General features: G+C 34.5%; 53 protein-coding genes and 4 pseudogenes (1 of these 57 only partly in view). 45 read left to right on the top strand and 12 right to left on the bottom strand.

Translation table 11 applies throughout. The annotated features are described in order from the left end of the window. From M014_RS0110485 to M014_RS0110475, 3 genes are all read left to right on the top strand, one after another. Positions 1-495: hypothetical protein (locus M014_RS0110485; RefSeq protein ID WP_026591685.1), on the top strand; the 495-nt coding region annotated here is incomplete at its 5' end. Then, positions 492-1,172 (top strand): ABC transporter ATP-binding protein, encoded by a 681-nt coding sequence (locus tag M014_RS0110480; RefSeq protein ID WP_026591684.1) that lies wholly within the window; start codon positions 492-494, stop codon positions 1,170-1,172. The genes M014_RS0110485 and M014_RS0110480, both read left to right, overlap by 4 nt. Beyond that, positions 1,169-2,371 carry an ABC transporter permease gene (locus M014_RS0110475; protein WP_026591683.1) on the top strand — a complete coding sequence of 401 codons (1,203 nt, stop codon included), beginning with the start codon at positions 1,169-1,171 and terminating at the stop codon, positions 2,369-2,371. The genes M014_RS0110480 and M014_RS0110475 overlap by 4 nt, the downstream gene beginning before the upstream one ends. Positions 2,372-2,441: 70 nt before the next feature. On the opposite strand, the gene M014_RS0110470 is transcribed toward M014_RS0110475, so the two are convergent. After that, positions 2,442-2,726 (bottom strand): hypothetical protein, encoded by a 285-nt coding sequence (locus M014_RS0110470; protein WP_026591682.1) that lies wholly within the window; start codon positions 2,724-2,726, stop codon positions 2,442-2,444. Positions 2,727-2,981: 255 nt separating this feature from the next. Further along, a complete protein-coding gene (locus tag M014_RS0110465) occupies positions 2,982-3,767 on the bottom strand; it encodes a GNAT family N-acetyltransferase (protein WP_026591681.1) in 786 nt (261 codons plus the stop codon). Positions 3,768-4,139: 372 nt separating this feature from the next. Here M014_RS0110465 and M014_RS0110460 point away from each other — a divergent pair, with 372 nt between their 5' ends. Next, on the top strand, positions 4,140-4,814 hold the full coding sequence (locus M014_RS0110460; RefSeq protein WP_051588570.1) for a CPBP family intramembrane glutamic endopeptidase: 675 nt from the start codon (positions 4,140-4,142) through the stop codon (positions 4,812-4,814). 201 nt (positions 4,815-5,015) lie between these two features. On the opposite strand, the gene M014_RS0110455 is transcribed toward M014_RS0110460, so the two are convergent. Beyond that, complete coding sequence (locus M014_RS0110455) at positions 5,016-5,783, bottom strand: TSUP family transporter (RefSeq protein ID WP_026591679.1); 768 nt, start codon at positions 5,781-5,783, stop codon at positions 5,016-5,018. Positions 5,784-5,896: 113 nt separating this feature from the next. Here M014_RS0110455 and M014_RS0110450 point away from each other — a divergent pair, with 113 nt between their 5' ends. Further along, positions 5,897-6,682, top strand: coding sequence for a TrmB family transcriptional regulator (locus tag M014_RS0110450; RefSeq protein ID WP_026591678.1), 786 nt, complete (start codon positions 5,897-5,899; stop codon positions 6,680-6,682). Positions 6,683-6,913: 231 nt separating this feature from the next. On the opposite strand, the gene M014_RS26780 is transcribed toward M014_RS0110450, so the two are convergent. Both M014_RS26780 and M014_RS0110440 read right to left on the bottom strand, forming a co-directional pair. After that, complete coding sequence (locus M014_RS26780) at positions 6,914-7,057, bottom strand: ArsR family transcriptional regulator (RefSeq protein WP_179863966.1); 144 nt, start codon at positions 7,055-7,057, stop codon at positions 6,914-6,916. A 111-nt stretch (positions 7,058-7,168) separates the two neighbouring features. Continuing rightward, positions 7,169-7,843: a recombinase family protein gene (locus M014_RS0110440; protein ID WP_081811007.1), complete on the bottom strand. Its 675-nt coding sequence runs from the start codon at positions 7,841-7,843 to the stop codon at positions 7,169-7,171. A gap of 545 nt (positions 7,844-8,388) precedes the next feature. Here M014_RS0110440 and M014_RS0110435 point away from each other — a divergent pair. The 31 genes and pseudogenes from M014_RS0110435 (at position 8,389) to M014_RS0110260 (ending at position 43,443) form a co-directional block, all read left to right on the top strand. After that, a complete protein-coding gene (locus tag M014_RS0110435) occupies positions 8,389-8,763 on the top strand; it encodes a hypothetical protein (RefSeq protein ID WP_026591676.1) in 375 nt (124 codons plus the stop codon). Positions 8,764-9,356: 593 nt separating this feature from the next. Then, positions 9,357-10,055: a response regulator transcription factor gene (locus M014_RS0110425; RefSeq protein ID WP_026591675.1), complete on the top strand. Its 699-nt coding sequence runs from the start codon at positions 9,357-9,359 to the stop codon at positions 10,053-10,055. Beyond that, positions 10,048-11,148: a HAMP domain-containing sensor histidine kinase gene (locus tag M014_RS0110420; protein WP_026591674.1), complete on the top strand. Its 1,101-nt coding sequence runs from the start codon at positions 10,048-10,050 to the stop codon at positions 11,146-11,148. The genes M014_RS0110425 and M014_RS0110420 overlap by 8 nt, the downstream gene beginning before the upstream one ends. A gap of 249 nt (positions 11,149-11,397) precedes the next feature. Further along, entirely contained in the window at positions 11,398-12,498 is a 1,101-nt protein-coding gene (locus M014_RS0110415) for an efflux RND transporter periplasmic adaptor subunit (RefSeq protein ID WP_026591673.1), read from the top strand. Next, entirely contained in the window at positions 12,495-13,169 is a 675-nt protein-coding gene (locus M014_RS0110410) for an ABC transporter ATP-binding protein (protein ID WP_026591672.1), read from the top strand. Before M014_RS0110415 ends, M014_RS0110410 begins: the two co-directional genes overlap by 4 nt. A gap of 2 nt (positions 13,170-13,171) precedes the next feature. Continuing rightward, positions 13,172-14,356, top strand: coding sequence for an ABC transporter permease (locus tag M014_RS0110405; RefSeq protein WP_026591671.1), 1,185 nt, complete (start codon positions 13,172-13,174; stop codon positions 14,354-14,356). A 170-nt stretch (positions 14,357-14,526) separates the two neighbouring features. After that, positions 14,527-15,297, top strand: a complete 771-nt coding sequence (locus M014_RS0110400; protein ID WP_026591670.1) for an ABC transporter ATP-binding protein — start codon at positions 14,527-14,529, stop codon at positions 15,295-15,297. 76 nt (positions 15,298-15,373) lie between these two features. After that, a complete protein-coding gene (locus M014_RS0110395) occupies positions 15,374-16,741 on the top strand; it encodes an FtsX-like permease family protein (RefSeq protein WP_026591669.1) in 1,368 nt (455 codons plus the stop codon). A gap of 336 nt (positions 16,742-17,077) precedes the next feature. Then, a pseudogene (locus tag M014_RS26775) lies at positions 17,078-19,132 on the top strand (Tn3 family transposase); the annotation flags it as partial. Positions 19,133-19,222: 90 nt separating this feature from the next. Beyond that, positions 19,223-19,900, top strand: a pseudogene (locus tag M014_RS0110385) (IS6 family transposase). Between the two features lie 330 nt (positions 19,901-20,230). Continuing rightward, positions 20,231-20,764: an RNA polymerase sigma factor gene (locus M014_RS0110375; protein ID WP_026591666.1), complete on the top strand. Its 534-nt coding sequence runs from the start codon at positions 20,231-20,233 to the stop codon at positions 20,762-20,764. Then, positions 20,751-21,860 carry a DUF4179 domain-containing protein gene (locus M014_RS0110370; RefSeq protein ID WP_026591665.1) on the top strand — a complete coding sequence of 370 codons (1,110 nt, stop codon included), beginning with the start codon at positions 20,751-20,753 and terminating at the stop codon, positions 21,858-21,860. The genes M014_RS0110375 and M014_RS0110370 overlap by 14 nt, the downstream gene beginning before the upstream one ends. Before the next feature lie 155 nt (positions 21,861-22,015). After that, the gene (locus M014_RS26770) at positions 22,016-22,630 is read left to right on the top strand and encodes a VanZ family protein (RefSeq protein ID WP_081811006.1); all 615 of its coding nucleotides are present in this window, start codon (positions 22,016-22,018) and stop codon (positions 22,628-22,630) included. Positions 22,631-23,237: 607 nt separating this feature from the next. After that, positions 23,238-24,296 (top strand): sensor histidine kinase, encoded by a 1,059-nt coding sequence (locus M014_RS0110360; protein ID WP_026591664.1) that lies wholly within the window; start codon positions 23,238-23,240, stop codon positions 24,294-24,296. A gap of 146 nt (positions 24,297-24,442) precedes the next feature. Then, the gene (locus tag M014_RS29625; protein WP_026591663.1) at positions 24,443-25,726 is read left to right on the top strand and encodes a hypothetical protein; all 1,284 of its coding nucleotides are present in this window, start codon (positions 24,443-24,445) and stop codon (positions 25,724-25,726) included. 884 nt (positions 25,727-26,610) lie between these two features. Further along, the gene (locus M014_RS26760; protein ID WP_231503925.1) at positions 26,611-27,051 is read left to right on the top strand and encodes a hypothetical protein; all 441 of its coding nucleotides are present in this window, start codon (positions 26,611-26,613) and stop codon (positions 27,049-27,051) included. A gap of 163 nt (positions 27,052-27,214) precedes the next feature. After that, on the top strand, positions 27,215-27,679 hold the full coding sequence (locus tag M014_RS0110335; RefSeq protein WP_026591662.1) for an NUDIX hydrolase: 465 nt from the start codon (positions 27,215-27,217) through the stop codon (positions 27,677-27,679). Between the two features lie 841 nt (positions 27,680-28,520). Next, complete coding sequence (locus tag M014_RS0110330) at positions 28,521-29,156, top strand: FMN-dependent NADH-azoreductase (RefSeq protein ID WP_026591661.1); 636 nt, start codon at positions 28,521-28,523, stop codon at positions 29,154-29,156. A 151-nt stretch (positions 29,157-29,307) separates the two neighbouring features. Beyond that, positions 29,308-30,144 (top strand): alpha/beta fold hydrolase, encoded by an 837-nt coding sequence (locus tag M014_RS0110325; protein ID WP_026591660.1) that lies wholly within the window; start codon positions 29,308-29,310, stop codon positions 30,142-30,144. 175 nt (positions 30,145-30,319) lie between these two features. Beyond that, positions 30,320-30,877, top strand: a complete 558-nt coding sequence (locus M014_RS0110320) for an NADPH-dependent FMN reductase (protein WP_026591659.1) — start codon at positions 30,320-30,322, stop codon at positions 30,875-30,877. A gap of 206 nt (positions 30,878-31,083) precedes the next feature. Then, positions 31,084-31,728, top strand: a complete 645-nt coding sequence (gene ycaC, locus M014_RS0110315) for an isochorismate family cysteine hydrolase YcaC (RefSeq protein ID WP_035414825.1) — start codon at positions 31,084-31,086, stop codon at positions 31,726-31,728. 198 nt (positions 31,729-31,926) lie between these two features. Beyond that, positions 31,927-32,571, top strand: a complete 645-nt coding sequence (locus tag M014_RS0110310) for a hydrolase (RefSeq protein WP_026591657.1) — start codon at positions 31,927-31,929, stop codon at positions 32,569-32,571. Then, positions 32,568-33,161, top strand: a complete 594-nt coding sequence (locus tag M014_RS0110305) for an antibiotic biosynthesis monooxygenase (RefSeq protein WP_026591656.1) — start codon at positions 32,568-32,570, stop codon at positions 33,159-33,161. The genes M014_RS0110310 and M014_RS0110305 overlap by 4 nt, the downstream gene beginning before the upstream one ends. 13 nt (positions 33,162-33,174) lie before the next feature. After that, positions 33,175-35,010: an amidohydrolase gene (locus tag M014_RS0110300; protein ID WP_026591655.1), complete on the top strand. Its 1,836-nt coding sequence runs from the start codon at positions 33,175-33,177 to the stop codon at positions 35,008-35,010. A gap of 637 nt (positions 35,011-35,647) precedes the next feature. Beyond that, positions 35,648-36,791, top strand: a pseudogene (locus M014_RS28210) (IS3 family transposase). Positions 36,792-36,830: 39 nt separating this feature from the next. After that, a pseudogene (locus M014_RS26750) lies at positions 36,831-37,596 on the top strand (RNA-guided endonuclease TnpB family protein); the annotation flags it as partial. Positions 37,597-37,972: 376 nt separating this feature from the next. Then, entirely contained in the window at positions 37,973-38,176 is a 204-nt protein-coding gene (locus M014_RS0110280) for a hypothetical protein (protein ID WP_026591652.1), read from the top strand. Positions 38,177-38,418: 242 nt separating this feature from the next. Further along, a complete protein-coding gene (locus M014_RS0110275) occupies positions 38,419-40,038 on the top strand; it encodes a long-chain fatty acid--CoA ligase (protein WP_026591651.1) in 1,620 nt (539 codons plus the stop codon). Between the two features lie 189 nt (positions 40,039-40,227). After that, complete coding sequence (locus M014_RS0110270) at positions 40,228-40,803, top strand: biotin transporter BioY (RefSeq protein ID WP_026591650.1); 576 nt, start codon at positions 40,228-40,230, stop codon at positions 40,801-40,803. An 83-nt stretch (positions 40,804-40,886) separates the two neighbouring features. After that, entirely contained in the window at positions 40,887-42,353 is a 1,467-nt protein-coding gene (locus tag M014_RS0110265) for an acyl-CoA synthetase (protein WP_026591649.1), read from the top strand. Continuing rightward, positions 42,346-43,443, top strand: coding sequence for an acetyl-CoA C-acyltransferase (locus tag M014_RS0110260; RefSeq protein WP_026591648.1), 1,098 nt, complete (start codon positions 42,346-42,348; stop codon positions 43,441-43,443). Before M014_RS0110265 ends, M014_RS0110260 begins: the two co-directional genes overlap by 8 nt. Before the next feature lie 107 nt (positions 43,444-43,550). On the opposite strand, the gene M014_RS0110255 is transcribed toward M014_RS0110260, so the two are convergent. Continuing rightward, positions 43,551-44,753 (bottom strand): serine-tRNA(Ala) deacylase AlaX, encoded by a 1,203-nt coding sequence (locus M014_RS0110255; protein ID WP_026591647.1) that lies wholly within the window; start codon positions 44,751-44,753, stop codon positions 43,551-43,553. A gap of 135 nt (positions 44,754-44,888) precedes the next feature. On the opposite strand from M014_RS0110255, the gene M014_RS0110250 reads away from it, so the two are divergent. Beyond that, on the top strand, positions 44,889-45,281 hold the full coding sequence (locus M014_RS0110250) for a hypothetical protein (protein WP_026591646.1): 393 nt from the start codon (positions 44,889-44,891) through the stop codon (positions 45,279-45,281). Between the two features lie 76 nt (positions 45,282-45,357). Here M014_RS0110250 and M014_RS0110245 read toward each other — a convergent pair whose 3' ends face one another. Together M014_RS0110245 and M014_RS0110240 are read right to left on the bottom strand one after the other, a co-directional pair. Beyond that, positions 45,358-45,738: an Hsp20 family protein gene (locus tag M014_RS0110245; protein WP_026591645.1), complete on the bottom strand. Its 381-nt coding sequence runs from the start codon at positions 45,736-45,738 to the stop codon at positions 45,358-45,360. A gap of 143 nt (positions 45,739-45,881) precedes the next feature. Further along, positions 45,882-46,025 (bottom strand): small acid-soluble spore protein P, encoded by a 144-nt coding sequence (locus tag M014_RS0110240; protein ID WP_000414451.1) that lies wholly within the window; start codon positions 46,023-46,025, stop codon positions 45,882-45,884. Between the two features lie 116 nt (positions 46,026-46,141). On the opposite strand from M014_RS0110240, the gene M014_RS0110235 reads away from it, so the two are divergent. Both M014_RS0110235 and M014_RS0110230 read left to right on the top strand, forming a co-directional pair. After that, positions 46,142-46,405 (top strand): hypothetical protein, encoded by a 264-nt coding sequence (locus tag M014_RS0110235; protein ID WP_026591644.1) that lies wholly within the window; start codon positions 46,142-46,144, stop codon positions 46,403-46,405. Positions 46,406-46,452: 47 nt separating this feature from the next. Next, positions 46,453-47,181 (top strand): polysaccharide deacetylase family protein, encoded by a 729-nt coding sequence (locus tag M014_RS0110230; protein ID WP_026591643.1) that lies wholly within the window; start codon positions 46,453-46,455, stop codon positions 47,179-47,181. Positions 47,182-47,223: 42 nt separating this feature from the next. Here the strand turns inward: M014_RS0110230 and sspO are convergent, their stop codons facing one another. Then, positions 47,224-47,373, bottom strand: a complete 150-nt coding sequence (sspO, locus tag M014_RS0110225; protein WP_026591642.1) for a small acid-soluble spore protein O — start codon at positions 47,371-47,373, stop codon at positions 47,224-47,226. 286 nt (positions 47,374-47,659) lie between these two features. Between sspO and acnA the strand changes: the two genes are divergently transcribed. Then, the gene (acnA, locus tag M014_RS0110220; RefSeq protein WP_026591641.1) at positions 47,660-50,383 is read left to right on the top strand and encodes an aconitate hydratase AcnA; all 2,724 of its coding nucleotides are present in this window, start codon (positions 47,660-47,662) and stop codon (positions 50,381-50,383) included. 205 nt (positions 50,384-50,588) lie between these two features. Here the strand turns inward: acnA and M014_RS0110215 are convergent, their stop codons facing one another. From M014_RS0110215 to M014_RS0110205, 3 genes are all read right to left on the bottom strand, one after another. Next, positions 50,589-50,924, bottom strand: coding sequence for a hypothetical protein (locus M014_RS0110215; protein WP_026591640.1), 336 nt, complete (start codon positions 50,922-50,924; stop codon positions 50,589-50,591). A gap of 14 nt (positions 50,925-50,938) precedes the next feature. After that, the gene (locus tag M014_RS0110210; RefSeq protein WP_081811005.1) at positions 50,939-51,151 is read right to left on the bottom strand and encodes a hypothetical protein; all 213 of its coding nucleotides are present in this window, start codon (positions 51,149-51,151) and stop codon (positions 50,939-50,941) included. Between the two features lie 314 nt (positions 51,152-51,465). Further along, positions 51,466-52,056 (bottom strand): DUF4306 domain-containing protein, encoded by a 591-nt coding sequence (locus M014_RS0110205; RefSeq protein WP_026591638.1) that lies wholly within the window; start codon positions 52,054-52,056, stop codon positions 51,466-51,468. Positions 52,057-52,259: 203 nt separating this feature from the next. Between M014_RS0110205 and M014_RS0110200 the strand changes: the two genes are divergently transcribed. The 5 genes from M014_RS0110200 to tlp all read left to right on the top strand — a co-directional run. Then, complete coding sequence (locus M014_RS0110200) at positions 52,260-52,835, top strand: redoxin domain-containing protein (protein ID WP_026591637.1); 576 nt, start codon at positions 52,260-52,262, stop codon at positions 52,833-52,835. A 117-nt stretch (positions 52,836-52,952) separates the two neighbouring features. Continuing rightward, positions 52,953-53,900, top strand: coding sequence for a 3'-5' exonuclease (locus M014_RS0110195; RefSeq protein ID WP_026591636.1), 948 nt, complete (start codon positions 52,953-52,955; stop codon positions 53,898-53,900). A 156-nt stretch (positions 53,901-54,056) separates the two neighbouring features. Next, positions 54,057-54,200: an FbpB family small basic protein gene (locus tag M014_RS28200; protein ID WP_081811010.1), complete on the top strand. Its 144-nt coding sequence runs from the start codon at positions 54,057-54,059 to the stop codon at positions 54,198-54,200. Positions 54,201-54,243: 43 nt separating this feature from the next. After that, on the top strand, positions 54,244-54,378 hold the full coding sequence (gene sspN / locus M014_RS0110185; RefSeq protein ID WP_003199081.1) for an acid-soluble spore protein SspN: 135 nt from the start codon (positions 54,244-54,246) through the stop codon (positions 54,376-54,378). A gap of 105 nt (positions 54,379-54,483) precedes the next feature. After that, positions 54,484-54,486, top strand: partial view of a small acid-soluble spore protein Tlp gene (gene tlp, locus M014_RS0110180; RefSeq protein ID WP_026591635.1) — the 5' portion only. 222 nt of this gene lie beyond the right edge of the window; 3 of the gene's 225 nt are visible here — the first part of the coding sequence; it begins with the start codon at positions 54,484-54,486; its stop codon lies beyond the right edge, outside the window.

The following is a 54,486-nucleotide window of genomic DNA, read 5'->3' as shown; positions in this document are numbered from 1 at the left end:
CCATTCCAAATTCAAGGAACGTTAACTGAGCTTCAAAAATCACAAATCCAAAAGGATCAAACATTTACTGCAACTGCAAAAGCAAATAGTAAGCAGAAATGGACAGGGAAAATTACAGAAGTAAGTGAATTCCCAACAAGTGCAGAGATGGCGCAAGCAGCTGGCGCGGGTGAAGGCACACAAAATATGTCTCAGTATACATATAAAGCAAGTCTAGATGGGCAAGAAGGTTTATCTCCAGGTTATCATGTATCGCTACAAGTAAGTTTAGAAAATAAGAAGATAATTGCGGTTCCTAGTAAGAGCATTGTAGAAAAAGGCAATGATGCATTTGTTTATGTAGAAGAAAAAGGAAAGCTTCGTAAACAAAATGTGAAAAAAGGTTCTACTGACGGAGACTGGACAGAAGTTCTTGAAGGCGTAACAGTGGGGCAAAAGGTGGTTAAAAATCCTTCCGATAATGTGTATGACGGAATGGAAGTGAAAGAAAAATGATTACGTTAACCAATATTCATAAAACATATTATCAAGGGAAACTTGCAGTACCGATTTTGCATGGTATTAGTTTAACGATTCAAAGTGGTGAGTTTGTTTCGATTATGGGACCGTCTGGTTCTGGGAAATCAACACTCATGAATATTATCGGTTGTTTAGATCGTCCAACAGAAGGCGAATATATGTTGAATGACGTGAATATCTTAACAGCGGACGAGTCAAGACTTGCCCTTATTCGTAATGAATATATCGGTTTTGTATTCCAGCATTTTAACTTATTGCCACGTCTTTCAGCGGTAGAAAATGTAGAGCTTCCACTTATCTATGGTGGTGTGAAGAAAGTTGAGCGCCGTCAAAGGGCTCTTGAAGCGCTTGTAAAAGTCGGATTATTAGATCGTGTGCATCACTTACCGAGTGAACTTTCAGGTGGACAAAAGCAACGTGTGGCGATTGCTCGTTCCATTGCGAATGATCCAACGTTTATTATGGCTGATGAGCCAACTGGTGCTCTTGATACAAAATCAGGGGAACAAGTTATGGATATATTCACGAAGTTAAACGCAGAAGGTACGACGATTGTTATGGTTACGCATGAGGAGGAAGTTGCGGCGTATTCTTCGCGTCGAATCGTGCTAAGGGATGGAAAAATTACAGAAGATAGAAGGTGTGCGGTATGAGTTTACTAGATAGTATAAAGATTGCCCTTTCTTCTATTCTAGCTCATAAACTACGTTCAGCACTTACAATGCTTGGGATTATTATCGGTGTTGGTTCCATTATTACTGTTGTTGCGATTGGGCAAGGCGGAGAAGCCGCGTTAAAATCACAATTCGTTGGTTCTGGAAATAGTGTAATTTCGATTAACTATAGTCCTGACATGAACGATCAATTTGCTATGGGGGAAATGGGGCAACCTAAATTGACGGAAGAAGATATTTTTGAAATAAAAAAACTTCCAGAGATTGCGCATGTAATTAAGACGAATTCGAATATGGAAACACTTGATGTCAATGATAAAAAAGATATGGTGAACATTAAAGGGTTAGACAGTGAATATTTTGCCGTAAATAAAGTGAAGGTGAAAAAAGGTCGCTCATTAAATGACACGGATGTTGAACAGGGAAATAACGTTATCATGATTAGTACAGGTGTAGAAAAGAAGATATTTGAAAAAGAAAATCCAGTTGGAGCAATCATTGAAATAAAAGGCCAACCGATGCAAATCATTGGTGTATATGAGGCAGAAGGTGGGTTTATGGGAATGGGAGGAGATTCTGAAGCTCTTATTCCATTAACACTATGGCCAACTCTATATGGAAAAGATGAAATTGAAAATATTTCTGTGCAGGCGAAAAATGTTGACCATTTAGAAGTCGCTGGTAAGAAGGCAGCTGAGGTATTAAATAATCGTAAGCCAAGTGAATTTACAGGTAAATATGAAGTAATGAACTTAAAAGAAATTCAAGATGGTATTTCCAAAATGACAAATACCATGACAATGATTATCGGTGGTATCGCAGGTATTTCGCTAGTCGTTGGTGGTATTGGTGTTATGAACATTATGCTCGTATCTGTAACGGAGCGTACACGTGAGATTGGGGTACGTAAAGCGCTTGGAGCAACACGTAGTAAAATCTTGTTACAATTCTTAATTGAAGCTGTTATGTTGACGCTTCTTGGTGGATTAATTGGAATCGGCCTTGGTTATGGTGGCGCACATATTGTTTCGTCATTCGCAAACTGGCCACCCCTTGTTTCATGGCAAGTAGTTGTTGGAGGCGTGCTCTTCTCCATGACGCTCGGTATTATCTTCGGATTAATTCCAGCGAACAAAGCTGCGAAATTAGATCCGATCGACGCATTACGTTATGAGTAATTTACTAGTGTAGTAAATTACGTTAAGAGGGAAAAACATAGGGATACACATGTGTTTTCACGGATACGCTTTATTTTATGTTGTTACAATCTAATTGAGGTGGTCCTTTTGAAAAAAGAAAAGACACCCTAAGGTGGCTTTCTCCGACTTGATATGTATTAGGCTCCAATCTATTTAGGGAAGGCAGCCGTTTTTGAGATACAGCTACAAAAGTAAAACCATCATCAACTTCAACAGGTGCAATTAAAACAGATGAGTTAAAATTAATTCGCTCAGATGTATTAGAAAAATAAAATTGATCAAAATGAGTTTTCCCCCAAGCTCTTTTGAAATAAACAAACCCCACAGAAAACATTAGTGTTCTCTGTGGGGTTTCTATAGGATTGGAATGAAGTTTGATTACTAAAAAATCCTTTTATAATATCTAAAGGGACTTTTTTAAATTTCTATATACTTGAGGTTCCGTCACATCAACATCAAGTTAAAGCACTTTTAAAATTAAAAAGTGCTTTTTATTTATTATAAACACGAAAGTAAACTTTTAAATATTAGTTTACTTTCAATACACTTGTTAACTAAATATTTTTTTAGCAAAATAAATTGATTTTTTCTATCCCTCGTGAATTTCTTTAATACTTTTTCCTTCTAAAAACGCATGTCCCGTTTTAATTTTTTCTACTGTTTCAAATCCATACTTTTCATAAACTTTTTCTACTTTTTCGTTAATTGGAATCACCCAAAGATTATCTAGTCCTCTATTCATTATTTCGCTTTGAATAAAGTGAATAAGTTCACCTATTAACCCTTTACCTCTAAACTTTTCAATTGTAGCTACACTTTCCATTCGGGCTTGTTTTTCATGTTCAAAAATACAAGCGATGGAACATGCTATTCCATTGTATCTAAGTAGATAATGAGTGAATGCTGGATGGTGGAATTCATCTTGAAAAGCTTTTTTTCTAACTTCGCCCCCTAACTCTTTTATACTACATTCAATATCTAAAGCTTCTTCAAAATTTAACTCAGATACCTTTTCAATAGTAACTTTTTCATTTTTATCTTTTTTAGTTAATTTCTTGTTCCATAATTGGACTGGACTTATTAATTCTTCAAATCCAAAATTCTTTATTTGTAATTCAGAAATCAGTTTTTCTTGCATATCTAAGTTGTATATATAAAATCTAGGTACTATATTTTTAGTTTTATAGAAATGCACTACTTCATCTACTATCATTTGTGGATTTAAACTTACTACACTTACATGTGCATGATTTGCATCATAATAATATGGGTTGCTTTCATTACAAAATATAGACCCCCATGATTTCTCTATTCGGCTAGTAAAGGTTTCAAGGTATGCAAAATCAAGCTCAAGAACATTTTTTAAACTAGTCATATGATATTCCCTCTTCTCTATTTATTTCTTCTATATCTTCTTTACTTTATTATACATTTAAATATTTTAATTTTCAGTTTTTCAATTGAAATATTTCCAAGAAAAAATGAAAGTAAATTTTTAGATATTAGTTTACTTTCAAATCCCCTAGAACATTAACCCAAAACCAATTCCCTTAATATCATCAAAAATGATAAAAAAAGTACACATTCAAAACGTTGTAAACAAACAAGGAAAAGCAAAACTCTACATTCTAGAATTAACTTTTAAAAAATACTTAATATGACATATATGGTATATTATAGGCTTAGAGATTAATCTTTAATTTGTCTATTGGTTGAAAGATATTTGAAATTATTTGGAGGTGAAATAATGACAGATGACAACTTGACTAGGAATAATATAATTAAACGTGTAAATCATAAAGTTTCTTCTAAAGACGAGAAGTTAACAGGCCTAGTATTAGGTACCTTGTCTGTAGCTTTGACTAGTTGTATAATCTTCTGGTTTATAGGTAATCCACAAAGATTTATTGAACATAGGTTAGGAATTAACTCTAATGCTTTTGACTATCCAATTGCTTGGCTATTAGTTATTTTCATCTCGTTTGGTTATGTTTTCTATACGAGTAAGGCAGTGCCTTTTGTAGGAGAACGATTATTTACATTTTCTTGGCTAAAGATAATCGGGATTTGGGCTGCCATCGTATCAAGTATCGTAGAAGAAATATTATTTAGACAAGTGTTAATGGACTGGATAAACAATGAAGGTTATTCCGTGATAGTCCAAATGATTGTTTCCGCCTTAATTTTTGGTTTAGCTCATGGCGCTTGGGTTTTGCTTAGAGGGGAATTAAAGGTTGCTTTACCTATTATATTATCTACTACGATTCTTGGAGGTCTACTTGCCTTTGTATACATTATTTCAGAACGACATATATTAGCCTCAATTGTTACTCATATCCTAATTAACTTAATGATTGAACCATGGCTTATGTTATCTGCTATATCCCAGAAATGGAATGTTAAAGGTTTTAAAGATAAATAAAATCATCAAAGAACAGGGGGATTTGTAGATTTCCTTGTTCTTTAATGATTTCTCAGTTCACTAAAATATATACTCTATACAAAACTAGTTAACATAACCCCACTTATCAGCAGTCGCTATATCTAGAAATCTCAAAAAGTCCATTTACTGAAGAGACTTTTCTTTTACATAATATTCGATATAGGAAGTTAATTTTAGAAATTATTGAATATAATCATAAATATTTTTTGCTAATAATAAACAAGTTACTGTAATGAAAAGGGTACGAACATACCCACTTCCTTTTTTTATAGCAAATTTGGAGCCAATGATCCCACCAGCAATTTGTGCTATTCCCATTATGAAACCATACGTGTAGTTTACTTGTCCTAAACACATAAACATCAACAATGCACCAATATTGCTTCCCAAATTAAGAAACTTCGCATTACCTGCTGCCTTTAAAAAATCATACCCAATTAATAAAAAGGTAAACATTAAAAATGAACCCGTGCCAGGACCTAGAAATCCATCATAAAAACCAATAATAAAAACAAAAAAAGTAAAAATAATAAAGTGCCGAACGGACAATTTCTTATGGGTGGAAATACTACCCCAATCCTTTTTAAATATCGTATAAATAGCAACAGCACCAAGCATTAGTAACATCAAAGGTTTCAGTATCTCTGGGTTCATTAAATGGACAACCCAGGCACCTACTATGGAACCTATGAAAGTGAGTGGAAATAATTTAAACGCTGATTTCAAATCAAGATTACCAGAACGATAAAACACAATATTACTAGTTACACACCCCATTGTCGATGCTAATTTATTGGTAGCTACTGCCCCTGCTGGATTCAGTCCTGTAAATAATAAAGCAGGTAAAGCAATCAGTCCACCGCCCCCTACTACTGAATCAATAAATGAAGCTAAAAAACCAAAAACGATTAAAATAATTAATATTGATGGGTCTAATTGGAAATCCATATATAATCAACCTTTCTGTAGTCACTACTCAAATAGTAACTAATAATTTGCTAAATGTAAATGGTTACTGTAACGTTGGAAATATAAGAAAAGAACAATTGGAGGACGAAAAATTGAACTATATAGTGCAACAGCTCAAAAAATTAGGTTTTAATGAATATGAAGCTAAATCTTATGTATCCCTTGTTAAACAAGGTCCTGTTACAGCCTACCAAGTGAGTAAGGACTCAGGCATTCCAAGAGCACGAATTTATGATGTATTAAGTAATCTTGTTGAAAAAGGAATTGTCATGAAGGAAGAAATAGATGATACCACTCGATATTCACCTTTACCTGTTGAAATCTTTTTGCAAAAGGCTCAATCAGAGTGGAAATCCACTTATGAAGTAATAAGTGAATCATTAAAAAGTCTAGAAACCTCCGAGGAAAAAGCAGACAATCGAGTGATTACTTTAAAGGACTATAAGACGATAATTAGTTATTGTCAGACATTACTAAAAAAAGCCGAAAAGCGTATTGTCATATCGATGTGGAATGATATGTATGAGATGTTAAAAGAAGAACTAGTTGAAGCCGCTAATAAAGTCACGGTACAAGGTATTACGCTACATGTTGAACATCCCATTAAAAATTTAGAAATCCATCGTATAACACCTTATACAGAAACCCGATCTACAGAACATTGGTTTATTCTGTCCATAGATTCTAAAGAGATGATTTATGGACCATCAATTGATGAGCGTAGTGTTGCTTTTTATACAGATGACCCTGTTCATATTTATTTATTAGAGGATTATGTGTGGCATGACGTGCTAGTGAATCGACTTGTTAAACGTAGCCAAGACAATTTGGAGAATTGGATTACTACAGAGCGAAAAGCATTCTTTATGGAGGAATAAGAAGCATTATCTAAATTAAAGTTCTTTGTTCAACCTGACCATTGAACAAGGAACCATGTATATTCTATACATGATCGGTTAACATAACGTCTCATTATCAGTAGTCAATAATGAATAGAATTTTCGTTAGGGGGGTAGTGGTATTTTCTTAGCTTGATAGCGATGGGGTACGGCAACGATTCAGGGTATGAGGGGCCACTCTGGGATTTAATTACAAATAAAAAAAGAACTTTATTCAAGTTCTTTTAATCTACGATACAGAGCGGCCTGACTCACTCCTGTAATCTGACATATTTCCTTTACCGTTTTCTTGGTATGTTTTCGTAATTCAATTGCATGGTTCATGCCAGGATGTTTATCCGTGTATTTCTTCACTCTTCCTCTATATGGGGTCCCGCCCACATTTTAACGAAAATATACGTTAAGCAAAATTCGACATAAAATGAGCCGAATTTCCTACTCTAAGGAATATTCGGCTCATACGCTTTATTTAGGCTGTAATTTGTTCTCTTCATATTCTTTGAGCATCTTATAAAAAGTATTTTTCTTAAGTTCTAGTAGTTCCATGAATTTAACGCTCGTTATTTCTCTTTTTTTCCACTTTGGATAAGTTTCTTCTATTATAAATAGTTGCTTTGGGCTTAATGTTGAAAGGTTAAGTGGAGGGCGCCCTAAATGTTTTCCTTGAGCTTTGGCCACAGCAATACCTTCCGCTTGTCTCTGATGAATTTTTTTACGCTCTTGATCTGCAACATAGGAAAGTAAAGATAAGAATTGGTCTTCCATTAATCTTCCCATATCACCCATCTCACGAAATTTACGACTATCAAACAATGTTTCATTTTCTAAAACAACAATATCAGCTTGTAATTCCCTTGTTATGTATTTCCACTCCGAAATTACTTCATCATAGTTACGCCCCATACGATCTAAAGCATCTATGTAAACAATATCACCTGTACTTAATACTTTTCGTAATAATTGATACTGAGGACGATCAAAATGTCGTCCACTTGCTTTATCGACAAAAATACGTCGAGCTTCCACTCCTCTTTCCATCATCTTATGTAATTGGCGTTGTTCATTTTGATCTTTTGTACTTACACGTATATATCCATAAATATTTGCCACGTTTGATATTCTCCTTACATTTGTTACCACAATTATACCACTTTCGTTTATAAAGGTATTCATTAAAAATAAACGTTTATAAAATGTTTTATATTACCTTTGTAAACTTGATGTTTCAATGTTTCATAGATATTCTTCGATTGTTTAAAAAGGTATACCTTTACAAACTGTCGGTGAGTTTCAAGGAACTTATTATAGTTAATCTTTTAATCATTTATAGAAAGATACTTTTAAGCATATTTAATTTATATAATAATGAAGTTACCATGAATGAAATGTTACTAAGAGTATTTTTGAACTGCATAAGTGGAAAATCTCTGCTGAAAGTAATGAACTAAGATTGCAAAAAGAAGAGAATTTAAAAATTTAATAAAAATTTTATATTTGCCCTACTTTTTATTTAATTAATTTTCTCTATCCTATATATGCTGGGGCAAGGAGGGAATAGAAATGAAAAAGTGTTTTTTTTATTTTTGGTACAGTATATGCTGGAATTCATATAGTGCCTTTTTAAAGAAGGATTTGTAATCCCCTTAAAAATACTTGGAAAAGTGATGATGAAGGGTGAATGTATAATGAAAAAAATCAACACGCTAATTTTTCCACTTAGCTTCAGTTTATTACTAATTGGATGTAGTAATAAGCAATTAAATGGGAATTGGAGATTATCGGATAATGATAATAATTGTCCAATTTCTTACCAGTTTATCGAGAAAATAGAAGTTAATTCAGAAACGAAAAAAAAGAAAACTATATGGTTAATAAAAATGTATACTCAAAAAGTGTCAGATAAATATAAAAATTTAGGTACATACAATTGGTTAGATAATGAGTGGATAAACATTGATTATGGAAACAATTTTACTCAAAAACAAAAAATGGTACAAGATAAAGACAAATTAACAGCTTATTTTCCAGGAGTAGATAAAGTATGTACTTATAAAAGATAAAGTTAAGATGAGCTGGAAATTATAGAAGAAACTATGGATTGATAAAGAGGCTTTAGAAGTATCGCTAAAAAGTAATCTAGCTATTATATTGACGGATATGCAAATGCCTTAAAAAATGACATTGACGTTGCAAGAGATATAATTTACGCAGACGTTTGATATATATATATAAATATGTATGTGATGGAATACCGGCTGGTGTTGCTTATTATTTGTTTAAAGATACTTTAGCCTAAACTTGATTAGATGGGATACGTTCTATGTATAATGGATCTGCATTTTTAAATGGAAGAAAAAGTAAAGGGAATATTAGAATAAAGTTAGTAACATATTTAAAATTTTTTATTAGGGACATTTTTCGTTTCCCTCCTGAAAATGATAAGATTTCTATGTGGAAATGTGAAATTGTATAGCCTGGTGCAACGTGCATAGTCATTCAAAAAAATACTAAAAGAAATTTGTCTTCTTGGGAGAATAATAGTACTTTAAACTATCCTCAGAAAGGATGAATTACACATTAGTACTTATGAATATGGTATAAATAGAGCAATCAAATTTAAAATTAGAATATATGAAAGTGAAAGGAGAATAAGATGAAACCGATTTCAATTTTAATCGCTGATGATGACTTGGAGATAGCTGAATTAATTGAGATACATTTAAAAAAAGAAGGGTACCAGGTCGTGAAAGCAACTGATGGTGAAGAGGCAATTCGAATTATTCAATCGAAGCCAATCGATTTAGTCGTGTTAGATATCATGATGCCAAAAACAGATGGTTATGAGGTGACGCGTCAAATTCGCGCCAAATATCATATGCCGATTATTTTCTTAAGCGCGAAAACATCTGATTTTGATAAAGTGACAGGTCTTGTACTAGGCGCAGATGATTATATAACAAAACCTTTTACACCAATTGAATTAGTCGCACGTGTAAACGCTCAACTTCGCCGATTTCTTACGTTAAATCAACTGAAAATAGAGGAGAATACATCGGTTTTAGAGACAAGCGGCGTTGTTATTGATTCTGAGAGACGGACGGTACATGTATATGGAAAGCAAATTGAATTAACCCCAAAAGAGTTTGATATTTTATATTTATTAGCGAGTCACCCGAAGAAAGTATTTAGTGTTGAAAATATTTTTCAGCAAGTATGGGCAGATGATTATTACAATGGCGGAAGTACAGTTACGGTGCATATTCGTACTTTACGAAAAAAACTTGGGGAAGATAAAAGAAAGAACAAGTTAATAAAAACGATATGGGGAGTAGGTTATACTTTCAATGGCTAAAATGATGAAAAGTTTTCGATTTAAAATGATTGCTTTGTTTGCGCTAAGTATGTTATTAGCAGCTGTCGTCACATATATGATGTATAAAGGATTATTCTATTTTAAAACAATGGTACTTCACGAAAATCCTTTAAACCAATTTAGGGAAACTGGAATGGCATTTGGAGATATTCCATTATTTTTATTTTTAATTTCCTTTATTTTATTATCTGTTTTGTTTTTTTTCTTTTTAACAAAACCATACTTAAAATATTTTGATGAGATTTCTAATGCGATACATCACCTCGCTAACGGTGATTTTACAAAGAAAATTTATATTTCTTCAAATGATGAATTCGGCGATATTGCGCGTGAAATTAACTTAGCGAGTAAAAATTTAAAAGAAGCAGTTGAAAGAGGTGATTTTGCAGAAAGTAGTAAAGATCAGCTCGTTGTAAACTTAGCTCATGATTTAAGAACCCCATTAACATCTGTGCTAGGTTATTTAGATTTAATTCTCAAAGAGGAGAATTTAACGAAGGAACAGATTGAATATTATTCTACAATTGCATTTGCAAAATCACAACGACTTGAAAGTTTAATTGATGAGTTGTTTGAAATTACACGAATGAATTATGGCGTACAAAGATTAGATAAAAAATCCATTAATATAAGTGAATTGCTCATACAACTAGATGAGGAATTATACCCATTATTGGAGAAGAATCAATTAGAAGCTAGATTAAATGTTGAACCTCATTTAAAAATCAACGGTGACGGGAATTTGTTAGCTCGAGTATTTGAAAATCTTGTAACAAATGCGGTTCGATATGGATATAATGGAAAATTTGTTGATATGAATGGATATGTTGAAGATGGAGATGTTATTGTGCATATTGTTAATTATGGAGATAGCATTCCAGAAGAAGAGTTGCCATATCTTTTCGATATGTTTTATACAGGTGATAAAGCAAGAACAGTGCAGGAAAACAGTACGGGCCTTGGATTATTTATTGCTAAAAACATTGTTGAACAACATGATGGGAAGATTTCTGCTGAGAGTAATGCAATTCGAACAATATTTGAAGTGAGATTGCCAAAAGAAGAGACTTGAAAAATTTAATAAATATTTAATTTTTACCCCACTTTTTATTTAATTAATTTCTTCTATCCTATACATAGGTTAGGGCAAGGAGAAATTAAAAATAGCAAGTGGGGTTTTTATATTGCCCACCGTATGCGCTGGGTTTATATAACACGATGATTTTAAAAAGATATGTTTATATTTTGAAATCTAATATATATCATTCCCGAAAAAGTAAATTGTGCCCAAAAATATAATATAGAAAAAAGTGAGGATAATATGAAAAAAATAAATAAAGTAATTATCATTGGTGTGGTAACAATTGGTATAGGAGCTGGGGCGTATATGACGTTTGCCGGGAGTTCTGAACCAGTTATGACCTATAAAGTATCCGAAGTACTAGAGAAGCAAATCGAGAATCAGCAAAAATTTGCTGGTGAAGTGATTCCAAATGGAATGGAAATCATTTCATTTGATCCAACAAAAGGTACGTATGATTTAGCTGTAAAAAAAGGGGATGAAGTAAAGAAAGGGCAGCTTCTGTTTAAATACAATGATCCAACTGTTAAACAAGGTGTAACAGAAGTAGAAATGCAAAAGAAAATTGCCCAAAAAGAAGTAACTTTACAGACAAAACAAATTAATGTAGCAAAACAAAAACTACAAAAAGATAAAAATGCTGGTCTTCCTGCGGAAGCAGTAAAAGCATCAGAGATTGTAATTCAACAATTAGAATCACAACTTGAAATGAAGAAGTTTGAAGTAGAAAAAGCGGATGAAATGATTAAAGCAGCAAAAGAGAAAGTAAACACACTTTCTGTTACGAGTCCTGCTGACGGTGTAATTGATGATATTGTTACAACTTCTAATGAAAGAAACGGTATGAGCGGGATTACACTTCGCCATGCAGGTCCATTTAAAGTGCAAGGTCAAATATCTGAATTTGAACTTGCTAATGTAAAAATTGGACAAGAAATAACAGTTTCATCAAAAACTGTAGCGGGTAAAACATGGACAGGAAAAGTAACAGAAATTGGTTCTACACCATTAAAAAGTATGGATGAAAACAAAACAGTTTCTAGTTATCCATTTACTGTGACGTTAGACAATAGTGAAGGCTTACAAAATGGTTTCCACGTATACGTAGAAACTAAATCAGGCGAAGCAAGGGGTACAGTCATTCCAAAGACCAGCATTTTAAAAAAAGGTGATAAAAACGTTGTCTTTGTTGTAAAAGATGGAAAAGCAAAAGAACAAGTTGTTACGGTTGAATTTGAAACAGGTAATGAAGCAAAAATTTCCGGAGTGAAAAAAGGAGAAAAAATTATCTCTAGACCTACTGTAAATCTAAAAGATGGTATGGAGGTTGCCACGCAATGATTAATTTACAAGGCATTACAAAATCTTTTCAAAATGGTGAAGAATCCATTCAAATATTACACGGAATTGATGTAACGCTAAATCAAGGAGATTTCACTTCTATCATGGGGCCTTCTGGTTCTGGTAAATCAACATTAATGAATATTATCGGGTGTTTAGATAAGCCTACGACAGGTTCCTATGAATTAGCTGGGCAAAATATTTCAAATATGTCTGAAACCGAGCTTGCACATGTTCGTAATAAAGAGATTGGATTCGTATTTCAAAACTTCATGTTACTGCCACGACTTACAGCGTTGCAAAACATTGAATTACCACTTATTTATGCAGGAGCCGATAAAAAAGAAAGACAAGAGCGTTCATTAGCAGCCTTAACAAAAGTCGGTTTAGCTGATCGCGCTACCCACCTTCCAAATGAATTGTCAGGTGGGCAAAAACAACGTGTTGCAGTTGCACGAGCAATTGTAAATAACCCGAAATTTATTTTGGCAGATGAACCAACAGGTGCACTAGACACGAAAACAAGTGAACAAATTGTAAATCTATTTTATGAATTAAACAAGCAAGGTTCAACGATAATCATGATTACTCATGATCGTGAAATCGGGGAAGCTGCAGCACGTCAAATTGTCATTCGTGATGGAAACATTGTTCAAGATTGGAGGAAATAAATTTGAATATAAATGAAAATATACGTATGGCTATCTCTTCTATCTTTGCCCATAAAATGCGATCCATTTTAACAATGCTGGGAATTATTATTGGAATCAGTGCGATTATTACAATTCTCGCAATGGGGGATGGGCAAACTGCAAAGATGCAAAAAGAGCTTGCAGATAGTCAGCAGTTGGATGAAATCAATATCGAATATGTTAATCCAGATTCTCCAACAGAGATCACGAAAATCACACCAGAAATGGTAAAACAATTAGAAGTGATACCAGGTGTAAAGGGCGTATATCCAAAGGCACGTATGGACATAAAAGCATATACGGGGTCAAAAGATATTTCTTTTGGTTTAAATGTAGCAACAGGTAATTTTATGCAAGATTCCAAGATGAAAATCGTACATGGGCGTGAGCTAACAGAGGCTGAACTGACAAAAGCAACCCCTGTTGTGATTCTTCATGAAGATTTATTTACAAAGCTATTCGATACTTGGAAAGATGATTTATATATAGATATAAAAGGAAAACCCTATAAAATTGCTGGAGTATATGAATATGAGGACAGTTTTCAGCGACAATTTAAATCGTATGAGGGATATACAGCGATTGATAATGCACCATTAATTTCGGGGATTGAGGAATATGATATGGTGAAAATCAAGTTATCTTCTGTTAACGATCGAGAAGTGGTAGAGAAACAAGCTGTATCTGTATTAAATGAATTGAAAGCACCGGAATTTGAGCATACATTTACAGTGGCAGATACAGGAGCATATAGTCAAGGGCTGGAAGAAAATGCCCGAATGATGAAAATGGTATTCGCTAGTATTGCTGGTATTTCTTTAATTGTAGGAGGTATTGGTGTGATGAATATCATGCTTGTATCTGTTACAGAGCGTACGAGAGAAATAGGTATTCGAAAAGCACTTGGTGCAACAAGAGGAAATATATTAATTCAATTTCTTATTGAAGCTTGTATTTTAACAGTATTAGGAGGAGTAATTGGTTTTGGATTAGGTATTTTCTTTGCTTGGGTGTCGGCAATCGTAGGTGAGTGGCCACTGGTTATTTCCGTAAATCTCGGTCTATTATCTGTTGGAATATCTATATTGATTGGCATTGCCTCTGGTATACTTCCAGCAAATAAAGCAGCTAAACTAGACCCAATTGATTGTCTAAGATATGAATAATAGTGTAGGTGAAAGATAAGATATTTTAGAAAAGAGTAAATACCCCTATGAGTATTTACTCTTTTTAAAAAATAGGATTTTCATGGTATAAGAAAAAATTTAAACAATCTTAATTCTAATTTTATATAGATTTATTGGCTGTAAATATTAAAAAGAGAGAGGAATATAAAATGAAAACAGTGCTAGAAGCAAAAAATATTAAAAAAGTATATGACACAGGTGGAAATACATTTGAAGCGTTGAAAGGGATTAACTTACAAGTAAAAGAAGGAGAATTTGTTGGGATTATGGGCCCTTCTGGTTCAGGTAAGACAACCCTATTAAATGTTCTTTCGACAATTGATCATGTGACGAGTGGTGAGATTTTAATAGATGGAAAAGATATTGTAAAAATGAGTGATGATACGCTGGCATTGTTTCGCCGCAATCATTTAGGTTTCATTTTTCAAGATTATAACTTATTAGATACGTTAACGGTGAAAGAAAATATCGCATTGCCTCTTGCTTTATCGAAGGTGAAGGTCAGTGAAATTGATCGACTTGTTCTTGAAATCTCAAAGAAGTTTGGCATTGATCATATCTTAAGTCAATACCCCTATCAAGTATCTGGGGGACAGAAACAGCGCTGCGCGGCATCACGTGCCATGGTTACGAATCCGAGTATGATTTTTGGGGATGAGCCAACTGGGGCGCTTGACTCTAAATCAGCAACGGATTTATTAGAAAGTATGAAGTCATTAAATGAATATGATAACTCAACCATATTAATGGTAACGCATGATGCGTTTGCGGCAAGTTATTGTAAACGAGTGATTATGATTAAAGATGGTGAATTATATAAAGAATTACACCGTGGAGAATTAACACGTAAGCAATTCTTCCAACAAGTCATTGATGTAATGTCTTCCATTTCTGAAGATAAGGCTGATGATCTTATCTAATATGGCCATTTATAACATAATGTGTGATTAAAACACTGTATATTTTGTAGAAATAGTTTTTAGGAGGTTAAAATAAATGACTTTAATTGAAATCGTTCAACGAAATATAAGGCGAAATTTTAAGGAGTATATACTTTATTTTGTATCTTTAGCTTCGAGTATGCTGATTTATTTTATATTTGCGTCACTTCGATATAGTACGCAAATAAAAAAAGAAATGCTTAATAATGTAATGATTAATAGTGTTCTTCAGTCTTCAAAAGTGATACTCATTATTTTTATAGCCATATTTATTATTTACTCTACTAATTTTTTTATAAGAAAACGTAAAAAAGAGATAGGGTTATATTCTTTACTAGGTATTACTAAAAAACAAATTGGTACGATGTTATTTTGTGAAACGTTAATAATGGGGGGCGTAGCTTTAATAGTTGGAATATTGATTGGCAGTATAAGCTTTAAGCTATTTTTAGAACTTCTAATGAGTTTGATGAAATTAAATGTGCCAATTACGTTCGAGTTATCTATAAAGGCCATAATAGACACGATTATTGTCTTTTTATCGATTTTATTATATACAGCATGGAAAAACTCTCGCTTAATTTATCAATTTTCATTAATTGAAATGTTCCAAGCGAATCATAAAGGAGAAAGTATGCCAAAAGGATCTAAATCTATGGCATATATGGGCCTTATTTTAATTGGATTCGGTTATGTTTTAGCATTCTTTTTCCGTGAAGCCGTAAAATTTGTGCAGAACCCTGAGGACCCTATGAATCCTTTAATGGATCCTAAAATAATTCCGCTTTCTATTTTAATTGCAATTGTTCTTGCAACCTATTGTTTATTCACGTCTTATACTGTTATAGTATTACAGAAAATTAGAAGTAAGAGTAACATTTATTTTAACGGTATGAATATGCTTAATATTTCACAGTTGTTATATCGAGTAAAAGGAAATGCCAAATTACTGGCGACTATTGCTATCTTAAGTGCCACAGCTTTAACGGCAGTTAGTACAGTTGTATCAGGGTATTACGTAGGGCAATCTGAAACAAATGAAGATTTTATGCAACTGTACGGAGTCTCATTGTTTATTGGAAGCTTTTTAGGGATTATATTTGTACTAGCAACTGGTTCTATTATTTATTATAAACAACTATCTGAAGCACACGCTAATCAGAAATACTATGAGGTTCTTCGTAAGATAGGTGTTACGAAAAAAGAAGTAAGAAAGTCAATTTCGAAACAAGTTAGTTTTAGTTTTATTTCACCTATAATAGTCGGACTTACTCATAGCTTATTTGCTTTACCAATAATAAACAACATGCCTATATATAGTATTATTATTCCCATTTCCATTAGTATTATTGCATATTGCATAATCTATTTTGGATATTATGTATTAACCGTTAATTCGTATTTTAGAATTGTGTATAAATAATAAATTCTTTTGATACTGCGTAATAAAATTAGGAAATACAACCTATCAAGTTCTAAATGATAAAGAATAATGGCATGAACAAAAGCCGATATCCTTAACGTGTAGGGAATCGGTTTTTTCTATATGAAAAATTGCTTAGCGTACGAAATTCGCATTTTGTGGTACTATTGCAATTGGTATGGTATTTTTTGATAATTTATTATTTTATAAAATTTATCCAGAAAGATAGTCTCATCATTTCTATCCATTTGGAAATATGAGCCTATCAAATGGTGATTCTATAAAATTCAAATCGTACCTAATAGCTTGATGATAAATAAAAGGGGAGGAATTCGTATGTATGTGAGGGTGCGAGAACTTCTTACAGCAGAAGAACGAAAGCGTTATATGCAAATCCCCTCTGATATTAGCGAATGGACATTAAGCACATACTTTACCTTCAGCCAGCATGATAAAAAAATCATTAATCGCCATCGGAGGGATTATAATCGACTGGGTTTTGCTATGCAATTAAGTGTTTTACGATATTTAGGTTGGACTTTATCGGATATTGAACACATTCCTAACGAAGTTTTAGAATTTGTAGCGAGACAAATTGGTGCAAGTATAGAAGACTGGAGGCTATATGCCCAGCGGGAAGCTACAAGGTATGAACATGTGGAAGAAATTCGAAAGGAATATGGTTTGCGTAATTTTACAACTACAGATTATCGAAGATTATCTAAATTTCTTCAATCTCATGCATTAAATAATGGAACTACTACATATCTCATTGAGACAGCATTGCAAGAATTACGTACTTGGCAAGTTATACTTCCTTCAATGGCAGTGATAGAACGAGCAATATGGGAAACGCGCAAAAGAGCTGAAGAAATTATATTTAAAACGCTTACATCTTCTTTATCTCTTTTACAAAAAGAAAAAATAAGCAGTTTACTTCACTTTATACCTAATTCTTCAAAAACATATTTAGCTTGGTTAAAAGAAATACCTGGTCAATTTTCACCAGAATCTTTTTTAAAGGTAATTGAGCGTTTAGAGTATATAAAAGGCTTACAGTTAAATATTGATACAAAAGGTATACATCCTAATCGTTTACGACAATTATCTCGAATTGGGGCACGCTATGAGGCTTATTCATTTCGAAGGTTTAAAGATATAAAAAAGTATGCCATATTGGTAGCTTATTTACTTGATTTAACACAAGATTTAATTGATCAGGCCTTTGAAATTCATGATAAACAAATGATGAACCTACAACTAAAAGGTAGAAAACAACAAGAAGAATTGCACAAAAGAAATGGTAAATCACTAAACGAAAAAATCCTTCATTATGCAGATTTAGGAATGGCTTTAATCAAAGCGAAAGAAGAGAATGTAGACCCTTTTATCATATTAGAAACCATTATGCCTTGGGATAAATTTGTAGCCTCTGTAGAGGAAGCGAAACAACTGTCGCGGCCAATGAGCTACGATTATCTGGATTTGTTAGAGAGTCGATATAATTATCTACGTAAATATACTCCCACATTACTTAAATCACTAAAATTTCAATCTACTAATTATGCCAGATACGTATTAGAAGCTTTAGAGACGATACATGAATTAAATGAATCGGGAAAACGAAAAGTACCTAATGGCGCGCCGTTGAGCTTTGTTACAAATAGATGGAGAAAATATATACATGATGAAGATGGAAATATTAATCGGCATTTTTATGAATTAGCTGCATTTACAGAACTACGGAATTATGTACGTTCGGGTGATATTTCTATTGTAGGAAGTCGACAACATAAAGATTTTGATGAATATTTAATATCTATCAACGAGTGGAATCACAGTAAAGAAAATGGCATTCGCCTAGCAGTTTCTACACATGCTGATGAGTATGTGGCGGAGCGAACAAAGACTTTATTAGAACGAATTGCAACATTTTCTAAAAATGCTCATTCCTTAGAAGGAGTAGATATTAGCGGTGGAACCCTGCATCTTCAGCGTTTAGACAAGGATACCCCACAAACAGCAAAGCAATTAAGTAGCAAACTTTATCATATGCTTCCTAGAATTAAACTCACAGACTTACTGATAGAGGTAGCTCACTGGACTGGATTTGAAAAACAATTTATTCATGCATCTACAAACAAACCACCTAAAGGGGAAGAAATTATCATTTCTCTTGCCTCACTTATGGCTATGGGAACGAATGTGGGACTTACAAAAATGGCAGAAGCTACACCAGGTATTTCCTATCATCAGTTAGCTAATGTAAGTCAATGGAGGATGTATGATGATGCATTAAATCGAACACAAGCGGTATTGGTTAATTTTCAGCAAAAACTTCCCTTAGCTTCTTATTGGGGTGATGGTATCACTTCGTCATCGGATGGAATGGGTTCTGGTGCAAAAACTTTAATATACGTGTAAGTAATCTCTAAAACTTGGATATACTGATTCTATTACTCTAGAAAAGGTGTGATTGGTATCGAAAAGGAACATGTATTCAAGTGGAAGCATTATCAGCCTGATGTTATCTTATTAACGGTGAGATGGTACCTGCGGTACAACCTCAGTTTTCGTGATTTAGTCGAAATGATGGAGGAACGGGGCTTATCCATTGCTCATACAACGGTTATGCGTTGGGTTCACCAATATGGTCCTGAGCTAGATAAGAGAGTTCGTCGTCATCTTAAGAAAACGAATGATTCTTGGCGAGTAGACGAGACATATATTAAGGTCAAAGGAAAGTGGATGTACTTATACCGAGCTGTTGATTCCGAAGGAAACACCATTGACTTTATCTTCAGTAAAACAAGAGATCACAAGGCTGCAAAGCGCTTTTTTAAGAAAGCTTTGCAGTCTTTTCATGTTTCTAAACCTCGTGTTGTGACCGTTGATAAAAATCCAGCGTATCCTATCGCTATAGAACAATTGAAGAAAGAACAACGGATGCTCGCTGACATCCGAATAAGATGAATAAAATATCTGAATAACATAATCGAGCAAGATCATCGTTTTATCAAGAAGCGAGTACGTACCATGTTAGGATTGAAATCTTTTCAATCAGCTAAACGAGTGTTGGTTGGACTGGAAGCGATGAGAATGATTAAAAAAGGACAGACTTTGCAAGGGGAGAAGTCTGTCAAAAAACAAATCAAGTGAATCAATCAACTCTTCGGTCTCACCGCATAGTAGTAGATTTCATTAGGAATCTACACTGCTATTTCTAATCTACATATTATTTGCACCAGAACCCCTTTTTAGAGTAATAGTATCAGTATGTCCAAGTTTTATAGATTTTTTGCACCAGAACCATATTTTGTATTATCCCTCCTTTTTTGGGGAATAAAAATACCCATTTAAATCAAAATTTTATTGCTATCTCTGTTATCCTTGAGAAAAATGAAATATTTTAAATAAAAATAAAAGTGACCTTTTTTTGCTTGTATACAGTCTAATCTATGTAGGGAATACAAAAAAGGAAGTGAAAGCATGATAATTGAGCAAGATGTTCTAGCGGCAAAGAGTGGCGATAAAGAAGCCTTTATCCGGCTTATTAAAAGTATAGAACATAGTTTATTTCAAACGGCAAAAACAATTTTGAAGCACGATGAAGATACTGCTGACGCCTTACAAGAAACGATTTTGAAAGCATATCAATCGATATACAAATTAAAACATGTGGAGTATTTTAAAACATGGATATTTAGAATTTTAATTAATGAATGCAATACGATGATTGCGAAACGTTCTAAAACAGTACCTATGGAGTATATAGAAAAACCTGTTTCTATTTCTCATCACGATCAACAGATTGAGATACAAGATGCCATTGAGAAATTACCTATGAAACAACGAATGGTTATTGTTTTGCATTATTTTCAAGATATGACGTTAAAACAAGTTGCAGATACATTAGATCTTTCTGAAAGTGCAGTTAAAAAACGATTACAACAAGCAAAAGTAGAACTTCTACATCAATTTAATGTAAATGAAAAGGAGAAGATGCAGTATGAATCCATTTGAAATCGATAAAACGATTCAAAAAGAAAAAGAGAACATGTATGAAATGTCTTCACATGTACGTCAAAAGTTAGACCAAACCTATCAAATGATTCAAGATATGCCTTTGCAGAAAGCGAAAAATAGATTTGTATTTTTCCAAAACAAAGGAATTGCGGTAGCTACAGTAAGTATATTACTAGGAATCGGGACATTTTGTTCGGGATTTGCTTCTCCAACTATGGCAGAAGGAATCAAAAAAGTTCCGATTGTAGGTGAAATATTTCAAGCCTTGGAACATGATCTTGGATTGCAACAAGCAAGTAAAAAGGGCTGGATAAACGCTGTTCAAAGTGAAAGTTCTTTTCAGAATCTCAAATTACATGTGAGTGAATCTATATTTGACGGAACACGCGCAGCGATGGTTGTTAATGTTGAAGGGTTGAATATACAAGATGGGCAAGTTGTGATAGGAAATCAAAAGAAGAAGCTCACAAACACAATTGAAAGTATGCAAGTAGAAGTGAATGAAAAACCGTTCATGCAAGGTGCTTCTTATGAGATGGCAGGAAAACAACATCCAAATGCATTTATTGTACAGTTAGCAGGTGCTGACGAGAGACAAACAATGAATCCAGAAGAATATACGAAATTACCAAATGAATTTCAAGCGAAGCTAAAGATACAATTTGAAGGTATGGATCATGTATTTGAACTGAATGTACCGGTACAAAAAACCGTTGCAGATGTTATACGAATGAAAACACAGGTACAAAAAGAAAAAGATGATATGACATTCTCTGTATCCAAGCTTATCGCAACACCTATTACAACCCATGTAGTCGCTTCTTTTACAGCAAAAGATTTTCATTTTGATACGAAAAAACCAATACGAGTAGCGGCATACGATGAAAATGGTACACAATTAGCACAGTTAAATTCTACTGGAGAATTAAACAAAGATTCTTACACATTAGACATCAACTACATTTCAAATGGTTCTATTCCGAAAAAAATTGTTTTAAAACCGTATATAGATAAAGACGACTCTCGTAAAGCAAATGAAAATGAGTGGATAGAAGGGTTACCAATAGAGATATATGTAGAGAACAAACAGTGAGATAGGAGATGAAATCAAAATTAACCACGTTTCATTTACTCATCGTTTCGTTTATCACTGTATTTATCCTATATGTGAGAAATACCTTTATGCTTTTTAGCGTGTAGGGTAAGGGTATTTCCACCCTTATTCATATAGATAGAAAGGAGAAAAATATGTCAATTACGTTTGAAGTTCCATCCTGGCATGTTCTCATACCGGTATTTCTGATTGGTTCTATATTCTTATGTACTTCAAAGAGAAAATTTACATATCCGCAATATGTTTTACTTGTGACTTTTTTCATATATGTCATGGGTGTGATTCATTTCACACTCTTTCCTTTAGAAATTAATATTGGTAAATACGCGAATCAAGCACCTTGGTATAGCTCCGTTAACCCAATACCCATTTTCACGTTAGATATCAAAACGTTTGTATTAAATGTAATTATGTTTCTTCCATTAGGAGCATACTTGCCATTTCTCAAAAACAAATATCATTCTGTGAAAGACATAGCAAGAATTGGATTTTTCATGAGTGGCATCATTGAAATCATACAATTATGTTTAAGAATTTTTATAGGAAACGGAAGAAGTATGGATGTCAATGATTTAATTGCGAATACATTAGGATGTATTGTTGGATACCTAGTCATTCAGAAGGTATTTCAAATAAATTGTATTAGAACATGGTTGCAACATTTTGTTGTATATGGGGTCCCGCCACACATCCATCAACTTAAGAACAGAGACAAAATGGACTTTAGTTCACATTGTCTTATCATTTAATCTTTAAAAATCTCAGTTATTTCTATAACAACCTTTTGTTTGAAGATAAAATATAAACACAACAAAACCCACAGAAAATAATCTGTGGGTTTTGTTGTGTAAAAAGAAACTTTGGGGAAGCTTGGTTTGATCAATTTTATTTTTCTAATTTTATTGCATTAGAAAAATAAAATACACTGTTTATTGAGTGTTTTGCAAATATATTGAGGATAAACTTATCTTATTATCAATATATTTCAAATTACTTTCACAAGCATTACAAAAGACTTTCATAATCATTACGAAAGACTTTCATTGTTTTCTAGGAGTCCAATCCGTATATCTGAAAAACAAGTGAATTTTCGTTTCTAATTTATGTTAACGATAATGTGGCTATTTTTTCTGTGTTTAAACCGATAAATTTTAAAAAGGTTTCTGTGGGTATGCTATGAAAATATTAATTTAATTTTGCTTTAATGTGAGTTTCGCAACTTTAATCCAACCTTTTGATCTTTAGTGATAGTCTTGAAAGAAATTTATTACAGTTTTGAAAGAGAGTTGAAAGGTGTTTAAGATAAGATGGATTTACTAATATTCGTTTTATGTTACAACAAGGGGGAACTACAATATGAAATTACGGAATCAATTGTTATTGATGAATACATTAAGCACCAGTATTATGCTAATTGCTATTTGGTATAGCGAAATGAAAATGTTACTTAGACCGGAACAAACGCAACTATTCATAGGAATTGTAGTCATAGCAATGGCCTTTTCAACCATTATTTACTGGTTAATGACACGTCCTATTATGAAGTCGATCCAAAATTTAATTTCATTAACCAAACAATTTAGTGATAGACATTTTGAAACGATGTACATAATAGGGAAAGAACCGGATGAGTTTAAAGAATTAGCCACAGCTTTTCAAGAAATGGCAAAAAAATTAGAAGAAAGCTTTACTAAGTTAGAAAAAGGAGAAAAAGAACGTACTGAGCTGATAGCGAATATTTCACATGACTTACGAACTCCTCTTGCTAGCATACAATTGATGATAGAAGCGTTACAGGATGGCTTAATTGCAGATGCTGATATGAAAAAGCAGTACCTAACGACAATTCTAAACGAAATACAACGATTAAATGGATTAATTAATGATTTATTTGAACTTTCTAAGTTAGAACTTGGACAAGAAGCATTTCATCCAAGTTTAATACATGTAGATAGTATTCTATTAAAAGTAATAGATTCACATGCTATCCTATTGAAAGATAAAGAGATTGATTTACAATTACGTGTTTCAGATACATTACCAAAACTTTGGATTATGCCATGTAAAATAGCTCGAGTTATCAATAATTTGTTACATAATGCGATTCGACATTCTCCTACATGTGGCACAATTCAGTTAATCGTAGAGGAAAATAAACAGAAACAGCAAATTATATTCACTTTGCGTGATGAGGGGAATGGGATTTCCTACGATGAACAACTACGTATATTTGAACGATTTTTCAGAACAGATCCATCAAGAAGTTCACAATCTGGAGGATCTGGGCTTGGACTCGCCATTGCAAAATCACTAGTAGAAATGCATAAAGGAGAAATTGGTGTTCGGAACCGTCCAGATGGTAAACAGGGATGTGAATTTTGGTTTACTCTTCCTGTTACATTAGAAAATAAATAAGGTTATGAAAGACTTTTGTAACATTTACGAAAGGGATTTGCTATAACTTTATATTAATATACGAATATATCATTTTAATTCGTATGAAAGAAGTATAAGCAATGTACGTTATATCGTAAAAATAAGGAAAGAAAGGAAGAAATCACATGACTTATAAGAAAAAAGTGATTCCCGCAGCATTAGCATTTGCTGTTCTAGCAAGTCCAGTTTTTTCTTTAAAAGCAGAAGCAAGTGCAATATCTGCAATTTCTAACGCAGTTACTTCTGTTGAAAAAGAAAATCCATCATTAAACCTTAAAGAAGGACAAGTATCAGAAGAAAATTCTAATGTAAACCAAGAGTTTGATGCAAATTATATCAATAATAATATTATTAAAGCGAATTTTCCATCTGTTACACCACCACACATCAAGGAAGCAAAACCGCTTGAATATCTATATTTAGATTATTCTTATGTAAATGGCAATAAAATTATTGGGGATTGGAGAAATAAAGAGCTAAAACATATGGATCCACCACCTAGATTTTATTACGATTTACAATTCATGGGATATAGCCCATCTCAAATTGAAGAATACTTTGGAAGTACTTATGGAGAATCTTTTGTAAAAGGACTTGTTCTGGAAACATTAGAAAGCTTTTTCCAAACTCGATATGCGCAAGATCCAAATGATCCTGATGTACAAAAAATATTACACTCTAAATACTACGAAAAAAGTGATGCTGAAAATGACTTTTTTAATCCAGAATTTTTTGAAGGAGAAGGCGGCTTAAAAAGGGCTATTCTAGAAGAATTTGGAAAGAAAAGTTTAGATGAGCTTGGAATCCAAGTCATTTGGGGTGACAATAATTGGGGCGCTGAAAAGGCTGTAACAATTGGTTATTCAGCAAAGACACCATTTAACCCACTAAAAGATGCTGTATTAACAGAAAAGAAATACTTGAAGAAAGTTCCTGGTGGATCAGCATCCATTCCAGCTAAAAATACAGGATATGAAGTAACATTTGACATCAAAACAGGTCTGACAAATGAACAATCACAATCATTTGCTCACACTGTGGGTGTAAATGCAGGTGTTGGTATTGAAGATATTTTTGAAATTGGAGCAAGTTATGAGTTCCAAAGTACATTTGGTACAAGTATCTCATTAAGTGAAGAACAAACAGTATCTCGTAAGTTTAGTCTTACTAACGAATCAGATCGATCCATTACAGCTGCATTATATCAAGTTACTGCTGAATATTCATTAAAACCAGGTTCAGTAGCTACTGGAATTGTAAACAAAACAGTAAAATCACCTTTCGCACAGTTCTGGCAAGGTGGCCATTATTGGGACACATCTACAAAAGTAAAAGTATCATCTACTTCAACAGGTGCAATTAAAACAGATGATTTAAAATTAGTTCGCTCAGATGTGTTAGAAAAATAAAATTAATCAAATCGAGCTTCCCCCAAGCCTTTTTGAAATAAACAAAACCCACAGAGAACATTGTTCTTTGTGGGTTTTCTATGGAATTAGAATAAAATTTGATTACTAAGAAAGTTCCTTCATAATACTAAAGTGAATTTGCTCATACAAATGATCTGCATATCAAAGATGAATTTATGTGCAGATCATTTGTGTGAGTCTAAATAGTAATTTAGCGTACTCTAGGTTTCAAATTTTAAAGTATTTTAAATCAAATAGTATGGAGCGTGTATTATAATGAAAAAGATTTTATTATCGTTTATAACATTAAGTATATTAATAGGATGTGAAAAAGCTGATTCGTGTGATGAAGCAAGAGCTATCTACTCTGGAAATTGTAATTCTGCTAATACACTGACAAACGACAAAGCTGAATTACAATTAGATTTCAAATAGTTGCCTTAATACTTAATTTTAAACTAATTTTTCAGCAGATTATTATACATTTTATAATTCATAAATATTTAAAAATGAAGTTACCGCTCAGAGAAAAATCTTATTGATTAGGACTCGTCACAGCACTATCATGCAAGTATTTTGAAGTATCCTCAAAACAAAGTATTATTATTTTAAATTTCCTCAATTTCATGTGTACAAATTCTATGTTACATTTTTATTATTCATAGATAAGAGGAGGTGATAGCATGAGAGCTGCGAGAATGGTGAAAGGAACAACAGTTGCAAAACCTGAGTTAACACAAGAAGAAAAAAGCAAGCAGAAAAAGAATAAAATAGTTTCAATCTGTAAGGTCTAACTTGTATACATATTTGTAAACATGTTAGACCTTTTATTATGAAAAGGAGCGTATATATGTATATTTGGGAACGAGAGACATCTATTCAAGATGCTTACCATAAAAGATTTTCACAGTACGCTTATAAACATAATGCAACAGCTAACTGAGAGATTTTATAAAAATAACCAAAAAATATTAGAGGTTCTTCCTGAAATGCAATTGTTATTAAAAAGGATTCCTACTCCAACAGAAAGTAATTTTATTTTAGTCGACATGGATCCCACACAATTTTTAAGCAATGGAACTGAAATTACCGGATTAGTAGATACAGAAGCTTATGCTGTAGCACCTAGAGAGTTAGATTTTATTGCCTTAGAATATGTATTGGATAAGAAGAGTGCTGAAGACTTTATTAGAGGATATATATCTGTACAGGATATTCCTGATTTAACTTATGTTAGAAAACCATATAGATATTTATATCGTTTACTATCAGTTCAAGGTTCCGTTGGTATTGAAGAATGGCTAAACCATCCAACATATTTTTAAAAACAACTTCCGAGAATGAGACGTTATGTTAATTATTAATGTATCGAATATACAATCTATAACCACGATAATTAAAAGGTTATCTATTCTATGTACATGAAAAAGGAATTGCATTTATAATTAATTTTGAATACACAAAAAAATCTGTTTTTAGGAGTCTATTATGGGATATATTATGGATTTAAGAAAAATAGTAGGTAGTCGCCCGTTAATTATGACAGGAGCATGCGTCGTTTTATTAGATAAAAATCATAAATTATTATTACAGTTAAGGCAGGATAATAATTGTTGGGGATTACCAGGAGGTTCGTTAGAATGTGGAGAGACCTTAGAAGAAGTAGCAAAGAGAGAATTGTATGAGGAAACAAGCTTAATAGCCAATAATTTAAGATTGTTTAATACCTTCTCTGGCAAAGAATTTTACTACAAATATCCTCACGGTGATGAAGTATATAACGTAGTTGCTGCTTACATATGCAATGATTATGAAGGTGAATTAAAAATAGACAAAAAAGAAGTTAAAAATCTACACTTTTTCGACATTCGTGAACTTCCAAGTAATATCAGTCCTCCTGACTTTCCAATAATAAAAGAATTTATAAAAACGCTTAGTACTAATGAATATTAAATAATGTTTAAATGAATTACATTGCCTTACTTCCAAGAACGAATTTTACGTTAACTAGCCCCTCTTGTGGGGGGCTAGTTATTTTTTTACAGTAGCAAAGATGAGATTTCACTTTTAGAAACTGTCTTAGCGTATAAAATCTGTGTTTTGTCGGCAGGACTACAAATAGTTCTGTTGACGGTACCCCTATGAGCACTCGGAAGGTTGCTTTTTCTACTACAATAAAAAGACCCCGTTACAAAATGGAGCAAGAAGATGAATAGTGAAGCTGTACATTGAATTTAACGCTGATCCTCCAGCAATGCCAAAACGCAAAATCCACTTTTCCTCTTAATAAAATGACATTTTTATTTCTCAATATCTCAACACCAAGCATATGATAATATCAATTTATCGACAGATTGATACCCTCCAAAAACGCAAAAACGAACTCTCTTTTATGATGATTTGTTTTTGCATATTTGAGTACACAAACCTAAATATAAAAAACACACTAAATGTATTAGCGTATGTTTTCCGCGTAATGTTGGCGATACCCCATCGACATCAACTTAAGAAATACATTCTTCCCAAAACGAAAAAAATGAGCCGAACTCTTATAAATAGCTGTAAAAAGGTGGAATTTTCGTTATGGGGGTATTATGAGATTTTAACTTGATGGGCATGTGGCGATACCCCATTTAATAAAACGAGATAGGAGAGTTCGCTAACTTACTTAAAAAAGTAACTATTTTTATTGACAGGAAAATAATGGTTGTGTATTATACTTACATAAGGTAAGTGATTTACTTTTCGGGAGAAAGTCTTTAATTAAAGATATTTACTGAGGGAGGGAATAAAAATGACAAAAGTACTATTTATTACAGCAAATCCAAATTCAGCAGAAGCATCTTTCGGTATGGCAGTAGGGGAAGCATTTATCGAAGCGTATAAAAATGAACATCCACAAGATGAAGTTGTAACAATTGATCTATTTAACACAACTGTACCAGAAATTGATACAGAAGTATTTGCAGCTTGGGGGAAATTCGCAGCAGGTGAAGGCTTTGAAACGTTAAGCGAAAGCCAACAGCAAAAAATTGCAGCAATGAATACAAACTTAGAAACATTTATGAATGCAGGTCGTTATGTATTTGTAACACCAATGTGGAACTTTAGCTATCCGCCAGTAGTAAAAGCATACTTAGATAACCTATCCATCGCAGGTAAAACATTTAAATATACTGAAAATGGTCCAGTTGGATTATTAGAAGATAAAAAAGCACTTCACATTCAAGCTACAGGTGGCATTTACTCTGAAGGAGCATATGCAGTAATGGACTTTGGTCGTCAACACTTAAATGCTGTATTAGGATTTATGGGTGTATCTGATACAGAATATCTTGCAGTTGAAGGAATGAATGCAAACCCTGAAAAAGCACAAGAAATTAAAGAGGCAGCAATTGCAAATGCACGTGAAGTAGCAAAACGTTTCTAATATAGAAAACTCAAAAATGTCCAACTGGTTCTGTTTTATTAGCTTTAGGTACAGGTATCATCATTGGCTTTATTTATAAATAGGTTACGAGATTCATCCGGATTATTGACGAAAAATACATGTAATCAGAATATTTTTTGGAGGTAGAAGAATGGCAAAAATTACTGTAGGAACCGAAAATCAAACACCCATTGAACTATATTATGAGGATCATGGTACAGGGAAGCCAGTAGTATTAATTCACGGTTGGCCATTAAGTAGCCGATCTTGGGAATACCAAGTTCCTGCTCTCGTTGAGGCTGGATACAGAGTCATAACTTATGACCGTCGAGGGTTCGGGAACTCTTCTCAGCCATGGAATGGTTATGATTATGATACATTTACTACTGATTTACATCTGTTACTAGAGCATTTGGATCTCCAAAATGTGACACTGGTCGGATTTTCAATGGGGGGTGGAGAAGTAGCTCGCTATATCGGAAACTATGGCACAAATAGAGTAGAGAAGGCTGTATTTGCAGGAGCTGTACCACCATTTCTTTACAAGTCAGCAGATCATCCTGAGGGAGTATTAGATGATGCAGCAATTCAAGGATTTGAAAATGGAGTAAAAAATGATCGCCTAGCATTTCTTGATGAGTTTACGAGAGGATTTTTTGCTGCTGGAGATAGAACTGACTTAGTCAGTGAACCATTCCGGCTTTACAATAGAGATATTGCAGCGGGTGCATCGCCTAAAGGAACACTAGATTGTATCACTGCTTTCAGCAAAACGGACTTCAGAGGAGATTTAGCCATGTTTAATATACCTACCCTTATTATTCATGGTGATTCAGATGCAACAGTTCCATTTGAATATAGTGGGAAGCTAACACATGAAGCAATTCCTAATTCTAAGGTAGCTTTAATAAAGGGTGGTCCACATGGGCTCAATGCAACACATGCCAAAGAATTTAATGAAGCACTGCTATCATTTTTAGAAGACTGATTACAAATGAATAAATGTTAACTGATAGATTAGGGGGCATTTTAGGTTCTGTTGCAAAGTTTGAAAAAAGCATAAACAGATTGGTAAATGAGGAACAATGGCTAGGCGTAAAACTACTTCTACCAATTTGGTATATAATGGTATAATCGGTTTACCTTATAAAAGGAGGGAATATATGACTAAAACCATAGGCCTTATTTGTGGTAGTTTACGAAAAAACTCTTATAATCGAATCATTGCTCAATCATTAACAGGGATGGATGATTCCCATCAATTTCATTGGATCGAGATAAATGATCTACCTTTGTTCAATGAAGACTTAGAAATAAGTGTTCCAGAAACAGTGACATCCTTTAAATCTGCTATCCAGGACGTTGACGGTACCATTATTGTAAGTCCAGAGTACAATTCTGGAATTCCTGGCGTATTAAAGAATGCATTGGACTGGGCATCAAGACCTCGGGAATCTGCTGTTCTTAGCAGAAAACCGGTTGGTTTAATTGGTGCAACTCCTGGGGGATTAGGCACTGTTTATGCTCAAATGCAAATCAGAGAAATACTAGAAACCATGCAAGCTCATGTTCTTCCATTTCAAAAAGTGCTGATTTCCCAAGTACATGAAAAGATTGATTCCGATCAGAAAGTGCTTACTGACGAACAAACAAAACGTTATCTTCAGCGTTATTTACAACAATTTGTAAATTGGATAGATAAAACCACTATTTTAGATTAATAAAAGGAGATTGAGTATTTAAAAAAATAGTCTAATATTATCTTTCAGATTTTTAAGAAAATTATCGATGTGTCATAAGTTTATGGATTAATTAATATTAACGATCAATTTATTTATAAACTAATCGTAACAAACGAAGAAATTTATGATAATATTCCACTTTTAAAACTTTCTTCGATTACTTAATTTTTTAGGAGGAATACATAATGTCTGATCTCTATTCTCGTATTAACAAAGATGACGCTGTTGTTCTGTTAGTGGATCATCAAACTGGTCTTATGTCCGGACTAGTACGTGACTATGGTGTTGATGAATTCAAGAACAATGTTTTAGCTCTCGCTCAAACTGCTAAGTTTTTTGATTTACCAGTTATTTTAACAACAAGCTTTGAACATGGACCTAACGGACCTTTAATGCAAGAATTGGTTGATCTCTTTCCTCACGCACCAAAAATAGCTCGACCTGGACAAATTAACGCATGGGATAATGATGATTTTGTAAAAGCAATCGAAGAAACTGGAAAAAAACAACTTATCATCGCGGGCGTAGTTACAGATGTTTGCGTTGCTTTCCCGGCACTTTCTGCTATAAAAGCTGGGTATGAAGTATTTGCTGTTACTGATGCTTCAGGAACTTTTAGTAAACAAGTTGCAGATGCTGCCAATACTCGTATGGCACATAGTGGCGTGCAGCTTATGAACTGGTTTAGTGTAGCTTGCGAATTACAACGCGATTGGCGCAACGATGTCGAAGGTTTTGGCAATTTGCTTGCTAGTAATCTTCCAGGCTATCAAAATATAATTGGAAGCTACATGGGAGCTCAGCGAGATCTTAGTAAACAAAATGCATAAATGTATTCCAAAGAAATAGCTTTAAATCACTTTTTAAAAAGTGGGTAGTATAAATTTAGCGCTGATTAAATCAGCGCTCTCTTTTAAATTAAAAAGTATAGCAAAGCTTTTATTTTTACGATTACAGTCTTAATTAACAGAAAATAAATTAGTTTCAAAAAATTAATTTGAAACAATTAAAAAAAGGAGCGTTTTATTATGAGTAATTTAGAATTGTTAAATCCGGAGAACAGTGCATTAATTTTGATTGATTTTCAGCCTCAAATGACTTTTGGAGTTGCAAGTATTGACAGACAAACATTGATTAATAACGTTATGCTGCTTGCTAAATCAGCAAAAACTTTTAACGTACCTACTATTCTTACTACAGTTGAAACACGCAGCTTTTCTGGTTATTTTTGGCCACAAATTCTTGACATATTCCCAAACCATGAAATTATAGAACGTAGTTCAATGAACTCTTGGGAAGATCCAAAATTTGTTGAGGCAGTTAAAGCAACAGGTAGAAAGAAATTAATATTTGCAGCACTTTGGACTGAAGTTTGCCTTGCATTCCCTGTGCTTGAAGCAATTAAAGCTGGCTATGAGGTTTATGCAGTTGATGATGCTTCAGGTGGTACTAGTTTGACAGCACATAACGCTGCTATGCGTCGTGTAGAACAAGCTGGTGCAATTCCAGTGACAGCAATCCAAGTTTTACTTGAATACCAACGTGACTGGGTACGCAAAGACACTTATGATGCTGTTATGGAAATTGTGAAAGAACACACTGGCGCTTATGGTCAAGGCGTAGAATACGCATATACTATGGTGCATGGCGCGCTTCCAAGCAGGAAATTATGAACCAAGAAAGAGTGACTGTCGGAGAAACCCATACAGGGAACACAATGGATGTTAGCGGTCCAGTAACAACGATTGTTACATGGGAAATTCAAGAAGGTAAAGAAAAACAGTTTGAAACATGGAGACATGAAATCGAAGCTGCCGCTACTAAATTCCCAGGGCATTTAGGCGTAAATTTAATAGTCCCCAATAACGGATCCAGAGAGTATACTGTTATTTTTCGCTTTGATACGTATGAGCATCTACGTTCTTGGCAAGAATCAGATATTCGTCGAGATTTGTTAAAAAAAGCAGAACAATTTCAAGCAACTAATCCAACTTACAAAACTGAAAACAGTTTGGCTTATTGGTTTGTTACTCCGAAAACGCCAGTTCCACCGCCAAAATGGAAAATGTCTATTGTTACTGTTCTTGGTGTATGGCCTATTAGTATGTTGGTGCCTAAAGTAATAGGACCTATTATAAAAAATATGAATCCTATTATATCAGCTTTTTTTGTTTCTATATGTATAGTTTCCTTGCTATCATGGGTAGTCATGCCGATTCTCGGTAAAATATTTCATCCATGGTTACAGAATAATAGGAAGTAGATGAGGTGTAAACATGAATTTGCCGGATATGATCTTATATAACGGAAAAATCACTACCCTTGACCCATCTCAACCTGAGGTATCAGCTATCGCCATAACTGATGGCTTAGTCACGGCAGTAGGTGGAGATGAGCTTCTTGATAGTGTCACAGAAAAAACCAAAAAAATAGATCTTAAAAGAAAGAGAGCTATTCCGGGTTTGAATGACTCTCATATACACGTTATTCGTGGTGGTCTACATTATAATATGGAATTGCGTTGGGAAGGTGTACCATCACTTGCTATTGCTCTGGAAATGCTTAGAGAGCAGGCAAGACGTACACCTGCTCCTCAGTGGGTAAGAGTAGTTGGAGGTTGGTCTGAATTTCAATTTAAAGAGCGAAGGATGCCAACTTTAGAAGAGATTAATGCTGTTTCTGAAGACACACCTGTCTTTGTGCTACATCTTTACGATAGAGCACTTGTAAATCGTGCAGGGCTGCGTGCACTGGGATACACAAAAGATACCCCAGACCCTCCGGGCTGTTTAATTGACCGGGATAAACGAGGTAATCCAACGGGTCTTTTGATTGCTAATCCTAATGCTTCTATTCTTTATTCAAGTTTGGGTAGAGCTCCAGTACTTAATTTTGACGACCAGATTAACTCAACTCGCCATTTTATGCGCGAATTAAATAGATTAGGTATCACAAGTGCCATTGACGCAGGTGGTGGATTCCAAAATTATCCTGATGATTACAAAGTTGTTGAACATTTAGCCGAGAAAGAACAATTAACTTTGCGTATTGCGTATAATCTATTTACGCAAAATCCAAATCATGAATATGAAGACTTTGCTTCATGGGCAAAAATTGTTTCTCCGGGTCAAGGAAATGATAAGTATAAAATGAATGGTGCCGGGGAAATGTTAGTATTCTCGGCAGCCGATTTTGAAAAATTTCAAATGCCGCGGCCCGAACTAGCTACGGTGATGGAAGCTGACTTAAAGAAAGTAATTTCTCTATTGGTGGAAAACCGTTGGCCATTCCGTTTACATGCAACTTATGACGAGTCAATAACACGTTTCTTAAATGTTTTTGAGGAAGTCAACAGAGAAATTCCTTTCAATGGTCTACGCTGGTGGTTTGACCATGCAGAAACAATCTCAGATCGTAGTATGGAACGTGTTAAGGCTTTAAATGGCGGTATTGCCATCCAAGATCGCATGGCTTTCCAAGGTGAATACTTTGTTGATTTATACGGAAAAGAAGCTGCAAAACGTACTCCCCCGATTTATCGTATGCTAGACCTGGGTATACCTGTTGGCGCCGGTAGTGATGCAACCAGGGTTTCCAGCTATAACCCTTGGGTTGCTCTTTATTGGATGGTTGCCGGAAAAACCATTGGTGGTCTTTCGATATACGATGAAAAGAATAAACTTGACAGAAAAGTAGCCCTGGAACTATATTCCAAAGGAAGTGCATGGTTCTCTGGTGATGAAGGTAAAAAGGGAACCCTTGCAGTAGGTCAGTTTGCTGATATTGCTGTATTGTCTGCTGACTACTTTACTGTACCAGAAGAAGAAATCAAAGACCTTGAATCATTACTCACCATTATGGGTGGTCAGGTTGTTTATGGGAATGATGAATTTAAAAATTTATCACCTGAATTGCCGCCAGCATCACCTGATTGGGCACCGACGGGAGTTTATGGTTATGGTGGTGCTAACCTAGCCCACAATATACTTTCTCACGATGCCCATGATCACAAGTTACATAGTTGCAGTAACCCTCTCCATCAACACACTCATACCGTAATAGGAAAAGATGGAACTAAATGGGGTATTGGTTGTACTTGCTTTGCTTTCTAAGTCAGAACCATCGGTCTAATGCCGGTGGTTTTCTTTCTACAATAAGGGTTTGGGGCCCAGGACGGACCCAAATAGTAATGGTATTAAGATCATAATGATAATATGGGGGTACAGCCGGATGTCCATCAACTTAAGAAATGAATTGTTCCCCAAAACGAAAAAAATGAGCTGAACTCTCATAAATAGCTGTAAAAAGGTCAAATTTTCGTTATGGGGGTATTATGAGATTTTAACTTGATGGGCATGGAGTAGCACCAACATTTCGCGGATTTCGTACGTTAAGGGATTTCTAAGTTGAAAAATTTGGTTTTACCATACGTTAAAAAGGTTCCATAAACGATATTTAATGTTTGTTACGGCACTTTGTTTTTGGCAGTGAGTTTTGGAACAGTTTTTTGACCATATTTCTGTTAGCTTTATTAGAACTCAATAAAGGTCCTTAAACGACCGTTTTCGGTTCTTGTAAAAAAATAATAAAGTTGTTTCATTTTCGGATAGCGAATAATTAATATTAGTAAATCTCCGTTTCTTTAAACAATTTATTTTACATATTCCAAGGGTTAATATAGAGTTAGTATAGTCATATGGACACAACTTAGTTAAGTCCTTACAATGGATTTCAAGGAGAAGTGTCCGTATGACAAACAAGAAATTTAATGAAGAGTTTAAAAAAATGGTTGTTGAATTATATCGTTCAGGACAACCTCTCAAACAATTAAGCGGCGAGTATGGCGTATCAGAGGTAACCATTTATAAATGGATTAAAATATATTCTCCTATCACATCAGTTGATGAAGATGAAATAACACTAGAAGATCTAAAACGAATGAAAAAAGAAATGCTTCGTTTAAAAGAAGAAAATGAAATATTAAAAAAAGCTATGGCCATATTCGCGAGAAAATAGAAGATACAGAATTACATCAATTTATTGATTATCAAAAAGAAACGCACTCTGTTCATATGATGTGCCAAACTCTTGGGATAGAGAGAAATTCTTACTACCAATCTCAGCATAAAACAGAGTCAAAGCGTAGCCGTGAAAATAAAGAATTAACCAAAAAAATCAAACAAATTCATCAAGATAGCAAGGAACGTTACGGTGCACCAAAGATTCATCAAACACTGTTAAAGCAAGGCGTACAAGTAAGCATAAAGCGTGTACAACGGCTCATGAAAAAAGAAAATGTTCGTTCTATTATCTTAAAAAAATACAAACCACATTCATCAAAATCAACTGTAGAAGAACGGACAAATCTATTAGAACAGGACTTCTCTACAACAACAATAAATGAAAAGTGGGTAGCGGATATTACCTATATTCACACGCAAAAAGATGATTGGTGTTACCTTGCATCTGTGATGGATTTGTATTCTAAAAAAATTGTTGGATATTCATTTTCACGAAATATGACAACAACTCTTGTGGTAAAAGCGTTAGAAAACGCTTACTATACACAGAAACCACCAGAAGATCTCATTCTACATACTGACTTAGGAACTCAATATACAAGTCAGGAATTTCAAACCTTACACCTTACTCGCGAGTTTTAAAATCAAACTTTCTTTCAGTAAGAAAGGCTGTTCGTATGATAACGCTTGTATTGAGTCCTTTCATGCCTTTTAAAGAAGAAGTATATCGTACAAAATATTTCACATTTGAACAAGCAAACTTAGCATTATTTCAATACATCGAGAGATGGTATAACCGCAAGAGAATTCATAGTAGCATTGGTTATAAAACTCCCCAAGCAATAGAAGATCTGGCTAAAAAAATAGCTTAGATTTAACTTTTTTGTGGCCAAAATATTGACTCGAATCCAGAATTTGTATGGCTCAAAGAAGTGGACAGGACGGCTCTTCAATCTTCTCTTCACAACCTCGCTGACTCGTATTCACGATTCTTCAACAAACAAAACAAAGCACCTCGGTTTAAGTCGAAAAACAATAAAGTTCAATCTTATACAACGAAGCGCACAAATGGGAACCTCGCGATTGTGGGGAATAAAATAAAGTTACCGAAACTTGGCCTTGTCACGTTTGCCAAAAGTCGTGAGGTAGAAGGACGTATTTTGAGCGCTACTGTCAGAAGGAATCCAAGTGAAACATATTTTGTCTCGTCGTATAAAAGGAGGAGCGAACTGGCATAAACAGCGAATCAAAGTGGCTCGTATACATGAATGAAGCACAAATGCAAGAACCGATTACTTGCAAAAACTCTCTACGATGATCATCAAAAACCACGATGTGATTGGGATAGAAGATTTGCAAGTATCCAATATGTTACAGAATCACAAGCTCGCGAAAGCGATTCAAGAAGTATCTTGGTCACAATTCAGAGCGATGCTTGTGTATAAAGCAGAGTGGTATGGAAAACAAGTTGTCGTGGTATCCAAAACATTCGCCAGCTCTCAACTTTGTTCGCATTGTGGTAACAAAAACAAAGACGTGAAAGATCTAGAGTTGCGTGAATGGAAGTGTCTTTCTTGTGGTATGCATCATGATAGAGATGCCAACGCAGGACAAAATTTGAGAAAAGAGGCCTTAAGGATTCTAACCATAGAGACTACGGGGATTGCCTACTTATAAAGCCGAAGGATACTTTGGTGTTCGTAGGAATCCCCCACTTCAAACAGTTTGTTAGACTGTTAAGTGGGGGTAGTTCAAGAGTCCAAATTGATTTTGCATAAGCAATGTTCATACCACAGTGTTCCATATTGTTTTGACTTACACTCCTAAAATGTGCTTGACCAACAAGTAATTTACAAGGTGATTTTAAAGCGCTATGAATTCGTTTTTGGATTAATAAGATATGACAGCCATTGTGCTGGAAATTACGATGTAAGAATACGACTCTAATGCTATTTTTCCTTTCAAAATTTAGGAGAAGTAGGAAGTTTTTTGTGGAAGGAAAATGGAAGATTACTGTCGAAGGGAGTAGAAACAGAACAAAGGTGGTGCTCTCATGCGAAAGATGAAGGTAGATACATGTTCTTATTGTGGTTCTACCAATATTGGAGAAGGTGAGTTTGTGGGATATGCACAAATAAGAAAGAAAGAGACAATGTTTACTTCTTCTCCAGTTGATGCTTATATTTGTACGGATTGTGGAAGTGTACTTTTAATGAAAGTACGAAATTATCAAAAATTTAAGCAGAAACCACTATGATAGAAGAAAAGTATCTATATCCAAGTCTTTATAAGAATCGATTGATATTACGTTCGATACATATTATCAAAAGATAAAGAGAGGAGGTTTCTCATGTAGCCACTCTCTTTTCAATTATGAGAGAAGCTGAATTATTTCTTTGGAAATAATTCAGAAAATACAGAAAAAATAAAACTTTAGAACATGAAAGTTTGGTATAATACTTAAAAATGAAAACGCTTTAACGGGAGGTTGGGACAAATATGATGATGAATGTACCATTAACAATTAGTTCTATGATAGAAAGGGCAGAAAAGCTGTTTCCAAAAAAAGAAATTGTCTCGCGTACACATGATACGATCACAACTTTAACATACAAGCAATTAGGAGAACGAACGAGAAGACTTTCTAGTGCGTTAAAAAAATTAGGGATAAAAGAAGGGGAACGAGTTGGAACTTTAGCTTGGAATCATCATCGACATGTAGAAGCGTATTTCGCAATTCCGGGCATTGGATCTGTCTTGCATACTATTAATATTCGCTTATCTCCTGGGCATATTTCCTATATTATTAGACATGCAGAAGATCGTATTTTACTCATTGATGAAGATCTTGTACCACTTGTTGAAAAAATTCAAGGTGAATTATCAACTGTACAAGCATACATCATTATGAGTGATAAAAAAGAACTTCCAGAAACTTCATTAGAACCTCTTTATCACTATGAACAACTACTCGCAGAAGGAGATCCTGATTTTTCATTATTAAAAGATATTGATGAAAACACACCAGCAGGTATGTGTTATACGTCTGCGACAACAGGTAACCCAAAAGGTGTTGTATATACGCATCGTAGTACAGTACTGCATTGTATGGCGCTAGGACTCGCGGATACAGCAGCATTATCTGAAAGTGATGCAGCAATGGCAATTGTTCCAATGTTTCACGTCAATGCTTGGGGGCTGCCTTTTGCGGCAACGTGGTTTGGCGCGAAACAAGTGTTACCTGGTCCAATGTTTACACCGAAAATTTTGCTTGAAATGATACAGAATGAAAAAGTAACTTTGGCTGCTGGTGTACCAACAATTTGGCTTGGTGTTTTGCAGGAATTAGAAAATAATCGTTACGATTTATCAAGTATGAAACGGATTTTATGTGGGGGTGCTGCAGCTCCTAAAAGTGTGATTGCAGCATTTGAGCAAAAGTATAATGTACCATTTGTCCATGCATATGGAATGACTGAAACAAGTCCACTTGTGACACTTGCAAGGTTAAAAAGTTATGAGACAAATTTATCTTACGAAGACCAACTTGAAATTCGATCAAAACAAGGATATCTTGTGCCAGGTGTTGAGATGAAAGTAGTTGGAGTAAACGGAGAAGTGAAGTGGGATGGAACTGAGATGGGGGAATTGTGCTTACGGGCACCGTGGATTGCTGCAAGTTATTATAACGATGAACGCACTGTAGAAGGATTCCGTGATGGTTGGTTATATACAGGGGATGTTGTTACAGTTGATGAGGAAGGCTGTGTTAAAATTGTTGACCGTACAAAAGATGTGATTAAAAGTGGGGGTGAGTGGATTTCATCTGTAGATTTAGAAAATGCTTTAATGGCACATGAGGCGGTATTTGAAGCTGCTGTTGTCGCGGTTCCTCATCCTCAGTGGCAGGAACGTCCTATTGCATGTGTTGTACAAAACCAAAATAGGTCTGTAACGAAAGAAGAATTATATGAATTTTTACAACCACAGTTTGCAAAGTGGTGGTTGCCAGATGATATTGTGTTTATGGAGGAAATTCCTAAAACATCGGTTGGGAAATTTTTAAAACAAACATTACGAAAAGAACTAGAGAATTTGCATAAAAGTAGCGAAAAATAATGTATAAGAAAAGGCGACTCCCATCAGCAGGAGTCGCCTCTTCTTATACATGAATCCTGTTTATAGTGGTTTTAATTGTTAACTAAAATTATAAAATTGTTGACAATAATGTAAGAGAAAAGGTAAGATAACTCCAATGATATGTTATCCTATCATAATTTATAGTTTACAAACAGGGGAAATAAATACATGAATACAAAGAATTTAGTTTTTGTCGCTTTATTTAGTGCAATTATGGGTGTGTTAGGACTGATACCACCAATTGCGCTTTCTGTTACACCTGTTCCTATTACATTGCAATCTCTTGGTGTTATGCTTGCAGGAGGATTGCTTGGATCTCGCCTTGGGGCATTAAGTCAAATGGTTTTCTTGTTTGTTGTTGGAGTAGGAGCGCCATTATTAGCTGGTGGTCGCGGTGGTCCAGGTGTATTTGTTAGTCCGAGTGCAGGTTATTTAATTGGATACGTTGTTGGAGCATTCGTGATAGGGTACCTTGTAGAACGCTTACGTCATGTATCTGTTATAAAAGTATTTTTCATTAATATAATTGGTGGAATTCTAGTTGTTTATATATTTGGCGTGGCTGTTCAATCATTTATCATGGATATTTCTGTATGGAAAGCGATTAAAGTAAGTGTCGTATTTTTGCCAGGTGATTTCATTAAAGCTGTGATTGCAGCATTTCTTGTACCTAGATTACATCGTTCACTGAAACATATTATTACGCCTGCTGTAAAGAATGCTAAAATCTCAAATGCTCGCTAAAGAACGTAAGAGACTTTATAAAATCTAGGAAACACGTATTAGCGTGTTTCTTTTTGTTATCTGAAAGGAAAGGATGAATAGTAGTGGGGATTGCATCGCCTTATAGGAAACATACTTGTATACATCCGGATAAAATAGCGATCCAGGAAAAAGATAGACGAATAACATATAAAGAATGGCATGAATCTGTTTGCCAAGTTGCAAATTGGCTCAATAAAGAAAAAACTATGAATAAAACGGTTGCGATTTTATTAGAGAATCGTATTGAATTTTTACAAATCTTTGCAGGTGCTACATTGGCAGGATGGGTTTGTGTGCCACTTGATTTAAAGTGGAAGCAGGATGAACTTGAAACAAGGTTGAAGTTAGCAAATCCAACTATTGTCATTGCGGCTGAGCAATGTAACATGAATGAATTGCCACGAATAAATGGAACTGTACTTTCTATCAATGAATGGAATCAGCTGGTGGGTAATCAGTTAAATACGTATCATTCTTCAGAAAGTGTACAAAATCTCCCTTTCTATATGGGGTTTACATCGGGATCAACTGGCGAGGCAAAGGCATTTCTTCGTGCACAGGATTCTTGGGTTCATAGCTTTGATTGCAATTTGCATGATTTCCATATGAAAAATAATGACATTGTTTTGCTTGCGGGTACATTGGTGCACTCTCTTTTTTTATACGGGGCAATAAGTGCACTATATTTAGGACAAACAGTGTATCTAGTAGAAAAGTTCATTCCAAATCGTGTGTTATCTATATTAAAACAAGAGAAGATTTCAGTGATGTATACCGTTCCAACGATGCTAGAGGCATTATATAAAGAAGAAAGTATTATAGAGCAAGAGATAAAAATTATTTCTTCAGGAGCAAAATGGGAAACTGAAGCAAAACAGAAAGTAAAAGCCGTATTTCCGTATGCAAAAAGATATGAATTTTATGGTGCTTCTGAATTAAGTTTTGTTACAGCACTAACAGATGTAGAAAGTGAAAGAAAAGCCTCTTCAGTTGGAAAGCCATGTCATAATGTGCAAGTTCGGATATGTAATGAAAAGGGTAGAGAATTAAAGCAAGGTGAAATTGGAACAGTTTATGTGAAAAGTAATCAGTTTTTTATGGGATATTTACTGAATGGAAATCTATCTTGTCAAGTTGCAAAAGATGGTTGGATGACTGTACATGACATAGGGTATCAAGATGAGGAAGGTTTTATATATATAGTGGGTAGAGAAAAAAACATGATTTTATTTGGAGGTATAAATATTTTTCCAGAGGAGATAGAGAGTGTAGTATCTACTCACCCACATGTTGAAGAAATTGTAATTATTGGTATGAAAGATGAATATTGGGGCGAAAAGCCTGTTGCGATAGTGAAGGGGAAAGCTACAAAGCAAGAGCTGAAAAGTTTTTGCTTACAACGATTATCATCATTTAAAATTCCAAGAGAGTGGTATTTTATTGATGAAATCCCTCATACAAGTAGTGGGAAAATTGCTCGTGAAGTAGTAAAAAGGATCATTGAAAAGCAGGAGAAAGTTTATGAATAGAGCTGTTATTGTAGATGGAAAGAGAACGCCGATTGGTAAGAAAAATGGAATGTTGAAAGGATATGAGGTTCAGCAATTGGCAGCACCTTTACTGGCGCACTTAAGTAAAGGAATAGAGCATGAAATTGATGATGTAATATTGGGAAACGTTGTTGGACCAGGTGGAAATGTTGCGCGGTTATCAGCACTTGAAGCTAGGCTTCCTTATAAAATACCAGGTGTAACAATAGATCGCCAGTGCGGTGCAGGATTAGAAGCAATTCGAATGGCTTGTCACCTTATTCAAGGTAGGGCAGGTAATTGTTATATTGCTGGAGGGGTAGAAAGCACAAGCACATCTTCTTTCCCGAATAGAGCTCGTTTTTCACCTGATTTTATTGGAGACCCAGATATGGGAGTGGCAGCAGAGTATGTAGCAGAACATTATAAAATTACAAGGGACATGCAAGATAAATATGCTCGTTTCAGTTATCAAAGAACATTGCTAGCACTTAAAAAAGGATATTTACAAAAAGAAATCCTTCCGATTTCTTCAAATGTAACGGAGGATGAAACGATAAAGTACGGAATGAATTATGAACGAATGATAAAGAGAACAAGGCCGGCTTTTTTACAAGAAGGAACAGTGACAGCAGGAAATTCTTGTGGTGTGAATGATGGAGCGTGTGCTGTACTCGTAATGGAGGAAAGGAAGGCTCGTGAACTTGGATATAACCCGATTCTTCGGTTTGTTCATAGTACTGTTATTGGTGTGAATCCGCATTTGCCAGGGAGTGGGCCTATATTTGCTGTGCAAAAGTTATTACAAGATCAGAATCTATCAATAGACGATGTTGATTATATTGAAATGAACGAGGCTTTTGCTGCGAAAATTGTAGCGTGTGCACAAGAACTACATATTCCATATGAAAAGCTAAATGTGAACGGTGGAGCAATTGCTCTTGGTCATCCTTACGGTGCATCAGGAGCGATGCTTGTGACTCGTTTATTCCACCAAGTACAAAGAGAAAAGGCACAATACGTAATTGCAACATTAGGTATTGGTGGAGGAATAGGGCTTGCTCTATTATTTGAGAAAGTAGAATACTAGAAAAAATCTAGTTTTCTACTTTTTTTGGTTTATAAACATTACTTCCAGGTTTTGATTTTATTTCATTCTAAGCAGAGATAGCATCAAGCTATCCTTTATATTTTATTTCAAACAATTTTTTGTGATAAATGAATAAGTTGAGCTAAAAATGCTTCTCCTGTAACAACTGCTTTACCGCCGCCGCGAGCACTTTTTTGATTACCACCGCCTTTTCCTTCAATAGCAGGGAGAGCATTTTTTAAAATTGTATTCATGTTTGCTGTTACTTCTTTTCCGCATGCAAGAACACATTGTAGTTTTTCTCCGCTTTCAGTAACCAGGTATGTAATCGAGTGTTCATTTTGTTCAGTAATAATAGCTGATAATTTCGTGATTTCCTGCATGGAACGATTTCTAAAGACTTTAGAAATGAGTGTGCCAGCATGTATGTTTTGGGATTCTTGCAGTAATTCAGTTGCTTCTACGAATAGTAGTTTTTCGTTCATAGTTTGTAGTGCTTTTTCACTTTCTTTCTGAGAGGTAAGCAGCTGGGTTACTTTATTTGAAATATCATTTTCACTACTGTTTAACTGTTTGGAAACGTCTTTAATAATTTGTTGATAATGTCCCAATAACTTGAGTGCACGCCATCCTGCAACAAATGTTAAACGGATGCCACCTTTATTTCGCTCCCAGCCCATTATATGAATTGGTCCCACTTCACCTGTATATTTTGGATGTGTACCGCCACACCCGTTGTAATCGTAGTTTTCAATCATTACAACACGAATATTTTCTGTAATGGTTGGTTCTTTTCGGAGAGGCAACTGTTTTGCTTCCTCTAAATTCATCCATTTGATATGGATAGGATGGTTTTCGAAGACGATTTGATTTGCGATCTGGAGTGCGCTAGTAGCTGTTTCTACCGAAAGTTCAGGCGTGTCTAAATCAATTGTTATTGTTTCTTTTCCGAGATGAAAACCAATTGTAGGAATGTCAAAATGATCCCAAAAGGCAGCAGATAGGATGTGCTGTGCTGTATGTTGTTGCATATGATCAAAACGACGTTGCCAATTGATTTCACCTATCACTTCTTTTGTATGTAATTCATTTGATATAAAATGACGAATTTCGTCTTCAACTTCCTCAACATTGGTGACGGAAGCATCATTTAATGTTCCTGTGTCATGTGGTTGGCCGCCGCCAGTTGGATAAAAGGCTGACTCTGTTAAAGTAACATATAAATTTCCTGCGTTATCATAGTCCTGTTTTATAATTTGTGCTGTAAATGATTGCTGATAGGCATCGGTGTAGTATAATTTTTTATTCACTTTCGTACTCCTTTCTATTTCACTAGATTTATTGTAAAACAATCTAAATAAGTTTCCTAATATTTCAGAAGAAAAAACCTATTTTTAGAATTTTCTTGCTATAATAGGAAAAAGGAACATACGGGGGTGGATGAAATGCTGTACGAAAATGGCGTGGACAAATTGATTCGTCTCAATACAAATATTTCTGAACTATATCGTGAATTACATGCAATGACCCGGACTTTAACGGAATGTAATCGAGAAAGCGTGATGTTTGATCGGTTATATGTAAAAGAACTATTATGGAAAAAAGAAGATGTGTCCGCTATGTATGATCAGCTTCTCGTTCAGCTTTGTATCAATGAATGCTTTGATTTAAAAAGTGTCATTACTGGTGAATACAAATATACGTATGAGGAAGTAGAAACTGCGGTCCTTGAATTTAATGATAAGTATAATGTAGACATCCTAATCAAGGATGTTTGCAAAGAGTTACAGTTTACATATGGTATTGACATGGAGTTATCTAGAACAGCTAGGGTATAATTATAGGTATTAAAAGAAAAGCAGGATAGGAAAAGTTGGTAGAGAACTTTTCTTACCCTGCTTTTTATATAACGTTTTAATTTAAAAAAAGTACTTTTTTCTCATATTTATTTGCAAATTCGGTTTTGGAAATGTGTATGGAAAGAAACCCATTTTCTAAACAGGCTAGCATTTTCTTATAAATGATATTGGTAGGTAAAGAAATTGTTCGTTGTAAGGATGAATTCTTATGGAATATATGAATTGTTAGGCCTGTCTCCATCTTGTTTATAAGTACATTTTGTTCTGAAGCATTAGGGATATCAGTCTCTAAAATGTACTCTTGCTCTGTTTCACAAAGATCAATGTGGATGTGATTAGGGAAACTAAAGTTGTCGTATGAATCAGAGCAAAATTGATCCATCCATTCTTCAAAACCATCAACACGAAAAAGACAATTTTTCTTTTTCTTGCCCATGTAAGACACCCTCCGTAAAGTCTCAATTCATACTATAATATGCATTAAGAAATTAGAGGTGAAAAGTAAACTGGAAAATATGTCAATGAGTTTATTGAAAGTGGCTAAAGCAAGGAGGACAATGCATATGCATTGTCCTTCTTTTACATATCGTGATGTGCGTGATTTTTTTGTCTTGAATGATTTCGATTTTTTACTTTATGAGATCCACTTAAAGGCTCAGGTTGCCCAGAAGGCTGTCCTTTTTTGGTGTTTTGACGAATGGACTTGCTATTGTTTTTTTCCATGTTGTCACCTCCCTCTTATATTTAGAATGAGAGAACTTTGTAAATTTATACGAGAATGTTTTTATGAAAAACGGTAAAGATAAGTGAGACTAACTTTAACAGAAAGGGGAAAGCATATGCCGTATCATAAAGATAAACAGCAAGCTTTTCAAGCCGCGCAACAAGGAGTCGTACAAGCGGAAAATTTATACAATAATATCGTGAGAAATGATCCGAATTATGGTCAGGATTTAAAACATTTACGACAAGAAGTACAAGAGGCATATGAACAAATCCAAAATGCATTAGAAGTAGCATCTGAAACACAACGTCCACAACTTGAACAGTTTGAAAGTAATTTACAAAATATTATGCGAGATGTGGATCAGTTAGATGATTGAACAGGTTGTTGTATGATTTCAACAACCTGTTCAATTCTGGAGTCAATATGTTGAAAAGAAAAATTTCTGTAATAATAATCATTTGTTTAATTTGTGTAGTACATATATTTCAAGTGGACAAAGTAGAAGCAAAAATGTTAATGAGAAAAGAATTAGAGCCTACAGGTTATGTGACATGGGAAGTACCAAATAACGAGAAAATAATTGCAATTACGTTTGATGATGGCCCGGATCCTATATACACACCGCAAGTATTAAAGCTATTACACCAATATAAAGCTGAGGCAACTTTTTTTATGATTGGTTTTCGAATTCAGCGGAATCCGTATTTAATTAAGCAGGTGCTGAAGGAAGGTCATGAAATTGGAAACCATACGATGAATCATTTATATGCTAGAAGCGCATCTGATGAAAAATTAAAAGATGATATTTTAGCGGGGAAAAAATATTTGCAAAAATGGGTAAAAGAGCCGATGCTTTTCCGTCCACCAGGCGGATATATTAATGATGCGGTATTCGCAACAGCAAAAGAAGCCGGGTATCAAATTGTGTTATGGTCATGGCATCAGGATCCGAGAGATTGGGCAAATCCGGGTACTGAGTCTATTGTGAAACATGTCGTAACAAATGCGAAGAGTGGAGATATAGTATTATTGCATGATGGTGGGAGTGACCGCGGTCAAACTGTAGCTGCATTGGCAAAAATTTTGCCGGCTCTTCAAAAGGAAGGGTATCGATTTGTGAAAGTTTCGGAGTTGTTACGTTACAAACATTAAAAACAGTAAAAACCCCAAAAGGTACTCCTTTTGGGGTTTTTACTACTGATTCTTTTTACGTTTTTTATTATTTTGACGCTGAGCTGGTGTTAATGGCTCATTGGCGAATTCCTCATTATAGCCAGCCCCTTGTCCTTGTGCTGATGCAGCATTCATTCCTTGAATTACATGGTTAGCTTTACGTTTACCCATTTCGTTTCACCCCTATAATATTTTCTTTATAAAAACAAATAATGATACATGTATGAACAGTAAAGTAATGCTCAAAGAGAAAGCTTTACTTTATGGTAATAGTATTCATAAGGAGAGCGAGGACTATTCAAATTTCCAGAGATAAAGAAAACTTATGATAAACTATAAGTTTCTTATTATTTACTTATTTAGAAAGTTGTAATAAGATATTATCGTAAGGTATTGAAAAGTTTGTCTACATTTTATATTCAGACAACTCAGTCACGTTTAACAGGGGGGAAACATAATGGTCAAACATAATCCATTTCAATCTCGTGAAACATTTGAAGTAGATGGAAAAACGTATCATTATTATCAATTAAAAGCGCTTGAAAATGCAGGGGTTGGCAACGTATCGCAATTACCATATTCAATTAAAGTTTTGCTTGAATCTGTACTTCGTCAAGTTGATGGACGTGTTATTACAGAAGAGCATGTTACAAATTTAGCGAAATGGGGAACAAAAGATGTTCAAGATATAGATGTTCCATTTAAACCATCTCGTGTAATTTTACAAGACTTCACAGGTGTTCCAGCTGTCGTTGATTTGGCTTCACTTCGAAAAGCGATGGCAGATATGGGCGGAGATCCTGATAAAATTAATCCAGAAATTACTGTAGACCTTGTAATCGATCACTCTGTACAGGTTGATAGAGCGGGTACAGCTGACGCGCTTGAATTCAACATGGACTTAGAGTTTAAACGTAATGAAGAACGTTATAAATTTTTAAGCTGGGCACAAAAATCATTTGATAATTATCGTGCAGTTCCACCAGCAACAGGTATTGTACACCAAGTAAACCTTGAGTATTTAGCACCAGTTGTTCATACAGTGAAGAATGCTGAAGGCGAATTAGTTGCATACCCGGATTCATTAGTTGGAACAGACTCTCATACTACAATGATTAATGGTATCGGCGTTCTTGGATGGGGCGTTGGTGGTATTGAAGCAGAAGCAGGGATGCTTGGACAACCTTCATACTTCCCAGTACCAGAAGTTATCGGTGTGAAGTTAACTGGTACACTTCCAAGCGGTACAACAGCAACAGACGTTGCATTAAAAGTAACGCAAGTGTTACGTAAAAAAGGTGTAGTTGGTAAATTTGTTGAGTTCTTCGGTGACGGACTAAAGAGCATGCCTTTAGCTGACCGTGCGACAATTTCAAACATGGCACCAGAATATGGTGCAACTTGCGGATTCTTCCCAATTGACGAGATTTCATTAGATTACTTACGTTTAACAGGAAGAGATGAAGAACAAATTCGCGTTGTTGAAGAATATTGTAAAGCAAACGGTTTATTCTATACAGCAGACAGCAAAGATCCAATTTATACAGACCTTGTTGAAATTGATTTAAATACAATTGAATCTAATCTTTCAGGACCAAAACGTCCACAAGATTTAATCCCTCTTTCAAATATGAAAGATGAGTTCCATAAAGCAGTTGTGGCACCAGTTGGAACGCAAGGACTTGGATTCAATGAACAAGAATTCGATAAAGAAGTGAAAGTTGCATTAAAAGATCAAGAAGTAACGATGAAAACAGGTGCAATTGCAATCGCTGCGATTACAAGCTGTACAAACACATCTAACCCATATGTATTAATTGGTGCAGGTTTAGTTGCGAAAAAAGCAATTGAAAAAGGTCTTAAAGTACCTGGTTATGTAAAAACATCATTAGCTCCAGGATCTAAAGTTGTTACAGAGTACTTAGATAAATCAGGTTTAACAACATATCTAGATCAATTAGGATTCCAAACAGTTGGTTACGGCTGTACAACTTGTATTGGTAACTCTGGTCCATTAGCACTAGAATTAGAAGAAGCAATTGCAGCAAACGACTTATTAGTAACATCAGTTTTATCTGGTAACCGTAACTTTGAAGGTCGTATTCATCCGCTTGTAAAAGCGAACTACTTAGCATCACCACCACTTGTTGTGGCATATGCGCTTGCTGGTACAGTTGATATCGACTTGAAAAATGATGCAATTGGTAAAGATGTAAACGGTAATCCTATTTATTTTAACGATATTTGGCCATCAGCGAAAGAAATTGAAGAAGTGGTTCAAAGCGTCGTAACATCTGAACTGTTCAAAAAAGAATATGCGCAAGTATTTAACAGCAATGAACGCTGGAATGAAATCCAAACTTCAAATGAAGCATTATATACTTGGGACAATGACTCAACATACATTCAAAACCCACCGTTCTTTGAAGGTTTATCAAAAGAACCAGGTGAAGTAGAAACACTTTCAGGTTTACGTGTAGTTGGTAAATTTGGAGACTCTGTAACAACAGACCATATTTCACCAGCAGGTTCAATTGGTAAACATACACCAGCAGGTCGCTATTTATTAGAAAATGGCGTACAGCCAGTTGACTTCAACTCTTATGGTTCTCGTCGTGGTAACCATGAAGTTATGATGCGCGGTACATTTGCAAACATTCGCATTAAAAACCAAATCGCACCAGGAACAGAAGGTGGATATACAACTTACTGGCCAACTGGTGAAGTAACATCTATCTATGATGCTGCAATGAAATACAAAGAAGACGGTACTGGACTTCTTGTAGTTGCTGGCAAAGATTACGGTATGGGAAGCTCTCGTGACTGGGCTGCGAAAGGTACTAACCTTTTAGGTATTAAAGCAGTTATCGCAGAAAGCTTTGAGCGTATTCACCGTAGTAACCTTGTACTAATGGGTGTATTGCCATTACAATTTAAAGATGGCGAAAGTGCAGAAACACTAGGTCTTGTTGGTAACGAGTCATTTGAAATTCAAATCGACAAAACAGTTAAACCACGTGACCTTGTAAAAGTAGTTGCAATTGACCCAGAAGGAAATGAAAAACAATTTGAAGTAGTAGCACGTTTCGATAGTGAAGTTGAAATCGACTACTATCGTCACGGTGGTATTCTGCAAATGGTTCTTCGTGAGAAAATTGAAGAGTCTAGAGTGTCAAACTAATAAAGTTATTGTAGTAAAAGAGAAAAGTAAATATTTTTAATCAAAATTAGGAAGCTGACTGAGGTTAGCTTCCTAATTTTATGTGAAAATGAAAGAAAAGGGATGAAGCAAGGAGAATTAGAGACATTGGTTATTTCAGACATTCCTAATTGGGTAAGGTTGTACGAGTTTGTATTAGTGGAATACATTCATGATATATCACAATTTATTTCGCTTTATTGAGTTGATAGTCGTATGTAGAAGAATCTACCGTATTAAATTCTTTTATTGATGTCATTTTAGTTGTTTCAGGATTATAATTAAATATTTTAAGGGTATGTCTATCACCACTTGCAGGATCATTCTTCTTATAAGCAAATGCATTTTCTGCAATTTGAATCATATTACTAGTTAGTGTATCAACTGGAGAAGAATCGTGGTTTGTAGAAACTTCAACAACCTTTCCTCTGTCAAAAAATATAAGGATTATAATTAAGATGACAAAACATATGCGCATATAGCGTAGTTCTTTACTAATTAGATGCTCTCCCGTATCATTCATCTTGCCTATCATTATTAAGAACTAGAGATTGAAGTAATTGAGTAAAAGCTAATAATGCCAAGCGTGGTGAATAAAATAAACGATACCAAAGCTGTATAAATGCAAACACGGCCGGCTTTTCTTCTTTCAGGATCTTTACTAAATAGGGAGATAATCCACGCGATAATACCAATAGGATAGAATATAAAACTAAAAACATAGAGAATAGCTTTTTCAAATGAGTGCATAAGAACCCTCCTTTTTTTAATGAAGTCATTTTTAGAAAAAAATACAAGCATCTTCTTTATTGTGGTTTTTAATTTTCTAAATATTGCTATAACATAAGAGGGAACGGAATAGAAGGTCCTATAAAGCATCCAAGCATTGAAATTGAGAGGGATTTCACGTGAATTCCATCCAGATATAATAACGAAAAATAGGTGGAATAACAAAAGAAATAACAGCAGAGGGCCATTTCAACTGAGAGAGTAAGATTCCCAAAGCAATAGATAATAATGGTAAAATAACAAAAATAAAAGTCACGAGATGGGTGAGTATCACCTCATGTGTTTATACGTTTGTGAAAACGCATTTGAGTAAAAATTTTAAAAACGATTAATCCGATTATATAAAGAAAGCTTAGAATGAAAATTATGCAAGAGGTAGGCGATTTTTGCAATGTGTATAACAATTTATCAATATAGTAAATTTGATTTACATCTGTAATTGATGCTGGTGAAAAGACTAAGTATTTCTCCCAATTCTTTTCCACAGCAATCATGGTACCTATAGAATGAGTGACAAGTAATGTATAAAGAAAAATAGGAAGAACAATCATGAGTTGTAACCCAATGAATCCGGTTTTATATTTTCTATAGTATAAATAGCGAGTTATCATAATTCCTATTAAATAGATAATTGATAATACAAAAATTGTAGTAAAAACTGGACTGTACTTAAAGACATACAGTAGTTTATCAATTTCATAAGTTTGATTGGAGCCTTCTGCTGTTTTTGGAGTGAAGACGAGGTGTTCTTTCCAGTCCTCCGAAATGGTTAAATAGCTGGCAGTCCAGCTTGTGATAAATAATGAGAAAAATAAAATGGGAAGAATGAAAATGTATTGTAACCAATGTAAAACGGTTTTGTTCATAGATAATCACACCCCCTTCCAAATTATAACTATTATCATTATATGATAAAAAGAGAGGGTTTTCGGTTTTTAATTAAGAATATTCTGTTTATTCATCAGGAGAATATTTCCAAGCTTGTCCGTATAAGCTAAAATAAAGTGTAAATCCGATTATTATTTTTGAAATGAAATGATAAATGACTGAAACTATAAGGGTGATGTATATGTGGCGAAAATTTACGGTTATTATCATCTTACTTTGTTTAGCTGGTTACGCAGTATATGTGCAATTTGAAAAAAATGAAGAACAAGTAAGGGAAGAGCCGGTGAAAAGTGAAGCAACGATGAAAGAGGTCATTGCAAAGAATGGAATTGAAGTAGGAAAGAATGCACCGGATTTTGAGTTGTCAAAATTAGATGGGACAAAAGTAAAATTATCGGATTTGAAAGGAAAGAAAGTTATTTTAAATTTCTGGGCAACATGGTGTGGACCTTGTCAGCAGGAAATGCCGGATATGGAAGCTTTCTATAAGAAGCATAAAGATGGTGTGGAAATCCTTGCTGTAAATTATACGGTTTCTGAAGGTGCTAACGGAGAAGAGAAAGTGAAGCGGTTTGCAGAAGAGAAAGGAATTACTTTTCCTGTTTTACTTGATAAGGATATAACTGTTACAACAACATATAAAGTAATTACCATTCCAACTTCTTATTTTGTGGATACAAAAGGTGTGATTCAAGATAAATTTATCGGGCCGATGACACAAAAAGAAATGGAGAAACGAATTGCAAAACTAAAATAATATGAAGAAGACAGGAATGGCAAAAGGCCATTTCTGTCTTTTCTTTTTCATCAAACAGCTTGTTCATGATATGATAAAAGAAATTTGAACGATAATAATCATGAAGGAGAGTATGTTGTGGGACATTTATCTTTGCCAGCAGACTATGTTGTGATTGATTTTGAAACGACAGGATTTAATCCTTATAATGACCGAATAATTCAAGTGGCGGCGGTTCGATACTGTAATCATGAGCTGGTAGATCAATTTGTTTCTTTTGTAAATCCAGAGAGGTTTATTCCAAGTCGGATTACCAGTCTAACAGGGATTACAAATTATCGTGTTTCAGATGCTCCAACGATTCAGGAAGTGTTGCCATTATTTTTAGCGTTTTTAGGTAAAGATACGATTGTTGCTCATAATGCTTCGTTTGATATGCGTTTTTTAAAGAGTAATCTAAATAGGCTTAGATTGCCAGAACCTAAAAATAAAGTAATTGATACGGTATTTTTATCGAAAAAATATATGCAGCATGCCCCAAATCACAAGTTGGAAACTTTAAAAAGAATGCTTGGAATTCGTTTGAGTTCCCATAATGCACTTGATGACTGTATTACATGTGCGGCCGTATATCGAAAATGTGCTGCTATTCAAGAAGAAGGACAAAAGAAAATGAAAAAAGAGCTGATTGAAGAAGAGGCAGTATGCACATTAATAAAAGAAATGCTTATGAAACATAATCGCGATGTAGAGTGGATCCGTTATGTAAGTGTCGGAAATTATTTAGATATTAAAGCTTTTTATCCAATTGTGAGGATGAAAGTAAAAGGGCGAAAAAAATATGTACTAACTGAAAAAACAGAACAAGACGTGCTAGAGATATCTACTAGCTTAAAATGTGAACCGGCTTTAAAAAGTGAAATAGGTATGACGAGAATAATGATTGAAAGTTTAGATGACCTTACGAAGTTAGAGAGCTATATTTTGGCTGAATATGATTCAGTGTTACGAGCATTACACGAGTATAAAGAAAATCAAGTGAATGCAGAAGAAGCGATTAAGAAATATTTGAGTATAATGAAATGAAAAATCCATTCGTTGTCCAAGGACTGCGAATGGATTTTTTTGTGCATAATAGACTTTTCTTTAACAAAACATAAAATTTTCTTACAAATCTGATTAAAGAGTTTTTCATTTGCTCATACTAATTAGTAAGAAAGAGAAGGAGAAAGGATGAACAGCATGAGAAGAAATCGTCGGCAAACGTTTGAAGAACTTGTGAAGGAAAATAAAAGGCAACTGTTAAGCGATCGTGATGCAATTGAACGGATTGAAGAACGGATTGAAAAGCGTTATGAAATGCAACTTTTTAAGCAGGCTGAATAATTCTTACCGCTAGTATGATACTAGTGGTAAGGAGGCGAATGTTATGGGAAATCCAAAAAAGAACTCAAAAGATTTTACACCAGATCACATTGGAACACAGTCAAAAAAAGCTGGTGGAAATAAAGGGAAGCAAATGCAAGATCAGACAGGGAAACAACCGATTGTGGATAACGGTTAAAGAAAAGGAGAATGTTTTCATTCTCCTTTTTTTATGTGTATACATAATCTAATTCGTTTTTGGAAAGCTAATATGTATATATATCTTAATTAGGAGGGAAACAACATG

The organism is Bacillus sp. UNC437CL72CviS29 (assembly GCF_000482345.1).
In the GTDB taxonomy this organism is placed as follows: Bacteria; Bacillota; Bacilli; order Bacillales; family Bacillaceae_G; genus Bacillus_A; species Bacillus_A arachidis.
Note: the sequence above shows the minus strand (reverse complement) of the source record. Positions and strands in the feature narration are given on the sequence as shown.

Bases quoted from the DNA above. Each gene is read 5' to 3' on its own strand.
- M014_RS0110305 (WP_026591656.1), top strand. From the start codon at position 32,568: ATGAACCAAGAAAGAGTGACTGTCGGAGAAACCCATACAGGGAACACA.
- M014_RS0110335 (WP_026591662.1), top strand. From the start codon at position 27,215: ATGGGATATATTATGGATTTAAGAAAAATAGTAGGTAGTCGCCCGTTA.
- M014_RS0110375 (WP_026591666.1), top strand. From the start codon at position 20,231: ATGATAATTGAGCAAGATGTTCTAGCGGCAAAGAGTGGCGATAAAGAA.
- M014_RS0110330 (WP_026591661.1), top strand. From the start codon at position 28,521: ATGACAAAAGTACTATTTATTACAGCAAATCCAAATTCAGCAGAAGCA.
- M014_RS0110360 (WP_026591664.1), top strand. From the start codon at position 23,238: ATGAAATTACGGAATCAATTGTTATTGATGAATACATTAAGCACCAGT.
- M014_RS0110280 (WP_026591652.1), top strand. From the start codon at position 37,973: ATGCGAAAGATGAAGGTAGATACATGTTCTTATTGTGGTTCTACCAAT.
- M014_RS0110395 (WP_026591669.1), top strand. From the start codon at position 15,374: ATGACTTTAATTGAAATCGTTCAACGAAATATAAGGCGAAATTTTAAG.
- M014_RS0110300 (WP_026591655.1), top strand. From the start codon at position 33,175: ATGAATTTGCCGGATATGATCTTATATAACGGAAAAATCACTACCCTT.
- M014_RS0110410 (WP_026591672.1), top strand. From the start codon at position 12,495: ATGATTAATTTACAAGGCATTACAAAATCTTTTCAAAATGGTGAAGAA.
- M014_RS0110205 (WP_026591638.1), bottom strand. From the start codon at position 52,056: ATGAACAAAACCGTTTTACATTGGTTACAATACATTTTCATTCTTCCC.
- M014_RS0110235 (WP_026591644.1), top strand. From the start codon at position 46,142: ATGCCGTATCATAAAGATAAACAGCAAGCTTTTCAAGCCGCGCAACAA.
- M014_RS0110435 (WP_026591676.1), top strand. From the start codon at position 8,389: ATGAAAAAAATCAACACGCTAATTTTTCCACTTAGCTTCAGTTTATTA.
- M014_RS0110465 (WP_026591681.1), bottom strand. From the start codon at position 3,767: ATGACTAGTTTAAAAAATGTTCTTGAGCTTGATTTTGCATACCTTGAA.
- sspO (WP_026591642.1), bottom strand. From the start codon at position 47,373: ATGGGTAAACGTAAAGCTAACCATGTAATTCAAGGAATGAATGCTGCA.
- M014_RS0110230 (WP_026591643.1), top strand. From the start codon at position 46,453: ATGTTGAAAAGAAAAATTTCTGTAATAATAATCATTTGTTTAATTTGT.
- M014_RS0110250 (WP_026591646.1), top strand. From the start codon at position 44,889: ATGCTGTACGAAAATGGCGTGGACAAATTGATTCGTCTCAATACAAAT.
- M014_RS0110325 (WP_026591660.1), top strand. From the start codon at position 29,308: ATGGCAAAAATTACTGTAGGAACCGAAAATCAAACACCCATTGAACTA.
- M014_RS0110370 (WP_026591665.1), top strand. From the start codon at position 20,751: ATGAATCCATTTGAAATCGATAAAACGATTCAAAAAGAAAAAGAGAAC.
- M014_RS26760 (WP_231503925.1), top strand. From the start codon at position 26,611: ATGCTTACCATAAAAGATTTTCACAGTACGCTTATAAACATAATGCAA.
- M014_RS26770 (WP_081811006.1), top strand. From the start codon at position 22,016: ATGTCAATTACGTTTGAAGTTCCATCCTGGCATGTTCTCATACCGGTA.
- M014_RS0110415 (WP_026591673.1), top strand. From the start codon at position 11,398: ATGAAAAAAATAAATAAAGTAATTATCATTGGTGTGGTAACAATTGGT.
- M014_RS0110460 (WP_051588570.1), top strand. From the start codon at position 4,140: ATGACAGATGACAACTTGACTAGGAATAATATAATTAAACGTGTAAAT.
- M014_RS0110260 (WP_026591648.1), top strand. From the start codon at position 42,346: ATGAATAGAGCTGTTATTGTAGATGGAAAGAGAACGCCGATTGGTAAG.
- M014_RS0110400 (WP_026591670.1), top strand. From the start codon at position 14,527: ATGAAAACAGTGCTAGAAGCAAAAAATATTAAAAAAGTATATGACACA.
- M014_RS0110240 (WP_000414451.1), bottom strand. From the start codon at position 46,025: ATGGAAAAAAACAATAGCAAGTCCATTCGTCAAAACACCAAAAAAGGA.
- M014_RS0110200 (WP_026591637.1), top strand. From the start codon at position 52,260: ATGTGGCGAAAATTTACGGTTATTATCATCTTACTTTGTTTAGCTGGT.
- sspN (WP_003199081.1), top strand. From the start codon at position 54,244: ATGGGAAATCCAAAAAAGAACTCAAAAGATTTTACACCAGATCACATT.
- M014_RS0110310 (WP_026591657.1), top strand. From the start codon at position 31,927: ATGAGTAATTTAGAATTGTTAAATCCGGAGAACAGTGCATTAATTTTG.
- M014_RS0110275 (WP_026591651.1), top strand. From the start codon at position 38,419: ATGATGATGAATGTACCATTAACAATTAGTTCTATGATAGAAAGGGCA.
- M014_RS0110455 (WP_026591679.1), bottom strand. From the start codon at position 5,783: ATGGATTTCCAATTAGACCCATCAATATTAATTATTTTAATCGTTTTT.
- ycaC (WP_035414825.1), top strand. From the start codon at position 31,084: ATGTCTGATCTCTATTCTCGTATTAACAAAGATGACGCTGTTGTTCTG.
- M014_RS0110420 (WP_026591674.1), top strand. From the start codon at position 10,048: ATGGCTAAAATGATGAAAAGTTTTCGATTTAAAATGATTGCTTTGTTT.
- M014_RS28200 (WP_081811010.1), top strand. From the start codon at position 54,057: ATGAGAAGAAATCGTCGGCAAACGTTTGAAGAACTTGTGAAGGAAAAT.
- M014_RS0110480 (WP_026591684.1), top strand. From the start codon at position 492: ATGATTACGTTAACCAATATTCATAAAACATATTATCAAGGGAAACTT.
- M014_RS0110245 (WP_026591645.1), bottom strand. From the start codon at position 45,738: ATGGGCAAGAAAAAGAAAAATTGTCTTTTTCGTGTTGATGGTTTTGAA.
- M014_RS0110215 (WP_026591640.1), bottom strand. From the start codon at position 50,924: ATGAATGATACGGGAGAGCATCTAATTAGTAAAGAACTACGCTATATG.
- acnA (WP_026591641.1), top strand. From the start codon at position 47,660: ATGGTCAAACATAATCCATTTCAATCTCGTGAAACATTTGAAGTAGAT.
- M014_RS0110425 (WP_026591675.1), top strand. From the start codon at position 9,357: ATGAAACCGATTTCAATTTTAATCGCTGATGATGACTTGGAGATAGCT.
- M014_RS29625 (WP_026591663.1), top strand. From the start codon at position 24,443: ATGACTTATAAGAAAAAAGTGATTCCCGCAGCATTAGCATTTGCTGTT.
- M014_RS0110210 (WP_081811005.1), bottom strand. From the start codon at position 51,151: ATGCACTCATTTGAAAAAGCTATTCTCTATGTTTTTAGTTTTATATTC.
- M014_RS0110475 (WP_026591683.1), top strand. From the start codon at position 1,169: ATGAGTTTACTAGATAGTATAAAGATTGCCCTTTCTTCTATTCTAGCT.
- M014_RS0110270 (WP_026591650.1), top strand. From the start codon at position 40,228: ATGAATACAAAGAATTTAGTTTTTGTCGCTTTATTTAGTGCAATTATG.
- M014_RS0110320 (WP_026591659.1), top strand. From the start codon at position 30,320: ATGACTAAAACCATAGGCCTTATTTGTGGTAGTTTACGAAAAAACTCT.
- M014_RS0110470 (WP_026591682.1), bottom strand. From the start codon at position 2,726: ATGTTTTCTGTGGGGTTTGTTTATTTCAAAAGAGCTTGGGGGAAAACT.